Origin of the sequence: Streptomyces sp. NPDC058145 (assembly GCF_042884245.1) — a bacterium.
In the GTDB taxonomy this organism is placed as follows: Bacteria; Actinomycetota; Actinomycetes; order Streptomycetales; family Streptomycetaceae; genus Streptomyces.
In genome coordinates this window covers 112,564-168,667 of sequence record NZ_JBHVUH010000007.1, presented here as the reverse complement: position 1 = coordinate 168,667, position 56,104 = coordinate 112,564, and the positions used below count along the sequence as shown (strand labels likewise).

Annotated in this window: 53 protein-coding genes, 4 pseudogenes and 1 riboswitch (2 of these 58 running past the window's edge); of the genes and pseudogenes, 48 read left to right on the top strand and 9 right to left on the bottom strand. The window is 69.7% G+C overall.

Translation table 11 applies throughout. The features are described 5' to 3' along the window. Nucleotides 1–350 carry the 5' end (the start) of an NAD-dependent succinate-semialdehyde dehydrogenase gene (locus ACFVVO_RS17635; RefSeq protein ID WP_390055840.1) on the bottom strand. It extends 1,075 nt beyond the left edge of the window, so 350 of the gene's 1,425 nt are visible here — the first part of the coding sequence; the start codon lies at nt 348–350; its stop codon lies beyond the left edge, outside the window. A gap of 363 nt (nt 351–713) precedes the next feature. Here ACFVVO_RS17635 and ACFVVO_RS17630 point away from each other — a divergent pair, with 363 nt between their 5' ends. Together ACFVVO_RS17630 and ACFVVO_RS17625 are read left to right on the top strand one after the other, a co-directional pair. Beyond that, nucleotides 714–1,094 (top strand): DUF2267 domain-containing protein, encoded by a 381-nt coding sequence (locus ACFVVO_RS17630; RefSeq protein WP_390055839.1) that lies wholly within the window; start codon nt 714–716, stop codon nt 1,092–1,094. A gap of 142 nt (nt 1,095–1,236) precedes the next feature. After that, nucleotides 1,237–2,355 (top strand): hypothetical protein, encoded by a 1,119-nt coding sequence (locus ACFVVO_RS17625; RefSeq protein WP_390055837.1) that lies wholly within the window; start codon nt 1,237–1,239, stop codon nt 2,353–2,355. Between the two features lie 22 nt (nt 2,356–2,377). Here the strand turns inward: ACFVVO_RS17625 and ACFVVO_RS17620 are convergent, their stop codons facing one another. Then, nucleotides 2,378–3,268: a LysR family transcriptional regulator gene (locus ACFVVO_RS17620; RefSeq protein ID WP_390055836.1), complete on the bottom strand. Its 891-nt coding sequence runs from the start codon at nt 3,266–3,268 to the stop codon at nt 2,378–2,380. A 266-nt stretch (nt 3,269–3,534) separates the two neighbouring features. Between ACFVVO_RS17620 and ACFVVO_RS17615 the strand changes: the two genes are divergently transcribed. The 3 genes from ACFVVO_RS17615 (at nt 3,535) to ACFVVO_RS17605 (ending at nt 6,291) form a co-directional block, all read left to right on the top strand. Beyond that, nucleotides 3,535–4,722 carry an MFS transporter gene (locus ACFVVO_RS17615; protein ID WP_390055834.1) on the top strand — a complete coding sequence of 396 codons (1,188 nt, stop codon included), beginning with the start codon at nt 3,535–3,537 and terminating at the stop codon, nt 4,720–4,722. A 102-nt stretch (nt 4,723–4,824) separates the two neighbouring features. Then, on the top strand, nt 4,825–5,670 hold the full coding sequence (locus tag ACFVVO_RS17610; RefSeq protein ID WP_390055832.1) for an aldo/keto reductase: 846 nt from the start codon (nt 4,825–4,827) through the stop codon (nt 5,668–5,670). Between the two features lie 12 nt (nt 5,671–5,682). Then, nucleotides 5,683–6,291 (top strand): NADPH-dependent FMN reductase, encoded by a 609-nt coding sequence (locus ACFVVO_RS17605; protein WP_390055830.1) that lies wholly within the window; start codon nt 5,683–5,685, stop codon nt 6,289–6,291. A gap of 41 nt (nt 6,292–6,332) precedes the next feature. On the opposite strand, the gene ACFVVO_RS17600 is transcribed toward ACFVVO_RS17605, so the two are convergent. Continuing rightward, a complete protein-coding gene (locus ACFVVO_RS17600; protein WP_390055828.1) occupies nt 6,333–7,388 on the bottom strand; it encodes an LLM class oxidoreductase in 1,056 nt (351 codons plus the stop codon). Between the two features lie 405 nt (nt 7,389–7,793). Beyond that, complete coding sequence (locus tag ACFVVO_RS17595; protein WP_359557260.1) at nt 7,794–8,171, bottom strand: DUF2267 domain-containing protein; 378 nt, start codon at nt 8,169–8,171, stop codon at nt 7,794–7,796. 670 nt (nt 8,172–8,841) lie between these two features. Here ACFVVO_RS17595 and ACFVVO_RS17590 point away from each other — a divergent pair. The 14 genes and pseudogenes from ACFVVO_RS17590 (at nt 8,842) to ACFVVO_RS17525 (ending at nt 24,886) form a co-directional block, all read left to right on the top strand. After that, nucleotides 8,842–9,291 carry a DUF1931 family protein gene (locus ACFVVO_RS17590; protein ID WP_263276742.1) on the top strand — a complete coding sequence of 150 codons (450 nt, stop codon included), beginning with the start codon at nt 8,842–8,844 and terminating at the stop codon, nt 9,289–9,291. Nucleotides 9,292–9,655: 364 nt separating this feature from the next. Further along, nucleotides 9,656–9,793: pseudogene (locus ACFVVO_RS17585) on the top strand (aldehyde dehydrogenase); the annotation flags it as partial. Between the two features lie 137 nt (nt 9,794–9,930). Further along, entirely contained in the window at nt 9,931–10,497 is a 567-nt protein-coding gene (locus ACFVVO_RS17580; RefSeq protein WP_390055826.1) for a type 1 glutamine amidotransferase domain-containing protein, read from the top strand. A 730-nt stretch (nt 10,498–11,227) separates the two neighbouring features. Further along, nucleotides 11,228–11,755, top strand: coding sequence for a general stress protein (locus ACFVVO_RS17575; RefSeq protein ID WP_390055824.1), 528 nt, complete (start codon nt 11,228–11,230; stop codon nt 11,753–11,755). Between the two features lie 81 nt (nt 11,756–11,836). Further along, nucleotides 11,837–13,741, top strand: coding sequence for a molecular chaperone DnaK (gene dnaK, locus ACFVVO_RS17570; protein ID WP_390055822.1), 1,905 nt, complete (start codon nt 11,837–11,839; stop codon nt 13,739–13,741). Between the two features lie 10 nt (nt 13,742–13,751). After that, nucleotides 13,752–14,336: a nucleotide exchange factor GrpE gene (locus tag ACFVVO_RS17565; RefSeq protein WP_390055820.1), complete on the top strand. Its 585-nt coding sequence runs from the start codon at nt 13,752–13,754 to the stop codon at nt 14,334–14,336. 6 nt (nt 14,337–14,342) lie between these two features. Next, a complete protein-coding gene (locus tag ACFVVO_RS17560) occupies nt 14,343–15,281 on the top strand; it encodes a DnaJ C-terminal domain-containing protein (RefSeq protein ID WP_390055819.1) in 939 nt (312 codons plus the stop codon). After that, entirely contained in the window at nt 15,278–15,652 is a 375-nt protein-coding gene (locus ACFVVO_RS17555; RefSeq protein WP_390055817.1) for a chaperone modulator CbpM, read from the top strand. The genes ACFVVO_RS17560 and ACFVVO_RS17555 overlap by 4 nt, the downstream gene beginning before the upstream one ends. Next, complete coding sequence (gene clpB, locus ACFVVO_RS17550) at nt 15,643–18,282, top strand: ATP-dependent chaperone ClpB (protein WP_390055815.1); 2,640 nt, start codon at nt 15,643–15,645, stop codon at nt 18,280–18,282. Before ACFVVO_RS17555 ends, clpB begins: the two co-directional genes overlap by 10 nt. Continuing rightward, on the top strand, nt 18,279–18,725 hold the full coding sequence (gene trxA / locus ACFVVO_RS17545) for a thioredoxin (protein WP_390055814.1): 447 nt from the start codon (nt 18,279–18,281) through the stop codon (nt 18,723–18,725). The genes clpB and trxA overlap by 4 nt, the downstream gene beginning before the upstream one ends. Nucleotides 18,726–18,730: 5 nt before the next feature. Continuing rightward, nucleotides 18,731–18,994, top strand: coding sequence for a UBP-type zinc finger domain-containing protein (locus tag ACFVVO_RS17540; RefSeq protein WP_132852361.1), 264 nt, complete (start codon nt 18,731–18,733; stop codon nt 18,992–18,994). Next, nucleotides 18,994–20,808, top strand: a complete 1,815-nt coding sequence (locus ACFVVO_RS17535; RefSeq protein ID WP_390055812.1) for an FAD-dependent oxidoreductase — start codon at nt 18,994–18,996, stop codon at nt 20,806–20,808. Before ACFVVO_RS17540 ends, ACFVVO_RS17535 begins: the two co-directional genes overlap by 1 nt. A gap of 670 nt (nt 20,809–21,478) precedes the next feature. Then, nucleotides 21,479–22,279, top strand: a complete 801-nt coding sequence (locus ACFVVO_RS17530) for an intradiol ring-cleavage dioxygenase (RefSeq protein WP_390055810.1) — start codon at nt 21,479–21,481, stop codon at nt 22,277–22,279. A 159-nt stretch (nt 22,280–22,438) separates the two neighbouring features. Further along, a complete protein-coding gene (locus ACFVVO_RS17525) occupies nt 22,439–24,886 on the top strand; it encodes an ATP-binding protein (protein WP_390055809.1) in 2,448 nt (815 codons plus the stop codon). 131 nt (nt 24,887–25,017) lie between these two features. Here ACFVVO_RS17525 and ACFVVO_RS17520 read toward each other — a convergent pair. Continuing rightward, nucleotides 25,018–25,446 (bottom strand): annotated as a pseudogene (locus ACFVVO_RS17520) (alkene reductase); the annotation flags it as partial. A 104-nt stretch (nt 25,447–25,550) separates the two neighbouring features. On the opposite strand from ACFVVO_RS17520, the gene ACFVVO_RS17515 reads away from it, so the two are divergent. From ACFVVO_RS17515 to ACFVVO_RS17430, 18 genes and pseudogenes are all read left to right on the top strand, one after another. Then, entirely contained in the window at nt 25,551–26,321 is a 771-nt protein-coding gene (locus ACFVVO_RS17515) for an SDR family oxidoreductase (RefSeq protein WP_390055807.1), read from the top strand. A gap of 54 nt (nt 26,322–26,375) precedes the next feature. Next, the gene (locus ACFVVO_RS17510; protein ID WP_390055805.1) at nt 26,376–28,172 is read left to right on the top strand and encodes an acyl-CoA dehydrogenase; all 1,797 of its coding nucleotides are present in this window, start codon (nt 26,376–26,378) and stop codon (nt 28,170–28,172) included. 1,145 nt (nt 28,173–29,317) lie between these two features. Next, complete coding sequence (locus tag ACFVVO_RS17505; protein WP_390055803.1) at nt 29,318–29,521, top strand: hypothetical protein; 204 nt, start codon at nt 29,318–29,320, stop codon at nt 29,519–29,521. Nucleotides 29,522–30,621: 1,100 nt separating this feature from the next. Then, nucleotides 30,622–31,518 (top strand): TauD/TfdA dioxygenase family protein, encoded by an 897-nt coding sequence (locus ACFVVO_RS17500; protein ID WP_390055801.1) that lies wholly within the window; start codon nt 30,622–30,624, stop codon nt 31,516–31,518. Further along, the gene (locus tag ACFVVO_RS17495) at nt 31,515–32,408 is read left to right on the top strand and encodes an ABC transporter permease (protein WP_390055799.1); all 894 of its coding nucleotides are present in this window, start codon (nt 31,515–31,517) and stop codon (nt 32,406–32,408) included. Before ACFVVO_RS17500 ends, ACFVVO_RS17495 begins: the two co-directional genes overlap by 4 nt. Next, complete coding sequence (locus ACFVVO_RS17490; protein WP_390055797.1) at nt 32,405–33,136, top strand: ABC transporter ATP-binding protein; 732 nt, start codon at nt 32,405–32,407, stop codon at nt 33,134–33,136. The genes ACFVVO_RS17495 and ACFVVO_RS17490 overlap by 4 nt, the downstream gene beginning before the upstream one ends. A gap of 46 nt (nt 33,137–33,182) precedes the next feature. Further along, complete coding sequence (locus tag ACFVVO_RS17485; RefSeq protein WP_390055795.1) at nt 33,183–34,241, top strand: aliphatic sulfonate ABC transporter substrate-binding protein; 1,059 nt, start codon at nt 33,183–33,185, stop codon at nt 34,239–34,241. Then, entirely contained in the window at nt 34,238–35,563 is a 1,326-nt protein-coding gene (locus ACFVVO_RS17480) for an LLM class flavin-dependent oxidoreductase (protein WP_390055793.1), read from the top strand. Before ACFVVO_RS17485 ends, ACFVVO_RS17480 begins: the two co-directional genes overlap by 4 nt. A 481-nt stretch (nt 35,564–36,044) precedes the next feature. Continuing rightward, a riboswitch (SAM riboswitch) is annotated at nt 36,045–36,153 on the top strand. Nucleotides 36,154–36,184: 31 nt separating this feature from the next. Then, a complete protein-coding gene (locus tag ACFVVO_RS17475; protein WP_390055791.1) occupies nt 36,185–36,334 on the top strand; it encodes a hypothetical protein in 150 nt (49 codons plus the stop codon). Between the two features lie 145 nt (nt 36,335–36,479). Further along, complete coding sequence (locus tag ACFVVO_RS17470) at nt 36,480–37,460, top strand: amino acid ABC transporter permease (RefSeq protein WP_390055789.1); 981 nt, start codon at nt 36,480–36,482, stop codon at nt 37,458–37,460. Then, nucleotides 37,457–38,254 (top strand): amino acid ABC transporter ATP-binding protein, encoded by a 798-nt coding sequence (locus ACFVVO_RS17465; RefSeq protein ID WP_390055788.1) that lies wholly within the window; start codon nt 37,457–37,459, stop codon nt 38,252–38,254. The genes ACFVVO_RS17470 and ACFVVO_RS17465 overlap by 4 nt, the downstream gene beginning before the upstream one ends. Before the next feature lie 60 nt (nt 38,255–38,314). Next, a complete protein-coding gene (locus ACFVVO_RS17460; RefSeq protein WP_390055786.1) occupies nt 38,315–39,340 on the top strand; it encodes a transporter substrate-binding domain-containing protein in 1,026 nt (341 codons plus the stop codon). A 90-nt stretch (nt 39,341–39,430) separates the two neighbouring features. Next, nucleotides 39,431–40,156, top strand: a complete 726-nt coding sequence (locus ACFVVO_RS17455) for a GNAT family N-acetyltransferase (protein WP_390055784.1) — start codon at nt 39,431–39,433, stop codon at nt 40,154–40,156. Between the two features lie 37 nt (nt 40,157–40,193). After that, nucleotides 40,194–40,289 (top strand): putative leader peptide, encoded by a 96-nt coding sequence (locus ACFVVO_RS17450; RefSeq protein ID WP_390056255.1) that lies wholly within the window; start codon nt 40,194–40,196, stop codon nt 40,287–40,289. 111 nt (nt 40,290–40,400) lie between these two features. Further along, nucleotides 40,401–41,612, top strand: a complete 1,212-nt coding sequence (locus ACFVVO_RS17445) for an LLM class flavin-dependent oxidoreductase (RefSeq protein ID WP_390055782.1) — start codon at nt 40,401–40,403, stop codon at nt 41,610–41,612. A 21-nt stretch (nt 41,613–41,633) separates the two neighbouring features. Beyond that, a complete protein-coding gene (locus tag ACFVVO_RS17440; protein ID WP_390055780.1) occupies nt 41,634–43,004 on the top strand; it encodes an NtaA/DmoA family FMN-dependent monooxygenase in 1,371 nt (456 codons plus the stop codon). 5 nt (nt 43,005–43,009) lie between these two features. Continuing rightward, a pseudogene (locus ACFVVO_RS17435) lies at nt 43,010–43,228 on the top strand (LLM class flavin-dependent oxidoreductase); the annotation flags it as partial. After that, a complete protein-coding gene (locus tag ACFVVO_RS17430; RefSeq protein WP_390055778.1) occupies nt 43,221–44,369 on the top strand; it encodes an LLM class flavin-dependent oxidoreductase in 1,149 nt (382 codons plus the stop codon). The pseudogene ACFVVO_RS17435 and the gene ACFVVO_RS17430, both read left to right, overlap by 8 nt. Before the next feature lie 256 nt (nt 44,370–44,625). On the opposite strand, the gene ACFVVO_RS17425 is transcribed toward ACFVVO_RS17430, so the two are convergent. Both ACFVVO_RS17425 and ACFVVO_RS17420 read right to left on the bottom strand, forming a co-directional pair. After that, nucleotides 44,626–45,129, bottom strand: a complete 504-nt coding sequence (locus ACFVVO_RS17425; protein WP_390055776.1) for an AAA family ATPase — start codon at nt 45,127–45,129, stop codon at nt 44,626–44,628. 11 nt (nt 45,130–45,140) lie between these two features. Then, nucleotides 45,141–46,061 carry a LysR family transcriptional regulator gene (locus ACFVVO_RS17420; protein ID WP_390055774.1) on the bottom strand — a complete coding sequence of 307 codons (921 nt, stop codon included), beginning with the start codon at nt 46,059–46,061 and terminating at the stop codon, nt 45,141–45,143. Between the two features lie 138 nt (nt 46,062–46,199). Here ACFVVO_RS17420 and ACFVVO_RS17415 point away from each other — a divergent pair, with 138 nt between their 5' ends. The 7 genes from ACFVVO_RS17415 (at nt 46,200) to ACFVVO_RS17385 (ending at nt 52,788) form a co-directional block, all read left to right on the top strand. Beyond that, nucleotides 46,200–46,280 carry a putative leader peptide gene (locus tag ACFVVO_RS17415; RefSeq protein WP_351225063.1) on the top strand — a complete coding sequence of 27 codons (81 nt, stop codon included), beginning with the start codon at nt 46,200–46,202 and terminating at the stop codon, nt 46,278–46,280. 176 nt (nt 46,281–46,456) lie between these two features. After that, nucleotides 46,457–47,593: a dimethylsulfone monooxygenase SfnG gene (gene sfnG / locus ACFVVO_RS17410; protein ID WP_390055773.1), complete on the top strand. Its 1,137-nt coding sequence runs from the start codon at nt 46,457–46,459 to the stop codon at nt 47,591–47,593. A gap of 41 nt (nt 47,594–47,634) precedes the next feature. After that, a complete protein-coding gene (gene ssuE / locus ACFVVO_RS17405; RefSeq protein WP_390055771.1) occupies nt 47,635–48,192 on the top strand; it encodes an NADPH-dependent FMN reductase in 558 nt (185 codons plus the stop codon). Beyond that, entirely contained in the window at nt 48,189–49,385 is a 1,197-nt protein-coding gene (locus tag ACFVVO_RS17400; protein WP_390055769.1) for an SfnB family sulfur acquisition oxidoreductase, read from the top strand. The genes ssuE and ACFVVO_RS17400 overlap by 4 nt, the downstream gene beginning before the upstream one ends. A gap of 33 nt (nt 49,386–49,418) precedes the next feature. Then, complete coding sequence (locus tag ACFVVO_RS17395; RefSeq protein ID WP_390055767.1) at nt 49,419–50,579, top strand: LLM class flavin-dependent oxidoreductase; 1,161 nt, start codon at nt 49,419–49,421, stop codon at nt 50,577–50,579. A 473-nt stretch (nt 50,580–51,052) separates the two neighbouring features. Further along, a complete protein-coding gene (locus tag ACFVVO_RS17390; RefSeq protein WP_390055766.1) occupies nt 51,053–52,276 on the top strand; it encodes an acyl-CoA dehydrogenase family protein in 1,224 nt (407 codons plus the stop codon). Nucleotides 52,277–52,329: 53 nt separating this feature from the next. Further along, entirely contained in the window at nt 52,330–52,788 is a 459-nt protein-coding gene (locus ACFVVO_RS17385; protein ID WP_390055764.1) for an RrF2 family transcriptional regulator, read from the top strand. 390 nt (nt 52,789–53,178) lie between these two features. Here the strand turns inward: ACFVVO_RS17385 and ACFVVO_RS17380 are convergent. Both ACFVVO_RS17380 and ACFVVO_RS17375 read right to left on the bottom strand, forming a co-directional pair. Beyond that, nucleotides 53,179–53,406: pseudogene (locus ACFVVO_RS17380) on the bottom strand (ABC transporter permease); the annotation flags it as partial. A gap of 2 nt (nt 53,407–53,408) precedes the next feature. After that, nucleotides 53,409–53,750 (bottom strand): hypothetical protein, encoded by a 342-nt coding sequence (locus tag ACFVVO_RS17375; RefSeq protein ID WP_390055762.1) that lies wholly within the window; start codon nt 53,748–53,750, stop codon nt 53,409–53,411. Between the two features lie 199 nt (nt 53,751–53,949). Here ACFVVO_RS17375 and ACFVVO_RS17370 point away from each other — a divergent pair, with 199 nt between their 5' ends. The 4 genes from ACFVVO_RS17370 to ACFVVO_RS17355 all read left to right on the top strand — a co-directional run. After that, nucleotides 53,950–54,105: a hypothetical protein gene (locus ACFVVO_RS17370; protein WP_390055761.1), complete on the top strand. Its 156-nt coding sequence runs from the start codon at nt 53,950–53,952 to the stop codon at nt 54,103–54,105. Nucleotides 54,106–54,195: 90 nt separating this feature from the next. Then, nucleotides 54,196–55,071, top strand: coding sequence for a glutathione S-transferase C-terminal domain-containing protein (locus ACFVVO_RS17365; RefSeq protein WP_390055759.1), 876 nt, complete (start codon nt 54,196–54,198; stop codon nt 55,069–55,071). A 508-nt stretch (nt 55,072–55,579) separates the two neighbouring features. Beyond that, entirely contained in the window at nt 55,580–55,999 is a 420-nt protein-coding gene (gene panD, locus ACFVVO_RS17360) for an aspartate 1-decarboxylase (RefSeq protein WP_390055757.1), read from the top strand. Nucleotides 56,000–56,030: 31 nt separating this feature from the next. Next, nucleotides 56,031–56,104: the beginning of a GNAT family N-acetyltransferase gene (locus tag ACFVVO_RS17355; RefSeq protein ID WP_390055756.1), read on the top strand. The gene runs 271 nt beyond the window's last position; 74 of the gene's 345 nt are visible here — the first part of the coding sequence; its start codon is at nt 56,031–56,033; its stop codon lies off the right edge, out of view.

Here is a 56,104-nt window from a genome sequence, read left to right as displayed (position 1 = left end):
GGCAGGGGTCGTTCTTCCAGCAGCTCGGGGCCGTGCTCGCCGTAGTAGGTGAGGATGTCGGACGCGAGGTCGACCTCTGCACGGCTCGAGTTGATCAGCTTGCCGACCTCAAGGGTCAGGAGGTGCGCCAGTTCCTCCTTGCGCTCCCTCATGAGCCGGCCGGCGCGTTGCACGAGGGCCCCCCGGTCGGCCGTCGACCGGGCACGCCAGTTTGGAAAGCTACAGTGCGCCGCGTCGATCGCGCGCCGTACGTCCTCCGCGCTCAGCGCCGGGAACTCACGAACCCTTTCACCGGTGTACGGGTTGACCGTGGCGATGGGGCTTCCCTGGGCAGTGACATGGGCGTCCATGACGCCTCCCTGGAGTCGGGGCACCTCGGGTTTCCACGCCCGGACCCGCTCACACGTGCTGATTCGTCCCATGCCACGGCAAGCTGTGGCACCCGGGTCCTCTGTGGTTCACGTCGAATGCGCAGACTCGCCGCCCGAGTTCGGCTACGTCGGCGCTCTCATGGTGCGGCTCTTCGCCTGTGTGCAATACGACGAGCTCAACCTGGCCGGCGAGGCCCTGCACACCACGGTGCACGGAGGCGTCAAGCTGTGGGTAGTCGTGGTCACCGCCGTCCGTGGGCGGGCGCGGGCCGGGTCGGCGTGGCAGGCTTGCAGGGGGATCCGCGCCGTTCGTCGCAACACAGCAGCGAAGGAGGACGACGCATGGATGAGCAGGAATTCGTCCGTACCGTCGCCGAGCGCACCGGACTGAGCCGGCAGGAGGCGGCGGACCTGACCTGGGCCACGCTCGAGACGCTGGCCCACAGACTGAGCCCGGGGGAGGCCAGGGACCTGATCACCGAGCTCCCCGAGGGCCTCGTGGAGGCGGTGCGCCGGGGAACCACGGACCGCATCGAGCGCTTCGGCCACTACGACAGCGTGCGGCGCGTGGCCGAACGCACCATGCTCAAGGAGGAGGAAGCCGACCGGGGTGTGCGGACCGTACTGGCCGTGCTCCGCGAGGCGATCAGCGAGAAGGAGTTCAACGACCTGATGTCGCAGCTCGGAACGGACTTCTCCCAGGCCCTCGAATCCGCCGGGTGACCCCGGGGCCTTCGGCACGGCGTCCGTGTCACCGCGCCAGCGGCCCGGACGCTGCGTGTGCGCCGGGGCACGGTGGGTGACACCCGCGGATCGCCGGTCCCTCGCGGCCGCCATGGCGCGAGGCGCACACGAAGGTGTGGTCATGACGGCTGACGTGCCCGAGACCTCCTCCGGCAGATCCGTGCGTGTCGTGCTGTTGGCCGACCCCGGTCTGCCGTCGGAGATCGTCCGGGCTCTCGCCCCCCGGTTGCCCGACCATCTCCGCCGGGCAGTCCGTGCTCGGGTCGGATGGCAGGTCGACACGATGACCGCCCCGCTCAGCGTGAGCGAGCAGGCCGACGTCTCCGACATCGCCGAGGCCGTCAGAAACCACCTGGACGGTGCCGAATGGGACGTGGCGATCTTTCTCACCGACCTTCCGCGGCGGGCCCGGCTCTACCCGATCAGCGTCGAGGTCGACACCGCGCTCCGTGCCGCGCTCATCTCCCTTCCCGCCCTTGGAGTCCGCCGCCTTCGGCGCCGGGTGCGGCAGGCCGTCGCGGATGTCGTCCGAGAGCTGGTCGCGCACGAGGAGACGCCCAGGCACCCAGAGGTGATCGGCCGCCCGCCGCGCGAACCGGTACCGGACACCCGTCCCGGCCCCGAGCAGCCCCGGCGCTACGTCGTGCCCGGCCTGCGCGGCCACGCCCGACTCGTCGCCGGCATGGTGTACGCCAACCGCCCCTGGCGGCTGTTCGGCTCCCTCTCCCGGGCCTTGGCGGGCGTGTTCGCCACGGCTACGGTCCTGTTCATCAACAGCGCCACCTGGAACCTCGCCACCGCACTCGGCGCCGTGCAGCATGCCGTCATCACCGCTGTGTCCGCCGTCGCTCTCACCCTGTGGATCATCGTCGACCACCAGCTCTGGGAACGCGGCACCCACCTCCCTGCACAGCACCACCCCCTGTACCCCTACAACCTGGTCACCCTGGTCACCATCGCGCTCGCGGTGGTGGTGCTGGCCACGGCCCTGTTCGCGACTCTGGTCGCCCTCTCCTTCCTGCTGCTGGACGCGTCCGTCCTGCGCAAATTCATCGGACGGCAGGTCGGCGTCGGCGACTACCTCTTCCTGGCCTGGTTCATCACCACCATCGCGATGATCGGCGGGGCCTTCGGCACCAGCCTCGAAGGGGACGAGAAGGTGTCCGACGCCGCCTATGGACGACGGCAGCGTGAGCGTCAGCGGATGCTGCGGCAGATGTCGCGGCTGGAGCGAGGGTGACGTCCGGGCCGCGGCCCGGGCGTCACAGGGCGATCACGTGGAGGTCGACCAGGTCGAGCAGCGCCCGCAGAGCCGAGCTGGGCCGCCGGTTCGACGACGTGCCGAGATGCATGCTCCAGCGGAGCAAGGTGCCGTGGACGTCCAGGACGTGCAGGCCGGGGGTGCGGGCAACGGCGAACGCGGGCAGGAAGGCGATGCCCAGACCGTGCCGGACCAGTGCCGCCCCCATGTCGATGTCGGGCACCTCCAGTGCCACCCGGCGTACGACGCCCGCCGCCGCGAACGCCCGGTCGACCACCTCGCGGTTGCCGTAGCCCGGCGGGAAGTCCACGAAGGGCTCCCCCGCGAGGTCCGCAAGTGCCACCTCCCCCCGCTGCGCGAGGGGATGGGCGGCGCTCACCACCAGGACGAGCGGCACGGTGGCCAGCTCCCGGGCGTCGATCCCGGCGGGCTTGTGCTCGGGCAGCGACAGGAACGCCACATCCAGGTCCCCGCTGAGCAGTGCGTGCGCCAGTCCCGCCGAGCCGGTCGTCGCCAGCCGCAGCCGGACGTCGATCGCCGGATGCCGCGCGTGCAGCTGCCCGAGGAGCGCAGGCAGGTCCACCACCTCCACCGAGGCCATGGCGCCCACGTTCACCGTGCCGCGCAGCGTGTCCTGTGCGGCGCGCACGGCGTCCTGGGCCGCCTGGGCGGCGTGCAGGGTGGCCCGAGCCTCCGGCAGCAGTGCCGCGCCCGCCCCGGTGAGCCGGACCTGCTGCGACGTGCGCTCGAACAGCGCGCAGCCGAGCTCGCGCTCCAGGGAACGGATCGCGGCGGACACCCCGGACTGCACCACGTGCAGCCGACGGGCGGCCCGCGTGAAACTCAGCTCCTCGGCGACCGCGAGGAAGTGCTCCAGCTGACGTAGCTCCACACGAGCAGTATCACTCGCATTGCTTGAGACCAGCAAAAACATTCGTTGGCACTGATCCTGGCTGGTGAGGAGAATGGAAAGCGCCATTCACTTCCGCCCGAGGAGGGGTACCCCTGCCTGCCGTAACGACGCCGCTGAGCCGTCCCACAGCCGACGCTCCCGGCGACCCGACCCACCGGATCCCAGCACCCGCTCCCGTCGACCTGCCGCCCCGCGGCCCCGCCCGGCGCCGTGCCTCGCACGCGACCGGCTTCTGGTTCGTGGCGGTGGCCTTCACCGTGCTGATGGCCTTCGGCACCGCGCCGACCCCGCTGTGGCCGCTGTACGAGGCCCGGGACCACTTCGGCGCGACCACGGTCACGGTGGCGTACGCCTCGATGGTCGTGGGCGCAGCGGCCGCCTTCCTCGGACTGGGACACCTGTCGGACCGGCTCGGCCGGCGGCGCATCATCGTCCCGGCGCTGCTGGTCGGCATCGTCGCGTCGGTCGTGCTGATCGTGTGGCGGGACCTGCCGGGGCTGATCGCGGGCAGGATCCTGAACGGTGTCGGACTGGGGCTGATGGCCTCGACCGCGACGACGTACCTGCACGACCTCCACCACGAGGCCCGTCCGGAACGGACGGGTTCGGTGCTGCCCGGCATCGTGGCCACCGCCGCCAACCTCGGCGGCCTGGCCTCAGGGCCCCTGGTCGCCGGAGCCGCCGCCGAGTGGCTTCCCACGCCCCTGATCACCACCCAGGCGATCTTCACGCTCGCCATGGCAGTGTGCCTGGCGCTGGTGCTGTGCACCCCGGAGACCGTGGATCTGGAGCTGCCCGCGGCCCAATCGCCCAGCAGGTTCGTCCTGCGCCCCGGCGGCCGGCGGGCGTTCGGCGCGGCCGGCGCGCTGGGCGCCTTCGCCTTCGCGATCCTCGGCCTGATCTCCTCCCTCGGGGCGAGCGTGCTCCACGGCACCCTGCACACCGACTCGCACCTCGTGGTCGGCCTGGCGGCCTTCCTCATGTTCGGTTCCGCGGCGGCCGCCCAGCTGGTGCTGGGACGCCTCCCACTGCCCCGGGTCCTGACCGTGGGGGCGGTGGTCTTCCCGGTCGGCCTGGTCCTGTGCGCCGTCGCCCTCTACCACCCGGCGCTCTGGCTCTACCTGGTCGCCGTGTCCCTGTCGGGAGCGGGCTCAGGGCTGCTGTTCAAGGGAGGCGTCGAACGTGCCGTTTCAGTGGCCGAGCCCGCCTCACGCGCGGGGGTCCTCGCCGTGTTCTTCGTCGTCGCGTACCTGGGAATGGGCCTGCCATCCGTCCTGTTCAGCATCGCCCTGCGGCACTTCACCGTGCAGACCGCGATGATCGGCTTCGCGGCCGTCCTCTCCTGCGGCGCCGTGGTGTCGGTCGCCCTCGCGTTGCGCGACCGCGCACCCGGTCCCGGCGCGCTCTCGGCGCAGTCCGCTCGCCCCTCCTGACCTCCCTGCGGCGCATGCGACACCGGTTGTCTGGGAGGCGCGGACCTGGGCACTCGGTGCGGGTGCGCGTGACTCGGATCCGCGGTGGACGGGAGGTCCGAGATGTCTGCGGAATCGGCCAGAACGATCGCGCTCCCCTCCGGTGAGGAGATCGCGGCGCTCGGGCAGGGCACCTGGTACCTGGGCGAGGATCCGGCCCGGCGTGAACAGGAGATCGCCGCGCTACGGCTGGGCGTGGACCTGGGCATGACCGTCATCGACACGGCGGAGATGTACGGCGACGGCGCAGCCGAGGAGCTCGTCGGGGAGGCCCTCCGGGGACGCCGGGAGGAGGTCTTCCTCGTCAGCAAGGTGCTGCCCGGCCACGCCGACCGGAAGGGCACCGTCGCCGCCTGCGAGGGCAGCCTGCGGCGGCTCCGTGCGGAACGGCTGGACCTCTACCTGCTGCACTGGCGGGGACGGTGGCCACTCGAGGAGACCCTTGCGGGATTCACCGACCTGATGGAGGCGGAGAAGATCCGTTACTGGGGCGTGAGCAATCTGGACGTCGCCGACATGGTCGCGCTGACCACCCTCCCCGGTGGCGACGCCGTGGCGGTCGACCAGGTGCTGTACAACCTCTCCCGGCGCGGCATCGAGTGGGATCTTCTCCCCTGGTGCCGCGAGGCCGGGGTAACGGCCATGGCCTACTCCCCGATCGAGCAGGGGCGGCTCCTGAAGGTCGAGGCACTGGGTGCCGTGGCCGGGGCCCTCGGAGCAACGCCGGCCCAGGTGGCACTCGCCTGGGTGCTGGAACAGGGGGTGGCCGGGATCCCGCGTTCCGGATCACCCGACCACGTTCGGGAAAATCGCGGCGCGGTGGACCTCCACCTTCCCACCGAGGCGCTCGACGCCCTCGACGAGGCGTTCCCGCCACCCAGCGGGCCCACGCCCCTGGAGATGCTCTAAGGAGTTGACAGGATGGCGCGCCCGCTCGTCGTCGGAATGGGAGGTTCGCTGCGCACCCCGTCGACCAGCCTCACCGCACTGTGTGTGGCGGTCGAGGGGGCGGCCGATGCGGGCGCCGGCACCCTGGTGATCGACCTCAAGCGGCTGGCTCTTCCGTTCTACACGTCCGAGCACGGGATCCCTGCGTCCGCGCGCCGCCTTGCGGACACCGTTCAGGCCGCCGACGCCCTGCTGTGGAGCAGCCCGACATACCACGGGTCGGTCAGCGGCGCGTTCAAGAACGCGGTGGACTGGCTCGCCCTCCTGGCGGACCACGACCCGCCCTACCTCAGCAACAAGCCCGTGGGGATGCTGACGACCGCCGGTGGAGTGCAGGGCCTGCAGGCGATCAACGCGATGGAGTTCATCGTGCGGTCGTTGCGCGGCTGGGCCGTGCCGCTGGTGTTCGCGGTCCCGCGGTCCTCCCGGGTCTTCGACCGCGACGGACGCCTCACCGACCAGGCGGTCGCGGACCAACTGCGCGGCCTCGGCGCGGAGGTGACCAGGGCGGCCCTGCAGTTCCGGGCGGAGGGCACGTGCGACTACGCGCAGGAGCGGCCGTCCGGGGCCGTCCGGGACTGAGCCCGGCCCTCTCACGCAGGGGGCGCCGGGGTCGTGCTTCCTCAGGGCCCGGTCCGCTCCACGGGCCGCCGGTGCTCGCCGCGCGCCCCAAAGCGCCCGGGTGGGAAGTGCGGCAGCACGTGTTCGGCCAGTTCGTCAATCACTTCGGCGACCGGACGGCGGCTGTGCTTGAAGTTGATCATCAGCTGGTCGATGCCGATGTCCTGCCAGGCCCGCATCATCGCCAGGAACGACACCCGGCCCACCGAGAAGCCCTGGTGGATGCGCCGGGGCAGCGCCAGCGGGTCCTCGGTCAGATCCAGATAGGTGGCCTGCGCGTACGGCTTGAACCCACCGCCATCGCCCCGGGTCAGCTCCCGCCACCGCTCGATGTTCTCGGCCTGCTGCTGGAGCGGCGGGGTGTAGTACAGCCAGCCGTCCGTGTTGTCGGCGATCCACCGGACGTCCTGCCTGCCGCGTCCCGTCATCAGTACGGGGATCCGCCGGTACACCGGCTTGGGCAGCAGATCGGTGCCGCGCATCCGGCCGAGCGGCGATTCCACGTCAGGGAAACGGTGCTCGAGGACGACACGGAAGTACTCCAGCGACTGCCGGAACCTCTCGGCCCGGCCGCCCAGGTCCTGACCGAAGGCCGGGAACTCCACGGGCCGGTCACCGGTGGCCACCCCGAGCAGGAGGCGTCCGCCTGACAGCTGGTCCACCGAGGCGGCCGCCTTGGCGGTGTGCACTGGATGCCGCAGCGGCATGACGATGCTGGCGGTCCCCAGTGTGATCGAGGTGGTGCGGGCACTGAGCTGCCCCAGGTAGACCCACGGGTCGAAGACCTGCCCGGCGTCCCCGAAGCTCGGGTCCAGCAGCGGCACGTCACGGACCCATACCGAGGCGAAGCCGGCCCGCTCGGCCTGCTGGATCCGCTCGATGTGCCCGGACAGGGACGGCACGGGCCCTTCGAAGCCCTCCAGGGGCGTGATGGCGCCAACGGTCATCCTGCCGCCGGGATACGCCCTGGCCATGGCCGCGTGCTCGGAGAACGGCCGCTGCGCCCCGCCTTCGACCTCCACGGGTGCGCCGGCTGAAGGAACTGTCGATTGTGTCATGCGATCCTCCGGCGATTTCTTGCCGAGTCCGGGCGCATCAGACGCGTGCTGAGGTTGCGCACCGAAGGTCCTCGCGCGTCCCCTCGCCGACGTAGCGCCGACGTTCCAACAGGAGTTCGCTCTGCGCGCCGTGTGTCGGGACGAGGGAGACGACGTGGTGCTGTAGGCGTCCTGGGAAAGCACGGTGAGGTGGTGCGGCCGGTGGCCGTCCACCCGGATCTGTCAGTCGGAGATGACCCCCACGTCGCGGAAGAACAGCCCCTGCGGCACCTCGGGCCTCCATGTCGCCCGAGGTGCCCGAGACGCAGAACGTCCGCCCCTCGACCAGTGTGACGGTGGCCGCCGTGAGTACGGCCGGTTCCGTCTCCTCGATGATGGCGCCGACCTCGTCGGTCATGCCTCCTTCTAGCCCGGGGCGCCGACGAGAGCCTCGAAGTCCCGGGGCAGCTGGGATATTACGTGGCGGAACTCGCCATCACTGACCGCGTCCCTCAGGGTGCTCAGCTCCGCCCGTACGCCCTCGCGGGCCTCGTCCGGGCTCACCCCTGCTCGCCTGCTCACCCGATTGATGAACTCGTCGAGTCCGAAGGGCTCGGCCTCCGGAGTGGGAGAGACCAGCGGCTCCTTCAGCGGCTTGGGCAGTTCGGACGCGAGGTCCTCCGCCTCACCCCTGGTGAGCCGCTCGGCCAGGGTTTCCAGGGTGGCACGGGTGAGGGGCTCCGCCTTCTCCGGGGGGACAGGGGCGCGCCGGGTGATGGTGTCGAGGAAGGTGTTGTAGTCCATGAGCCGTCCTTTTTCTGAAGCTTTGCAACTGCCTGGCTTGGGACCTGAGACAGCCACCGAAGGGTGCGTCGTGCGTGTGGGGGTGGGGGTGGCGGGCCGGGCGTCATGGTGCATGCGCCTCAGCAGAGACCCTTTCCATGCTCCGGATGTGGGCCGCACCCTGCCTGCTCCCGGCGGGCGGAAAAGCGGCGGGCTCCATGGACCTCCGAGCACAAGTGCAGGCGGCCTCCGCCACGGCAAAGGGGACACCGGCGCCGGTCTGCCGGATGTGCGTCAGGGCGCCGTGCCTGGGGGCTCGGTCGGCTGTCCCGCCGTCGCGTCTCCGGCCGGCCCAAATGGTCGGGACGGTTGGCTGATCTGGTGTGTTGCTGGCTTGTTGAGGGGCGGGGTGATGCGCTCGTCGGGGCGCCCTGACACAGTCCCGCTTCCCCGAGTTGGTCATGTCGTCCGGTCAGCGGCTCTCGTTCGAGGAGGGACGGCCGCACGGCTGGCCGGGGGGTGCCTGCGCATTTCATGCTGCTCTGCCAGGGTAGGAGAGGGTGTTCTTTTTCGGCCTGGGGTGCGGAGGCGCTCAGCAGGCGGGCTCTGCGAATCTCGACCGGTAACAGCCGATGGCGGCGCTGGCGGGGGCGAACGACGCCGTCCGGTTCCCGGTGAGGAGGCGAGAGGCATGACCGTGATGGGTGTGTCGAAGTTCGAGAGGTTCTTCCGCGCCGCCGCAGGCCTCGACGTGGACAAGAACGACCTGAAGCGGTACGGCGACTTCGTCGACGCCAAGCTCTACGACCTCCTGGTCGTCGGCCAGGCGTCGGCCAAGGCCAACGGGCGGGATACCGTCGAACCGTGGGACCTACCGATCACCAAGGGCCTCCAGGAGAGCATCCACCGGTTCCGGCGGCTCGACGAGGAGGTCGAGCTGAAGCCGATCCTGGAACAGCTCGCCGCGCACCCTCCCCTCGACAGGACACCCACCCAGGAGACCGAAGAGCGCTACCCCGAGATCATCGGCGGTCTCAGTGTCGCCCTCTCCGAGACGTTCAAAATCATGTATCCGGATGTCAAGAACCCGCAGACCAGCCACTGGGACGGCGTGACCGCGGTGTTCGACCGGCTGCTGTAGCGGTCGCGCCCCGGTGCATGTCACCGATCTGAGCTGACATGCCGGGCGGGGGCCGGAAGGTGGAGACGGGAGCCTTCACCGAGGCCCGGGTCGCGCCGCAGATGCTCGAGGATTCGCGATTGCCCTCTCAGCGCGGCTGGTCTCCTGGGCCAGGAAAATCACTCCCGATTTCCTCCCACGCAACAGCCTGTGACTCGGAATGCCGTTTCGGGGAGGCAGAGGAGGGATTGCGCGCCGAGAGGGTGAAGGAAGTCCTCGATGCGCGTGTCGAAAGGCACACGGATGTCCTTTCGCCACAACGAACATCTGTCGGCTCAGATGCGCACATGTATGAAGGCCGTCCCGACTTCGCAGCGGGGCGGGTGTTCGGGCCGGGAAGGCCAAGCTGTCCTGGTTCCACGAACTCCTATTGAACAAGGCAGCAGACGGATACCAGCACTTCGACGCCCGCGACGACGGCTGGACGAAGGTGGTCCTCCACCCGGACGGCAGCTCCGGCTGATCGCGCGCACATACACGCTCGGGGCACCCTCGGCCGCGCCTTGCAGTCCCCGGTCCGGAAAAGGGATCCGGACGGGCCTGCCGGGTGTCCCTGCCGCTCGCGTCGTACAACCAGCGACTCGTGAAGGGAGCCATACCATGACACAGGCACTGCGGGGGATGCGGGTGGGGATTCTGGCCACCGACGGCGTCGAGCGCGTGGAACTCGACCAACCGCGCGGTGCGCTGCAGGGCGCAGGGGCGAAGACCGAGATCGTCTCGCTCCATCCCGGCGAGATCCAGGCCCGCCAGTTCGACCTCAACGCGGCAGGAACCTTCCCCGTGGACCGCCTGGTCGCCGACGCCTCCGTCGACGACTACCACGCCCTGCTCCTGCCCGGCGGCACCATGAACCCCGACCAACTGCGCATGGACCGCGACGCGGTGCAGTTCGTCAGGGACTTCATGGCCAGCGGGAAGCCGGTCGCATCGATCTGCCACGGCCCGTGGACCCTGGCGGAAGCCGACGCCGTGCGCGGTCGCCGCCTGACGTCCTGGCCCAGCATCCGCACCGATCTACGCAACGCCGGCGCGGAGGTCGTCGCCGACCAGGAGGTGGTCGTCGACGAGCAGCTGGTCACCAGCCGCGGCCCGGCCGACCTGCCTGCCTTCTGCGCCGCCGTCGTGGAACAGTTCGCCCGGGCGCACCACCCCATGCCCGGCTGACCCGGCGGCCTGGTCGCAGGCGGTGGGAGCAGGCGGTGCACGGTGGAGGTGGGCCCGCTGGGCCCGCTCTCGACCCCACGGGCCGGTCAGCCGTGGCGGTCGCCTCCGTACGGCCGCCGGTCCGTAGCGTCGCGCTGCCGCGTCGAATGTCGCCACGCCCAGGGACAGGATCGCCGCGGTGCGCCGTACCAGCCTGGAGAGGAGGAGGGGGTCCTGCGTCCCGAGTGGAAACCAGGACGACACCGCCAGGCGCAGATGGCCCCGGGAGAATATCCGGCACGGTACGGCCCGAGGGCTGCGACCTGCACAGGGCAAGACCGAGGATCTCTCGCTCGTCCGCGCCGTCGAAGGTGTGGGGCACAGCGCCATCAGCCCGTGAGGTGCGCCCCGAGCGGGGCGCACGTTCGGGTGGGGCCGTGCCGCTGCTCGTCCGCGGGCACGGTGGTGTCCCGGGTGCCGCCCGCCTCTTGAGCGTCGAAGCGGGGAGAAAGCCCCTTGCGTCGGACATCCGTGAGCCCCGCTACCTCATGCCGGGCCGAACCCTGAGGTACCCCGCCGCGAGCCGCGAGCCGCGAGCCGCGAACCCGAATCGTCGTCCCGCCTCCTGTCCTCGCAGACCGACCGCTGGTGCCACTTTTCGACCCGCTGGGCGCAGGCGGGGTGACCGGGCGAACAGCCACCCTGGGGCCTGTCGGGACCGCACGGCGGTCCGTCGGCGGAAGGAGTGGCCATGACCGAGCAGGCCCGCAGGGCCGTTGCCTCGTACTCGACGTACCAGGAAGCCGAACGTGCCGTCGATCACCTCGCCGACCAGGGCTTTCCCGTTCAGAAGGTTGCGATCATCGGTCGGGACATGCGCCTTGTCGAACAGGTGATCGGTCGAATGGGGTACGGCGGGGCCGCCCTCCACGGCGCAGCCAGCGGAGCACTGCCCGGCGTACTCGTCGGCTGGATCTTCGGGCTGCTGAACTGGCTGAATCCGGTCGTCTCCGGTCTGCTCCTCGCCCTGTACGGGCTGATCTTCGGAGCGGTCGTCGGTGCGCTGCTCGGCGTGCTGCTGCACGCGGCCCAGGGCGGCCGGCGGAACTTCGCCTCGGTCCGCTCGATGGAGCCCAGCCGGTACGACGTCGTGGTGGACGAGGACGTCGCCGATGAGGCCGTGCGGCTGGTCGCCGGGCTGGGCAGCGGGGCCGGCGCGAACACGGACAGCGCCTCCTCCAGGGGCCGGCGCCCGCGCGGCGATCCCACCCCCAGCTGAACGAGTTTCGAAGCCGGGCGGACAGGGCCCGGAGGATGAACGGTCGCCGACGGACGTCGACCGCCGCGGAAGGAGTTCCTCATGGCCAAGGCAGTGGGCATCGACCTGGGCACCACCAACTCGGTGATCGCCGTGTGGGAGGGCGGCGAGCCGTCCGTCGTGCCCAACAGCGAGGGCAACCGCACGACACCGTCCGTGGTGGCCTTCACCGACACCGGGGAACGCCTGGTGGGCCAACTGGCCCGGCGCCAGGCGATCCTCAACCCCAAGGGCACCATCTACTCGGCCAAGCGGTTCATCGGCCGGCACTTCGACGAGATCCCCGACGAGGCCAAGGCCGTCGCCTACGACGTCGTCCCGGGAGACAACGGCGAGGCCCGCTTCAAGGTGCGTGACAAGCTGTACGCGCCTGAGGAGATCAGCGCACAGGTGCTGCGCAAACTCGCCGACGACGCCTCCAAGCAGCTGGGGGAACGGGTCACGGAGGCGGTCATCACGGTGCCCGCCTACTTCAACGACGCCCAGCGCACCGCGACCCGTGATGCCGGACGGATCGCGGGACTGGAAGTGCTGCGGATCATCAACGAGCCGACGGCGGCCGCCCTCGCGTACGGCATGGACAAGAAGCAGCACGAGACCGTCCTCGTCTTCGACCTGGGCGGCGGCACCTTCGACGTGAGCATCCTCGATGTCGGCGACGGCGTGGTGGAGGTGCGTTCCACGGCGGGTGACAGCCATCTGGGCGGCGACGACTTCGACCGGCGTCTGGTCGACTACCTCGCGGACGACTTCCAGAAGGAGAACGGCATCGACCTGCGCAAGGACCCGCAGGCGCTGCAACGCCTGTTCGAGGCGGCGGAGAAGGCCAAGACCGAGCTCAGCTCCGTCACCCAGACCCAGGTCAGCCTGCCGTTCATCACCGCCGACGCCTCCGGGCCCAAGCATCTCACCGACTCGATCATGCGGTCCACGTTCGAGCAGATCACCGGCGACCTGGTGGAGCGCTGCCTCGGTCCGGTCCAGCAGGCCATGGCCGACGCCAAGGTCGGCGAGAGCGACATCGACGAGGTCATCCTCGTCGGCGGTTCCACCCGCATCCCCGCCGTCCAGGCACTGGTGCGCCGGCTAACCGGCGGCAAGGACCCCAACATGAGCGTGAACCCCGATGAGGTCGTGGCCCTGGGCGCCGCGATCCAGGCCGGGGTGCTCAAGGGCGAGGTCAAGGACGTCCTGCTGCTCGACGTCACCCCCCTGTCGCTGGGCGTGGAGACGCGCGGCGGAGTGATGACGAAGATCATCGAGCGGAACACCACCATCCCGGTGCGCCGCAGCGAGACCTTCTCCACCGCCGAGGACAACCAGCCGGCCGTCGACATCGTCGTCCTCCAGGGCGAGCGCGAGCGGGCCGCCGACAACCGGGTCCTCGGCCGGTTCCAGCTCACCGACATCCGGCCGGCGCCGCGGGGCGAACCGCAGATCGAGGTCACCTTCGACATCGACGCCAACGGCATCCTCAACGTCAGCGCGCGCGACAAGGACACCGGCAAGGAACAGGGCATCACCATCAGCGAGAGCTCCAACCTGGACCGGAGCGAGGTCGAACGCATGGTCCAGGAGGCCGAAAGCAACCGGGGCCAGGACCAGGCACTCCGCGAGGCCGTCGACGCCCGCAACGAACTCGACGCGATCGCCTACCAGGTCGAAAAGCGTCTGAACGAACTGGCCGACGCCGCGCCCGCGCACGAAAAGGCGCGAGCCGAGATGCTGGTGGCAGAGGCCCGCGACGCGGTCAAGAACGAGGCCGGAGTGGACAAGGTCAGGCCGCTGATCTCCGAACTCCAGCAGGTCTACGCCGGGCTCGCCGCCCACCAGGCCGAAGCCGCGGCGGCGAGTGGTCCGTCGGACACCACCGGGCCGGACGCCTCCGGGCAGGGCGGTGCCGGCGCCGACGAAGACGTGATCGACGCCGAGTTCGACAAGGGCTGAGGTACCCGCCATGCCGAGCCCTCCCCAGGACCGATCGTCCGACCTACCGCCCGAAGGCGCCGCACAACCGCCGCAGGGCCACCTGCCCGAGCCCGCGCCGCCGACCACGCAGGCCGAACCGGGGCCCGACGCGGCCACCGGTCCGGCCGGCGTCGAGGACGAGTACGCGGCCGCGCTGAAGGAGGTCGAGGACCGCTGGCGGCGTGCTCTCGCCGATCTGGACAACCTGCGCAAGCGACACGCCAGGGAACTGGACCGGGAGCGCGCGGTCGAACGCGCCCGCACGGCGGCGGCCTTCCTTCCCGTCATCGACAACCTCGAACTGGCCCTGAACCACGCGGGCTCCGACCCCGGGGCGATCGTCGAGGGGGTTCGCGCCGTGCGCGACCAGGCCGTGTCCATCCTTGAACGCCTTGGTTACGAGCGTCACGCCGAGACCGGCGTCCCGTTCGACCCCTCCCGGCACGAGGTCGTCGGTGTGGTCCAGGACCCCGACGCCGAACCGAACACCGTGGCGCAGGTGCTGCGCCCCGGCTACGGCGAGGCCGAGCGGCAGCTGAGGCCGGCCGCCGTGACCGTCGCCAAGCGGGAGTGAGCGGCCATGGCACGCGACTTCTACGAGGTTCTCGGGGTCCCGCGAGACGCCGACAAGGACGAGCTCCAGCGGGCGTATCGCAAGCTGGCCCGCAGGTACCACCCAGACGTCAACAAGGACCCCGCGGCGGAGGAGCGGTTCAAGGAGATCAATGAGGCCTTCAGTGTCCTGTCCGACCCCGACCAGCGGGCCCGTTACGACCGCTTCGGCGAGGACTTCCGGAAGGTTCCCGAGGACTGGGAGGAGCGGGTCGGTGCCGGCGCGGGACCCGGCGGCGGCTTCCGCTGGTCCACCGGGGGCGGCCCCCGGGTCCGGTATGCCACCAGCGGCTTCGGCGCGGAGGGCGTCGACGTCGACGACCTGTTCGGCTCGTTCTTCGGGGGCGCCGGACGGGTGCGTGTCCCCGGAGCCGACCAGGAGGCCGAACTGCCGCTCACCGTCGAGGAGGCCTATCGGGGAGGCCGTCGCACCGTCACGCTCGCCGATCACACAGGGCAGCCACGGCGGTACGAGGTCGACGTGCCACCGGGTGTCACCGACGGGCAGCGTATCCGGCTGGCGGGCGAGGGCGGCCGGGGCAACGGTGACGCCCCCGCGGGGGACCTGTACCTGCGGGTGCGGATCCAGTCGCACCCCCAGTTCCGCCTCGACGGCCGGGACGTGTATGTGCAGCTTCCGGTCACACCATGGGAGGCCGCGCTGGGTGCGACGGTTCCGGTGCCCACGCCGAGCGGGGCGCCGGCGAAGGTGAGCGTGCCCGCGGGCTCGTCCAGCGGCCGGCGGCTGCGGCTGCGCGGTGAGGGCATGCCGAACCCGCGCGGCACGAGCGGCAACCTCTACGCCGAGCTCCGGATCATGGTGCCGTCCAGGCTCAGCGACCGGGAGCGCGCACTTTTCGAGGAGCTCGCCGCCGTCTCCTCGTTCGACCCCAGGAGGACAGGATGAGTGACCCACGCGTCGGGGCGCGCCAGGCGTCTCGGCTGACAGCTTCCGCGCCGGCACGCGTTCGGTACGCGATCGTGCCGGTGCCCAGGCTCTCTCTGCAGACCGTGGCCCGCCGCTCCGGGGTCCATCCCGACCTCATACGCCGGTTCGTCGCTCTGGGCCTGGTCGAGGCCGAGCGCGACGCCTCCGGAGGGCTGGTGTTCGAACCGACGGCACCGGCCGCCCTCGCCCGCGTCCAGCGGCTGCGCACCGGGCTGTGCCTCAACTACGCATCCATCGGCCTGGTGCTCGACCTGCTCGACCGCATCAGCATGCTCGAAGCCGCCCTGCGCCGCGCCGGTACGAGGAGTGAAACACCCCCATGGACATGAACCGTCTCACCCAGAAGTCCCAGGAAGCCCTCCAGGAGGCCCAGACCGCGGCCGTCGGCATGGGGCACACCGAGGTCGACGGGGAACACCTGCTGCTCGCACTTCTCGATCAGGAGGACGGTCTGATCCCACGGTTGCTGCAGCAGGCCGGCACCGAGCCTAAGGAGCTGCGCGCGGCCGTACGCGAGGAACTCTCCCGCCGCCCGAAGGTCACCGGTCCCGGCGCGGCACCCGGCCAGGTCTTCGTCACTCAGCGCCTGTCCCGCCTGCTCGATGCCGCCGAGCGGGAGGCCAAACGCCTCAAGGACGAGTACGTGTCCGTGGAGCACCTCCTGCTCGCCCTGGCCGAGGAGGGCTCGGCGACCGCCGCCGGACGCCTGCTCAAGGAGCATGGCGTGACCCGGGATTCGTTCCTGAGCGCGCTCACCCGGGTCCGCGGCAACCAGCGCGTCACCTCCGCCAACCCCGAAGTGGCCTACGAGGCTCTGGAGAAGTACGGCCGCGACCTGGTCCTCGAGGCTCGGTCCGGGCGGTTGGACCCGGTCATCGGCCGTGATGCGGAGATCCGCCGCGTCACCCAGATCCTCAGCCGCAAGACCAAGAACAACCCCGTCCTCATCGGCGATCCCGGCGTCGGCAAGACCGCCATCGTCGAGGGCCTGGCCCAGCGCATCGTTCGCGGCGACGTCCCCGAGGGCCTGCGCGACAAGACGGTGTTCGCTCTCGACATGGGCTCCCTGGTCGCCGGCGCCAAGTACCGCGGCGAGTTCGAGGAACGCCTCAAGGCCGTGCTGTCCGAGGTGAAGGCCGCCCAGGGGCGCATCCTGCTCTTCGTCGACGAACTCCACACCGTCGTAGGTGCGGGCGCCGCCGAAGGGGCCATGGACGCGGGCAACATGCTCAAGCCGATGCTCGCCCGCGGCGAACTCCACATGATCGGGGCCACCACCCTCGACGAGTACCGCAAGCACATCGAGAAGGACGCCGCCCTTGAACGCCGCTTCCAGCAGGTGCTGGTCGACGAGCCGAGCGTGGAGGACACCATCTCCATCCTGCGCGGACTGCGCGAACGCCTCGAGGTCTTCCACGGCGTGAAGATCCAGGACACCGCGCTGGTCTCCGCGGCCACCCTCAGCCACCGTTACATCACCGATCGGTTCCTGCCCGACAAGGCCATCGACCTCGTCGACGAGGCGTGCGCCCGGCTGCGTACCGAGATCGACTCGATGCCCGCCGAACTCGACGAGATCACCCGCCGCGTCACCCGCCTGGAGATCGAGGAGGCGGCCCTGTCCAAGGAGACCGACGCCGCCAGCAAAACTCGCCTGGAGGAACTGCGCAAGGAACTGGCCGACCTGCGCGGCGAGGCCGACGCCAAACACGCCCAGTGGGAGGCCGAACGGCAGGCCATCCGCCGCGTGCAGGAACTGCGCCAGGAACTGGAGCAGGTCCGTCACGAGGCGGAGGAGGCCGAACGCGCCTACGACCTCAACCGCGCCGCCGAACTCCGCTACGGCCGCCTCCAGGACCTGGAGCGCCGACTCGCCGCAGAGGAGGAGCAACTGGCCGCCAAACAAGGGCAGAACCGGCTGCTGCGCGAGGTCGTCACCGAGGAGGAGATCGCCGAGATCGTCGCCGCCTGGACCGGCGTCCCCGTCGCCCGTCTCCAGGAGGGCGAACGCGAGAAGCTGCTGCGACTCGACGAGATCCTGCGCGAGCGCGTCATCGGCCAGGACGAGGCCGTCAAACTCGTCGCCGACGCCATCATCCGCGCCCGCTCCGGCATCCGCGACCCGCGCCGCCCCATCGGCTCGTTCATCTTCCTCGGCCCCACCGGCGTCGGGAAGACCGAGCTGGCCAAGACCCTCGCGGCGGCCCTGTTCGACTCCGAGGAGAACATGGTCCGCCTCGACATGAGTGAGTACCAGGAGCGGCACACCGTCAGCCGGCTCATGGGCGCACCACCCGGATACGTCGGCTATGAGGAAGGCGGCCAGCTCACCGAGGCCGTACGCCGCAAGCCGTACTCGGTCGTGCTGTTCGACGAGATCGAGAAGGCGCACACCGATGTCTTCAACACCCTGCTGCAGGTCCTCGACGACGGCCGCATCACCGACTCCCAGGGCCGCACCGTCGACTTCCGCAACACCGTGATCATCATGACGTCCAACATCGGCTCCGAGCACCTCCTCGACGGCGCCACCGCCGAGGGCGAGATCAAGCCGGACGCCCGCGCCCTGGTGATGGGCGAGCTGCGCGGGCACTTCCGCCCGGAGTTCCTCAACCGCGTCGACGACATCGTGCTGTTCAAGCCGCTCGGTGAGCGGCAGATCGAGCGGATCGTGGAGCTGCAGTTCGACGAGCTGCGCCGCCGGCTCGCCGAACGTCGCATCGCCGTCGAACTCACCGATGCTGCACGTGAGTTGATCGCCCACCAAGGTTACGACCCGGTGTACGGGGCCCGGCCGCTGCGGCGTTACATCTCCCATGAGGTCGAGACGATGGTCGGGCGCGCCCTTCTGCGCGGCGACGTCCAGGACGGCGCGACGGTCCGCGTCGACGCCGAACACGGAGAGCTGGTGGTCACGTACGACCGGCCCGAGGACGTGAAGGGAGCGCGGGCGGCATGAGCACGATGCAGGCGACGACCGTCAGTTGTCCCAACTGCGGGCGCACCAACCGTGTGCCCGTGGCCGCGGAGGGCCGCCCCAAGTGCGGCCACTGCAAGCAGCCCCTACCGTGGATGGTGGACGCGGGCGACGACGACTTCACCGAGGTCGCCGAGCGGGCCGACGTCCCCGTCGTGGTCGACCTGTGGGCCACCTGGTGCGGCCCCTGCCGCATGGTCAGCCCCGCGCTGGAGAAGGTCGCCACCGATCTCGCCGGCCGAATCAAACTCGTCAAGGTCGACGTCGACAAGAACCCGCGACTGTCGCAGCGTTTCGAGGTCCAGGCCGTACCGACACTGCTGATCCTCGACCAGGGTGCGACGGTCGCCCGGCAGGCGGGGGCGGCGCCCGCCCCCGCTCTGCGCCGGTGGGTGGAACAGTCGATCACGGCCCGGGAAGGGTGATCCAAATGACCCTCCACGCAGACCCCCACCTCGCGCTTGTCCGACCGGTCCAGCCGCTGACCCCAGAAGGGTGTCAGGAGTGTCTGATGCTCGGCTCCCCGTGGGTCCACCTGAGGCTCTGCCTGACCTGCGGGCACGTCGGCTGCTGTGACTCCTCGCCGAACAAGCACGCGCGCAGGCACGCAGCTGCCGTCGCTCATCCGATCGTGCAGTCGTTCCAGCCCGGCGAGGAATGGCGCTGGTGCTACGTTCACGAGGCGTTCGTCTGATGTCCGGCGACCAGTCGCTGCCGGGCGAAGAACCGGTGCCGGAGGAAGCGGACGAGGCCGTCTTCTGGGAGACCCCGGACATCTACGGCGCGTATCCGCGCCTTACGGAGGACCAGACAGCACGTCTGGCGGAGCACGGGCAACGCCGGAGCATGGCTCCGAACGACGTGCTGATCCAGGAGGGGGAGCGCTGCGAGACGTTCTTCGTCGTCCTCAGCGGTACCGTCGCCGTCATCGAGGACTACGGGACTCCCGAGGAGCACGTGCTGCGCGTGCACGGCCCCGGTCGCTTCATCGGCGAACTCGGGCTGCTGCACGGACAGGTGGCCTTCTACACCGCTGTCGCCAGGGAGCCGGGCGAGGTCCTCGTCGTCTCCTTGGACCAGTTGCGCCACCTGGTGTCCCAGGACTCCGCCATCGGGGACATCGTGCTGCGCGCCTGTCTGGGCCGTCGCGCGCTGCTCGTCGGACAGGGCGCCGGCTTCCGCATCATCGGCTCGCGCTACTCGCCCGACACCAGGCGGCTGCGCGAGTTCGCCATCCGCAACCGGCTGCCGCACCGCTGGATCGACCTGGAGACCGACGAGGAGGCCGAGGACCTGCTGCGCCGCTTCGGCGTCGGCCCGGAGGAGACACCGCTCGTCATCTGGCGGGACACCACCCTGTTGCGCAACCCCAGCAACGCGGAACTGGCCCGGCTCATCGGGCTGCCGTCACTGCCCGCCGGAAACCGTCACGGCGACGTCCTGATCGTCGGCTCCGGACCCGCCGGCCTCGCTGCCGCGGTGTACGCCGCCTCCGAGGGCCTGAGCACCACCGTGGTGGAGGCGATGGCCACCGGCGGCCAGGCCGGCACGTCGTCCCGCATCGAGAATCTGCTCGGCTTCCCCGCCGGCATCTCCGGCGCCGAACTCACCGAACGCGCCGTGCTCCAGGCCGACAAGTTCGGCGCCAGGATCAGCATTCCGGTGGAGGCGACCGGTCTCCATCCCAAGGACGAGGACCACTACGTGGTGGCGTTCGCCGACGGCAGCGAGATCGCCGCCCGCGCCGTCGTCCTGGCCACGGGTGCCCGCTACCGCCGGCTCCAGGTGCCCGGCATCGAACGCCTGGAGGGAACGAGCGTCCACTACTCGGCGACCGTCTACGAGGCCCAGCAGTGCCGCACCGACCCGGTGGCCGTCGTCGGCGGAGGCAACTCGGCGGGCCAGGCGGTGCTGTTCCTCGCCGGGTACGCGCCGAAGGTGCACCTGCTGGTCCGAGGAGCCAGCCTTGAGGCCAACATGTCCCGCTACCTGGTCGACCAGGTCGAGCGCCATCCGCGGGTGGAGGTCATGCTGCACACCGAGGTCACCGAGGTCATCGGCCAGGAGGTGCTGGAGGAGCTCGACGTGGTCGACAACCGCACGGGCGGGCACCGCCGACTCGCGGTACGGGGCCTGTTCGTCTTCACCGGCGCCGACCCCCACACCGAGTGGCTCGCCGGCATCATCGCCCTCGACTCCCGCGGCTTCGTCCTCACCGGCCCGGAGGCCCAGGAAGCCTGCGCCTACCCCGAGGTGTGGCACGGCCGCGGGCGCTCGTGCATGACCCTGGAGGCCAGCCTGCCCGGCGTCTTCGCGGTAGGGGACGTCCGTAGCGGCTCGGTGAAGCGGGTGGCCTCGGCGGCCGGTGAGGGCGCGATGGCCATCCACTTCGTGCACCGGCACCTGGGGCACTCGGCCGCACCCGGCACCACGGGCACGTCCGTTGCCGCGGGCGGCTCGGACGTCTCCCCACGCGTACGTCACAAGGAGTCCGCATGGCTCGCATGACGAATGGCGGGCGATGAGATCACGAGAAGGAAGAAGGAGGCGATGGCGATGGCCATGCCCGTCCGGCGCCACCGCGGTGGCGGTCTGCAGGAAAGGCCCGTCTGAGCACCCACCCCTCTCAATAATCCCCCGGTCGAGTTCGACGAACTGCTCAACCAGATAAGCGGCCTGCTGGAGTCGGCGGTGGGCGCGACACCCGCGGGCGCGTGGACGCCGCCTGCACGGTGCGGTTGGTCGGCATGGTCTCGACGCACACGTCAGAGCCCGGGCTACCGACCGATCATGGCCCGACCGCCCACCCATCCGCCCCCGGCCGATGCGAAACGATGTAGTTTTCGAAGACCGCCCTTGACCTGCAATAGCAGGCAGGGAGCAGACGAATCGGGAGTTTCTTCATGTTTCGCACAGTATTCGAGTCCAAGATCTAGCATCGAGAGATTCGCGCAGGTCAGAGCCCTGTCGGCTCACCCCCGATCAGCAAAAGGTCAGCATGCGTCGCAGCAGTGTCTCCGCTGGTTGACCTGGCGCTGGCTGCGCGGACGCGGCGGATCGTCATGGACGCGACGACCGTGTACGGCGCCCTCGGCACCGGTGGTGGGTTTCGTAACGCAGTGGCCTCGTGGGTCGTCCGTGCGATCCCGTGGGTCGTCACCGGCGCCATGCTCACACCATGACTGACATCCCCCACCACAACACCGCGGAACCGCAGCGCGACCTCGAGCCGTCGGACGTTCCCGCAGGTGCCACCCGCAGGTCCGTCATAGCCGCCCTGGGCGGCGCCACCCTCGGCGTGGCCACGGGTCTCGCCGCCACGCAGGCGACCGCCGCAACCGAGCACCAGGCCGCGGCCCGGCCGGCTGCCGCCTGTGTCCTGACGCCCGAGCAGACCGAGGGGCCGTATTACCTGGACCTGGAGACGGTCCGCAAGGACATCACAGAAGGGAAGGCGGGCGTTCCGCTGGCCCTCCGCGTGACGGTGGTCGACGCAGCGACCTGCGCCCCGCTGCCCCAGACGGCGGTCGACATCTGGCACTGCGACGCCCTCGGGGTCTACTCGGGTTATGCCGCCGGAGGTTCCACCCCGGACACCACCTTCCTGCGCGGTGTGCTGCTGACCGACTCCGCCGGTGTCGCGGAGTTCACCACCGTCTACCCCGGCTGGTACGTCGGTCGGGCCCTCCACATCCACGTCAAGACGCATGCGGGAGGCGCCGTGTCCAACGGGACCTACCACGGCGGCCACGTGTCCCATACGGGCCAGCTCTACTTCCCCGAGGCGTACAACACCAGGATCGCCGCCCTGTCCCCGTACCGGAACAACACGGCCACCCGCACACTCAACGCGCGGGACGGCATCTACCGCAACGGCGGGTCCTCGACCCTGCTGACCCTCACCCAGGCAGGCAGCGGCCTCGACAAGGGAGTGACCGGAACCGTCGTACTCGGCATCGACCCCGCCGCCACACCCTGACGCGCCTGGTTGCCTGTAGTGGCCGCACCTGCCACGGTGCGGCCATCGCACGCGCGACCGCGGCCGCTCTGCTCGTGCCGAAGCCGGCCGGGGCGTTCGTGGAGGGACATGGCTCAAGGCGATGGTTTCGTTCCGGGGCGGTGCGGCCAGGAATCGGGGATGAGCGGGAGTCGAACATGTGATGTGTGCGGTGAGGCGCTGATCGTGAAGCCGCACGGGGGGCGGCCGGCTCGATACTGCTCCAGCGCCTGCCGGCAGCGGGCGCTGCGGCGACGGGCGGCTTCGAACGTCACGGCTGCGGTCGCCACAGCCGGTGGCAGTGTCCTGCCGCCGGGGCTCGACTCCTTCGTGGGCCGGCAGCACGAGCTCTCGTGCCTGCGCGCGCTCCTGAGGACTTCGCGCCTCCTCACGTTGACCGGTGCGGGCGGGGTGGGCAAGACCCGGCTGGCGCTGGAGTTCGCCAGGGGATTACCGAAGCGCTTCGCACGAGTCGACCTCGTGGAACTCGCCTCCCTCCAGGACAGCGCGCTGCTGACGCAGACCCTGGCCGCCGCGCTGGGGGTGGGCGAAGGAGCGTGCCGGACCGGCGTCGACGTTCTGGTCCGGGCGATCGGCGGCGCCTCCCGGGTGCTGATTCTGGACAACTGCGAGCATCTGGCCGAGCCGTGCGCCCGGCTGGCGGCAATCCTGCTGGGCCGCTGCCCCCGTCTGCGGATCCTGGCCACCAGCCGGGAGGCCCTGCGGGTGCCCGGAGAGAGCGTGTTCCGGGTCGGCGAGCTGTCCCTGCCGCCGGCCGACGCCGGAGACGATGTGACGGCCCTCATGCAGTCCGATGCCGTACGGCTCTTCGTCGACCGCGCCGCGAGCAACTCCCCCGGGTTCACGCTCGATCGCGGCAACGGCCACCTGGTGGACCAGATCTGCCGGCGCCTGGACGGCCTGACGCTCGCCGTCGAACTCGCGGCCCGCCACGTCGGTGCGCTCGCGCTGAGCGACATCCTGGCAGGGCTGGACGACCAGTTCTCCCAGCTGGACGTTCTGACCGGGGGAAGCCGAACCGGACCCCCACGCCACAGTGGGCTCGCCGCAGCGGTCGACTGGAGCCATCGACTGCTGGATCCGGCCGAGCAGGCGGTCTTCCGGCGTCTTTCGGTCCTCGTCGGCGGCTTTGACGTGGCTGCTGCGCAAACGGTCTGCGCCGGTGACGGCATAGGTCGGCGGCAGGTCTTCCGCATCCTGTGCGACCTGGAAGCGAAGTCGCTCGTCGTACGTCTGCCGGGAGAGACGGCACCCACACGTTTCAGGCAGTTGAGTGCCATCCGCGTCTGCGCCCTGGACCGTCTGCGCGCATCCGGCGAGCTGCACGCCACCCTGCGCCGGGCGCTCGCGTGGCTGACCGAGCTGGCCGAGCGGGGCCGCGGGGACGTGTTCGCCGACCAGGCCGGCAACCCGCTGGCGACGGAACGGGACAATCTCGCCTCGGTATTGGCCTGCAGCGCCGGCCACGGCGATGCCGTGCGGGTACGGCTGACACTGGAGCTGGCGCGTGTGCACTACCAGCAGGAACAGCCGTCGTCCGCCCGTGCGCTGCTCACTGGACTACTGCGGGGAGCCGGGGGCCGGGCACTGGGTGGGCAGGTGCCGGCGCTCGCCGCACGCGTGGCCTGCCAGCAGGCTGATCTGGACGAGGCACTGCGCCTCGGCGAGCAGGCGGTGCGGAGCGAGCGGATGCGCCGTGACGCCGCCGGACTGGCCAACGCCCTGGACGCCCGGGCGGCGGCGCGGCTGTGCCGTGGCGAGTTCACCGAGGCCGTCGCGGATCTACGGGAGTGCCTTGAGGCCGTCGCTTCCCTTGGCAGGCCGCAGGACGCCGCCTGGTGCACACATCACCTGGCCTGGGCGTTGCTCCAGGCCGGCGGGAAGCTGGAGGCCGACGAGCTGATGTCACGGTGCCTGCCCGTTCTGAGGGAGCAAGCGCCGTGGCCTCGGACCGCGGCCGCGCTGCACACTGCGGGGGCCGTACGGCTGGCCCTGGGACAACTGCGCAGTGCGGAGACCTTGTTCGCCGAGGTGCTGCGGATCGTTCCGGGGGCCAGTTTCCACGCTCTGTACCCCGTGGAGGGCCTGGCCCTCGTGGCCGCGGAGAACGGCGACATGCAGCGTGCGCTGCGGCTGTACGAGGCGAGCGTGCGGGCGCGGCGCCGCTTGGACACCGAGCCCGAGGCTCCCTGGCGGCACAGGATGGAACAAGCAGCGGCGCGTGCCCGGACACGGCTGTCGGCAGCGGCGCGGGAGACTGCTGTCGCCGGTGCCCGTGGGCTGCGTGGGGAGCGGCTGGTCGCGTACGCGCTCGGGGCAGGGAGCGGTGACCACCGAACGCGGCGTGATGTCCGGGCCGCAGACGATCGGTTCCGGCTCACCGCAAGGGAGTCCACGGTGGCTGAACTCGTCGCCGAAGGGCTGACCAACCGGCAGATCGCGGACCGGCTCGGCCTTTCGGTCCATACGGTCGCCACGCACCTTGACAAGATCCGCGACAAGCTGGGCCTGCGCTCCCGCACGCAGATCGCACTGTGGGCAGCCGCACGGACCGAGGCGGGACGGTAACGGGGCGGGCCGACCCGGCTGCAAGCCACCAGGCTCGGTGCCCCCGCCCCCGGCGAGACCACCGAGTACTGGCGGCAACTGGCCGAGATCCGCATTCAGCGACCGGTCGGACGCGCCCTCACCGAGTTGTGATAGCCGTTGGCGCCGTGCAGCTCGACGCCGTCGAAGCCGGCTTCGACGGCGCGGCGGGCGGCCTGGGCGTACGACTCGGCGTGCTCGGACACCTCGGCGGCATCCAGAGCGCGCGGGACCGGCGCCGGCTGGAGCCCGGTCGGGGTGAACACCTTCCACCCTTCGGCTGCGACTGCCGAGGGACCGACCGGCTGCATACCGGTGGTGTCGGGGTGTGAAACCCGTCCGCCGTGCATGATCTGGGCCAAGATCCGTCCGCCGTCGGCGTGCACCGCATCAGTCACCGGGCGCCACGCGGAGACCTGCTCGTCGGTGTGCAGTCCCGGCGTGCCGGGGTTGGACAGCCCGACCACGCTCGGCTGCACCCCTTCGCTCACGATCAGTCCGGCCGTGGCCCGCTGGGCGTAGTAGGTCGCGGAGGCGCGGATGGGGTTCGTGGGCGCAGGGCTTGGCCAGCGGCTAAGCGACTGCTTAGTATCTGCCCTGGCGGGAACAGCCTGCCCGTGCCGCCCCTCACCCTCAGGAGTCCACCGTGATCCCACTGTTCTCCCTCTCCGGCAAAACCGCCCTCGTGACCGGGGGTTCCCGCGGCATCGGCCTGATGATCGCCCAGGGCCTGGTCGAAGCGGGAGCCAAGGTCTACATCAGCTCCCGCAAGGCGGAAGCCTGCGAGGAGGCCGTGCTCGGTCTTTCCGGTCCCGGCCAGGCGGTCGCGCTGCCCGCCGACCTGTCGCGCGAGGAGGAGTGCCACCGACTCGCCGCAGACATCGGCGAGCGGGAGGAGCGGCTGCACATCCTGGTGAACAACGCCGGCGCCACCTGGGGCGCGCCCCTGGACGAGTTCCCGGTCGCCGGCTGGGACAAGGTGATGGACCTCAACCTGCGCAGCCCCTTCCTGCTCACCCAGGCCCTCCTGCCGAAGCTGCGCGCCGGCGGGTCGACGCAGGACCCTGCGCGGATCATCAACGTCGGATCCATCGACGGCCTGCACGTCAGCCCGGTCTCGGCCTACTCCTACGCGGCCAGCAAGGCGGGCCTGCACCACCTGACCCGCGTGCTGGCCAAGGAGCTCGGACCGCAGGGCATCACGGTGAACGCCATCGCGCCCGGCCCTTTCGAGTCGAAGATGATGGCCGCGACCCTGGACACCATGGGCGAGGCGATCGCGCAGGCGGCTCCGCTGCGCCGGATCGGGCGGCCGGACGACATGGCGGGCGTCGCCGTCTATCTGGCCAGCCGTGCGGGCGCCTACGTCACCGGCGCCGTCATCCCCGTCGACGGCGGCCTCGGCACCACGGTCTGACCGGCCGGCGACAGCCCCCCTCGCAAGGAACCCGAACCCGAGAAGAAGAGCACCATGGCCTCCCTCCTGCTTTCCCGCCGAGACCTCGACTTCCTGCTGCACGAGTGGCTCGACGTTGAATCCCTGACCGCGCGCCCCCGCTTCGCCGACCACTCGCGCGAAACGTTCGACGCGGTACTGGACCTCAGTGAGACGATCGCCGCCCGGCACTTCGCGCCGCACAACAAGAAGAACGACACCCAGGAGCCGCGCTTCGACGGCGAGCGGGTGCACATCATCCCCGAAGTCGAAGAGGCCCTGAAGGTCTTCGCCGGTGCCGGGCTGATCGGCGGAGGCATGGACCACGAGGTGGGCGGCATGCAGTTGCCCAGCGTGGTGGCCAACGCCTGCTTCGCCTGGTTCCAGGGAGCCAACGTGGGAACGGCCGCCTACCCCTTCCTCACCATCGGCAACGCAAACCTGCTGCTGGCCCACGGCACCCCCGCGCAGATCGACACCTACGTCCGACCGATGGTCGAGGGCCGCTTCTCCGGAACCATGTGCCTGTCGGAACCACAGGCGGGATCCTCGCTGGCTGATGTGCGCACCCGCGCGGAACAGGCCGACGACGGCACCTACCGCCTGTTCGGCAACAAGATGTGGATCTCGGGTGGCGACCACGAACTGACGGAGAACATCGTCCACCTGGTCCTGGCCAGGATCCCCGGCGGCCCGCCCGGGGTGAAGGGACTCTCGCTCTTCATCGTCCCCAAGACACTGGTGGGGGCCGACGGGACGCTCGGTGAGCGCAACGACGTCGCCCTGGCCGGCCTCAATCACAAGATGGGGTATCGAGGGACGACCAACACGCTGCTGAACTTCGGTGAGGGCGCCTTCCGGCCCGGCGGGGCCCCCGGCGCCGTCGGCTTCCTGGTCGGGGAGCCCCACCACGGACTCTCCTACATGTTCCACATGATGAACGAGGCCCGCATCGGGGTCGGACTCGGTGCCACCGCGCTCGGTTACACCGGCTACCTGCACGCCCTGGACTACGCACGCACCCGGCCCCAGGGACGCCCGCTCGAGGCCAGGGACGCCACCACCCCCCAGATCCCGATCGTCGGGCATCCCGATGTCCGGCGCATGCTCCTCGCCCAGAAGTCGTACGTCGAAGGCGCGCTGGCTCTCATCCTGTACTGCGGGCGGCTGCTGGACGACGAGCGCACCGCCCCGACGGCCGACGAGCAGGCCAGAGCCGGACTTCTGCTGGACATGCTCACCCCGATCGCCAAGAGCTGGCCCTCCCAGTGGTGCCTGGAGGCCAACAACCTTGCCATCCAGGTCCACGGCGGCTACGGCTACACCCGCGAGTACAACGTCGAGCAGTTCTACCGGGACAACCGCCTCAACCCCATCCACGAGGGAACGCACGGCGTCCACGGCCTCGACCTCCTGGGCCGAAAGGTCGTCATGGACGGCGGCGCGGGTCTCCGCCTGCTCATCGAGACCATCTCGACGACGACCGCCCGCGCGGCGGCCGCGGACGACCAGGTCGCCCGCTTCGGACGACAGCTGGACGCCTCCCTCGCCCGCGTCGCCGCCGTGACACAGCGCCTGTGGGAGGCCGGGGACGCCGAGACCACCCTCGCCAACGCCTCGGTCTATCTGGAAGCCGTGGGACACGTCGTGGTTGCCTGGATGTGGCTGGAGCAGATACTGGCCGCCGCCGGACACAGCGGCGCCTTCTACGAGGGCAAGCGCCGGGCGGGTCAGTACTTCTTCCGGTACGAACTGCCCAGAACGGAGGCGCAGTTCGCGCTGCTGGAAAGCCTCGACCGCACCGCCCTCGACATGCCCGCGGACTGCTTCTGAGCTGGTCCCACCTGCCAAGCGTGGGTCTGAGCCGGTCATTCGTAAGATCGGCGGGACCCATGGGTTCTGGGTATGGCTGTGAGCTTGTCGCCGTTGGACGGTTCTGTGCGGGCTGGTGGCGGCGTGGGGTGCGTCAGGGTGCAGGTTGGTGGCCAGGTACCAGGTGGTCTTCTCCGGCAGCCTGGCTGGGTCGGTGGTGGCTGTGATCAGCCGACAGGGTGAGTCAGGGCCGTAGCCGCCCAGGCGGGCATCAGCGGCCGAGACCAGGTCTCGGTGTGCCGTTGGAACTCGTCGTGGACGGCTTCAAGTTCCATGAGCATCGTAGCTTCGATGCCATCGTGGCCGAGATCGGTGGCGATCCGGTTCAGGAGCTCTCCGCGTGGCCCTGGCCCCGGTCGTCATTGCGACGCCGACGTCGACGCAGACATACGCCGCGCCAGGCACTCGACATCGACTCGAATGGAAAGCCCGCCGAGATCGCGTGCCGCGCGTTCGCAGATGACTGGCGCGGCGTCATACAAGTCAGCAACGGTCAGTGTGAGCCCTCGAACACCCGGCGACAGCTGACCACACATGCGAAACGTTGTAGCCTCCGAACATCGCCCTTGACCTGCAAAAAGCAGGCAGGGAGCAGACGAATCGGGAGTTTCTTCGTGCTTCGTACCATGTTCAAGTCCAAGATCTAGCGTTTGGGTGTTTCTGCAGGTCAGAGCTTTGATTGCCGCCTCCGGGTCAGCAAAAGGTCAGCATCAGGCCGGACGGTGTCCGGCTTGCTGACCTGCACCTGTGGCAGGGGCCTGCTGTGCCGCCCGGCGCCCTGCTCGGAAGGCTTGATGCGTGGCTCGACAGCTCGCTCGTGGGATGGGGTCGTTCTTCAAGGAGTGCGGTTATTCCAGGCCGACCCGTTGTTCGCACCCGTACACAATTCGGTTCAGGGACGCTCTCGGCAAGCAGCGTGAAGAGGCGGTTTCGGCACGCAGGACGACGCGATCGAGCGCCTTACGCAGATCTATGCGGAGAAAAAGAAGACGGCGCCGTCCGTTGCCGAGGCCCGCCGGGAACTCGGTCAGCAGACGGTCGCGGAATACGCGAAGCAGTGGCGACCGCGGCAGCGGAGGATGACGGAGTACTCCACGGGCTGACATGTGGACAGTTCCATCAACGTGCACATCGTCCCGCGTCTCGGATCGCGAAAGCTGAACTCCGTCACCCCGATCGTGGTCGAGCGCTTCCTGGACGAGCTGGAGACGGACGGGGTCGGGCGCGGAAACCAGGTGAACATATTCCGTGTCCTCAAGGCCATCGTGCGGGATGCCTATGACAAGGCAGCATGGCGGATGACCCTGTGAAGGGAGTCCAGGAACCGGAGTACATTCGGGGGAAGATGGTCATCCCGTCCCTCGACTATGTGAAGAGGACGCTGACTGTCGCGGATCACATCCTCGCGCCTGAGATCGTCATGATGGTGGGCTGCGGCCTGCGAAACGGGGAAGCCCGCGCGGTGAACGTCGACAATGTCGTGGCGGACGACGTCTACCGGGTGCACGAGCAGATCCACTCCAACACGCACGAGCCGGCGAAGCTGAAGCACCGCAAGGCGGGGGAGTTCCGAGAGGTTCCCCTGCCGCGGTCGGTGCGGGAGGCGATGGAGCGCTACGAGGAGAAGCACGGCACCACGAAGGACGGCTACCTCTTGCGTGGTCCGAGCGGCATGGGCGATCAGTCGGCTCGCAGCCGCGCGGGCCACCCGGAGCGTGCCCGCTGGTGTCGACCGCGGTGCATATCAGGGGCCGGCGCTCGCCGAGGCCGTACACCGCGCGCTGGTGTCGTTGGCCCTGAGCCGGACGGAGCAGCTCCTCCGGTAGCGCGGACGGCCATTGCCCGGGGCCGATCAGACGCAGGCAGGCGGCGTCCTCTGGGGCGGTCCCGAGCGCCGTCCGCCGTTCTCCCTGTCCGCAATGCAAGACCTGTCCGGGAAGTTCTTGACCAACCTGGTGACATCTGCTGAACTCCCGAACCATGAACCCGCGCGTGGACCTGACTCGGCGGCGCCACATCGATCTGGCGCACGTCTCCAGCGCGTTTTGTTGTCGCTGACCCGGGAAGTGCTCCCCGGCGGCGGCCGGTGTGCGCCCATGGCGTGTGCCTGGCAGCGGCGGTGTAAAGCCGCCGACGCTGCGATGTCTCCCCGCGGGATCGTCGTCTCCACCTCCTGAGAGCTCCCCCTCTCCCCTCCTTCTCGTGTGAGCCGGGAGCCTGTTCGCGCACGCCGACGCGATCCCTGAGAGCGCGGCTGTAGCGGTCCTGCGGCCACATGTTCTTCTCTTCGGCCCGCCCAGCCCAGCGCTCCTCCTGTGGTCGATCATTCCTGCGCAGTACCAGCCCATTTAGCCAACGCCCTCTTTTCCAGCACCCCTTGGCGTGCCCGTCTGCCCGGGAGGGACCCCTCATGCCTACGTCCATCCGCAAACTCACTGGCCGCATCGGCGCGCTCGTCGAGGGCGTCGACCTCACCGCGCCGCCCGACCCCTTGACGGTCACGGCGCTCCGTGACGCCCTCAACGAGCACAAGGCGATCGTGTTCGACGACGTGAACCTCGACAACGTCGGTCAGGAGCGTGTGGCCGGCTGGTTCGGCGAACTCACCACCGCCCACCCGAACGTGCCGGCCACCGACGGTACGACGAACGTGCTCGCCGTCGACAGCGAGACGTCCAAGGCCAACGAGTGGCACACGGACGTCTCCTTCGTGGTCAACCCGCCGCAGGCCACCACGCTGCGGTCGGTCGTGACCACGCCGTACGGCGGCGAGACGCTCATCGCGAACGCCGCCGCGGCCTACCGCGACCTGCCCGAACCACTGCGCGCACTCGCGGACTCGCTGCGCGTCGTACACACCAACCAGTACGATTACGTCCGGCCCTCGGCCGCGACGGCGCAGCGGCAGGAGTACGACCGCGTCTTCGTCTCGACGCCCTACGAGGCCGAGCACCCAGTTGTGCGGCTGCATCCGCTGACGGGTGAACGCGGGCTGTTCATCGGCGGGTTCGCCAAGCGCATCGTCGGCCTGTCGAGCAGCGACTCGGCGGATCTGCTGCGCATCCTCCAGTCGTACGTGACACGTCCGGAGAACATCCTGCGCTGGACCTGGGCGCCCAACCAACTGCTGATCTTCGACAACCGGATCACCCAGCACTACGGGGTGGACAACTACGACGACCACCCCCGCCGACTCAACCGGGTGACGATCGCCGGGGACGTCCCGGTCGGCGTCGACGGACGCCACAGCGAGCAACTCGTGGGCGACGCCACGCACTACAGCAGCGTGCTGGAGGTGGCGGCATGACCGAGCTCAGCCTCAGGGCGCCCGCCGTCACCGGGAGCCCGGACACCGAGACGACGAGCGCGCGCGAACGCGAGGTGTTCCTGCCGCGCGACGCCCGCCGCCGGACACCCCTCAGCACACTCCGCGAACGCCTGCGCTGGCCGCTGGGCATCTACACGACTCCCGTCGTGATCCTCGTCGCCTGGGAGGTCCTCGCCCGGGCCGGAGTGCTGGCGAAGACCTACGCTCCGGCACCGACCTCCATCGTAAAGTCCGCCGCCGATCTGTGGCAGCAGGGCGTCCTCGGGCCCGACCTGGCCATCTCGCTGCAGCGGGCCGGCATCGGTCTCGCGATCGGTCTGACGGTGGGCATCGTCACCGGAGTGCTCGGCGGGATGCTGCGCAGTGGTGAGTACCTGTTCAACGGCCTGGTGCAGGTGCTCAACACGATCCCGCTCCTCGCGGTGCTGCCCTTGATGATCGTGTGGTTCGGCATCGACGAACTCACGAAGGTGCTGCTGATCTCCTTCGGAGCCGGCGTCCCGATGTATCTCAATCTGTTCGCCGCCATCCGGGGCGTCGACCAGCGGCTGATCGAGATGGCGCGCACGACGGGCGCGGGCACCTGGCGTCTGATGACGCGCGTGCTGGTGCCCGGAGCCCTGCCGGGGTTCCTCGTCGGGCTCCGGTTCTCCCTCTCGTACAGCGTCCTGGGACTCGTCGCCGCCGAAACGGTCAACGCCGACAAGGGACTCGGCTTCCTCATCACTCAGGGGCAGACCTATCTGCAGACCAACCAGGTCTTCGTGGGCCTGGTGATCTACTCGCTCCTCGGTCTGCTCGCCGACCAGTTCGTCCGGGCTCTCGAGCGGGTGCTGCTGCGGTGGCGACCCAGTTATGAGGCGTCATGAGCAGCGCAGTCGCGACCGAGCCCCGCCGGCAGACCGGGGTCGCCGTCGAGCAGGTGGTCCGTCAGTTCGGTGACCGGGTGGTGCTCGACCAGCTCGACCTCACCATCGACGGCGAGGAGTTGGTGATCCTGCTCGGCCCCTCGGGCTGCGGGAAGAGCACCCTGCTGCGGCTGCTCGCCGGACTGGACCGGCCCGACGGCGGGCGCGTGGAGGTCCCGGCGAAGCGTGCGATCGTCTTCCAGGCCGACCGGCTGCTGCCGTGGCAGCGGATCCTGCGCAACGTCACGCTCGGCCTGCACGGGCCCGACGCGGAACAGCGGGCCCGCGATGTGCTGGCCGAGGTCGGCCTCTCGGGCCGTGAGAAGGCATGGCCCAAGGAGCTCTCCGGCGGCGAGGCCCAGCGGGTGTCGCTCGCGCGGGCACTGGTATCGGAGCCCGAACTCGTTTTGCTCGACGAGCCGTTCGCAGCCCTCGACGCCATCACCCGGCTGCGCATGCACGACCTCGTACGCGCCCTGCGGACCAAGCACCACGCCGCCATGCTGCTTGTCACCCACGACGTCGACGAGGCGATCGCCCTGGCTGACCGCATCGTCGTCATGAACAACGGCCGCATCGGCACCTCGCACGAGGTGCACCTCTCCGCCGCGGACCGCGAAGCGAGCGTCGCACGCGAGGAACTCCGCGCCCGGCTGCTGGAAGACCTCGGCCTCGCCGGCCAGCACTGACTCCCCCCGAAACACCCTCACCCAGCACAGGAAGCACACCCCAATTATGCGTAAGAGAACCAGCAGACTCATCGGTACAGTCGGTTCCCTCGCCCTGGCGAGCACCCTCGTCGCCTGCGGATCGTCGTCCTCGGACACCGCCGCGCCGCTGAGCAACGCCGCCGACGCGAGCGACGCCAAGCACCCCGAGTGGAGCAAGTACACCTTCACCATCGGCGACAACGGCGGTGACGGCAGCCAGGAGCTGGCGAAGATCACCGGCGTGTTCGACAACGCGTCCTACAAGGTGAAGTTCGCCCGCTTCACCTACGGCCCGCCGCTCGTGCAGGCCGCCGCCTCGGGCGACATCGACCTCGGCAGCGTCGGCGACGTACCACCGATCACCGGTGCCGCGAAGGAGTACGGCTTCAAGATCGTGGCCGTCAACCGATCGCTCACGCCCGACCAGGCGGTAGAGAACATCATCGTGCCGAAGGGCTCGAAGCTGAAGACCGCTGCCGACCTCAAGGGCAAGAAGATCGCTGTTCCGCAGGGCAGTTCTGCCCACGGACTGGCCCTGAACGCGCTGAAGAGCGTCGGACTCACCCCCAAGGACGCCAAGCTGGTCTTTCTCGACCCGGCGGCCGGTGCGACGGCGTTCAACACCGGCAAGGTGGACGCCTGGTCGATCTGGAACCCGCAGTCGGCGATCGCGGTCAAGAACGGTGCGCGGATTCTGGTGAAGGGTCTGCCGCCGATCGACCAGACGAGCAGCTACTACGTCGCAAGCGACACGTCGCTGAAGGACAAGACCAAGCGCGCGGCTCTCACGGACGTCCTGAAGAGGCTGTCGCGCGAGTTCGCCTGGGCGGTCAAGAACCCTGACAAGTACGCGCAGGCGCTCTCGAAGGAGCAGGGCATCCCGTTGGACGACGCCAAGGCGTCCCTGGCCGCCTACTCGAACCGGGTGACCCCGGTGGAGCAGTCGGACATCGAGCTGGAGCAGAAGCTCGCCGACGCCTTCCTGGAGGCGGGTCAGATCACCAAGAAGGTCGACGCCAAGTCGATCACCGACAACCTTCTCCCGGCCGGCTACGACAGCTCCAAGCTGAAGGTCACCTCATGAGTGAGAGACGGCAACTCCACCTCAACGCCTTCCTCATGGAAGCGGGCCACCACGAGGCGGCGTGGCGGCTCCCGCACAGCAATCCCCGGGCCGACTTCGACCTGCGGCACTGGATCGAACTGGCGCAGCTGGCCGAGAGCGCCAAGTTCGACTCGCTGTTCCTCGCGGACGGCCCGGCCCTGATTGGCACCGGCGAGTTCCGGCCGCCGGGCCAGCTCGAGCCGCTGACCCTGCTGACCGCGCTGTCCCAGGCGACCAGCAGGATCGGCCTCATCGCGACCGTGTCCTCGACGTACAACGAGCCGTACAACCTCGCCCGTCGGCTCGCGTCCGTCGACCATGTCAGCGGCGGCCGCGCAGGCTGGAACATCGTCACCTCGGCAGGCGCCGACGAGGCGGCCAACTTCGGCCTCGACGACCGCCCCGGCCACGCTGAGCGCTACGCCCGTGCCGACGAGTTCCTGAAGGTCGCCAAGGCACTGTGGGACAGCTGGGAGTCCGAGGCCGTCCTCGCGGACAGGGCCACGGGACGCTACGCCGACCCCGAGCGGCTGCACCGGCTCGGCCACCAGGGCAGGTACTTCAAGGTGGCCGGCCCGCTCAATGTCGAGCGTCCACCGCAGGGTCACCCGCTGCTCGTCCAGGCCGGCTCCTCCGAGGACGGCAAGGACTTCGCGGCCCGCCACGCCGAGGCGATCTTCACCGCGCACACGACGTACGAGCGCGCGGCCGCCTTCTACGCCGACATCAAGGCCCGCACCCGGGCCGCGGGGCGTGACCCGGACGGCGTCATCGTCCTGCCGGGCATCGTCCCGTACATCGGCTCGACCGAGGCAGAAGCCCAGGCGCTCGCACGACAGTTCGACGAGCTGCGCATTCCGGAATACGGGCTGCGCCAGCTGGCCGCCGTGTTCGAGACGGAACCGTCCGTCTTCCGACTCGACGCGCCCCTGCCGGACTTCATTCTCGCCAGGCCGAAGCTGGAGGGCTCCCAGAGCCGTTCCGACCTGATCATCGACCTCGCCGTGCGCGAGCAGCTGACGGTTCGCCAGATCATCTCGCGGCTCGGCGGCGGGCGCGGGCACTTCGAGTTCGTCGGCACGCCCGAGCAGATCGCGGACACCATCATCGCCTGGTTCGAGGGCGGTGCCGCGGACGGGTTCAACATCATGGCGCCCGCCCTGCCGTCTGGCCTCGCAGCCTTCGCCGAACACGTTCTGCCGATCCTGCGCGCCAAGGGCGTGTTCCGCGAGGAGTACGAGGGCGCAACCCTGCGGGAGCACTACGGACTGCCGGTACCGGCGAACCAGTTCCATGACTGAACCGCTTCCCGTGGGCGTTCCGCTCGCGACTCCTGCCGATTCCCCTTCCCGGAGCGGCGGGAGTCCGCCCGCGCAGGGTGCCCGACGCGTGTCTTCGACCGCGGCGCCGACGGCGTTCCGGTGATCGCGCGACAGGACAACTGCCAGACCTGCTTCCAGTGTCAGGCGTACTGCCCGACCGACGCGCTGTTCGTCGCCCCGCTGGTGACCGCGGCCCCTCCGGGCTGGTGCTTCCGTAATGTGACACAGCTCGAGGAATCAGGTACTGCGCGCCGCCGCCCGGCCGCCCACCCCGCCTTCGGCGGTCATCTCGGCCTCGACCGCATCCAACGCCGCAACAGCCCCCCGCTGCCAGGGCTGGGGACCACCGGAGCGGCCCTCCGCATCTGGACTGGACGGCCCACGCCGTCTGCCGGCCGTTCCACCTGCTGGACCGGCGTTGACACACGTTCGGTAAGTTGTCTTAACTACCGCGCAGAAAGGTCATGAGCGTCAGCGACAAGCCCTGGCTTGCTGACCGGCAACCCTCGCACCGCGGTGGGGTGCCCCAGGTGACGACCCGACCGACGAAGTCTCGGTAAGCGCGAGGGCCCCAAGGGCCGGAACAGTGACGGTGACCCCATGTACGCAGCTCCCAGGACGGCCGCACGCCGCTCCCGGGGCCGCGTACCGTCGTACGCGAACCTGCTCGTCGCCGACCGTGCCGTCGATCTGCTCCGCGTGAGCAGCGCACTGTGTACCGCACCGGGCCGCGCCCGCTGCCGGGGCTGACACTTCCCCGCAGCCCCCCGCACCTCCTGACGAACACCGCGCCCGCGGTGCACCGTTGCCCTCCCCGCCCCCGGTACCTCGCCGTCGTGCGCGCCGCCGCATGCCGCCGTGCCTCCGGGGTGTTCCCATCCAGCCGGAGCCCACCATGAGTGAACCCCCTGGTGCCACCGCCACCCTCGCCGAGGTGCCGACCACCGACGATCCGTCAAAGCCCCTCACAGCTCAGCGGGTTCTTCCGCTGCGGCGGCCGGGCCGCTGGATCGTCACCGCGGTCGTGCTGGTCCTCGTCGCCCAGTTCGTGCACGGACTGGTCACCAACCCCTTCTACCAGTGGGACCGCTGGAGCTACTGGTTCCTGCGCCCCACCATCCTCGACGGCCTGCTGATCACCCTCCAAGTCACCGCCTACAGCGCGGTGCTGGGCCTTGTCGGCGGCATCGTGCTTGCACTGGGCCGGCTCTCGAAGAGCCCGGTGCTGCGCGCGGTCAGCTGGACCTACGTCTGGGCGCTGCGCTCCATCCCGCTCATCGTGGTGCTGATCTTCCTGTACAACTTCAGCGCCCTGTACAAGACGTTGAGCGTCGGCATCCCCTTCGGCCCGGCCTTCTTCTCCTTCGACGAGTCGAGACTCGCCACCGACATGGTCGTCGCGGTCGTCGGCCTCAGCCTCAACGAGGCGGCCTACGCGGCCGAGGTAGTCCGCGGCGGCATCCTCTCCGTCGACCAGGGACAGTACGAGGCGGCCGCGGCGCTCGGCCTGCCGAAGGGCTACCAGTTCCGGAAGATCGTGTTTCCCCAGGCGCTCCGCTCGATCATCCCGAACTACGTCAACCAGCTCATCGGCCTGATCAAGGGGACCTCGCTGGTCTTCTACGTCTCCCTGCTCGACCTGTTCGGCTCCGCGCAGACAATGGGCTCCACTTACCCCGGCGACATCGTGCCGCTGCTGCTGGTCGTCACCGTCTGGTACCTGATCCTGACCAGCGTCGTGTCCGTCATCCAGTTCTACGTCGAGCGGCACTACGCCCGCGGTGCCACCCGCAGCCTGCCGTCGACACCGTTGCAGAAGCTCCGCACCGGACTTTCCGACCTGAGGGCCCGTATCCGCCGGGAGGCCGCCGTATGACCGCGGAGACGCTCGAAGCACTGGCGGACGTCGAGGCCGCCACCGTCGAGTTCCACGACGTGCACAAGTGGTACGGCACCCACCGGGTGCTGGAAGGCGTCGACCTGACCGTCCGCCCCGGCGAGGTCACCGTCATCCTCGGCCCCTCCGGCTCCGGCAAGTCGACCCTGCTGCGGATCATCAACCACCTGGAGAAGCCGGAGATCGGTTACGTCAGCATCAACGGCGAACTGATCGGCGTGAAGCGGCAGGGCGACCGGCTGAAGGAGCTGAGCGAGCGGGCCATCCTGGCCCAGCGCGGCCGGATCGGGTTCGTCTTCCAGAACTTCAACCTCTTCCCGCACCTGACCGTGCTGGACAACGTGTCCGCGGCTCCCGTCGCCGCCGGCAGACTCGGCAAGCCCGAGGCACAGGAACTCGCCCGCGAACTCCTCGCACGGGTCGGACTCGCCGACAAGACCGACGCCTACCCCCGCCAGCTCTCCGGCGGCCAGCAGCAGCGGGTCGCCATCGCCCGAGCTCTGGCCCTGCGTCCCGGCGTCGTCCTCTTCGACGAGCCCACCTCCGCCCTCGACCCCGAACTGGTCGGTGAAGTCCTCGCCGTAATCCGGGACTTGGCGACCAGCGGCACCACCCTCGTCATCGTCACCCACGAGATCGGCTTCGCCCGCGAGATCGCCGACCGGGTCGTCTTCATCGACAGCGGCAAGATCGTCGAGCAGGGACCGCCCTCCGAGATTCTCGACAACCCCCGGCACGAGCGGACCAGGGACTTCCTCAGCAAGGTTCTCTGACCACCGGCATACCAGACGCCCCCACACCACCCTCATCGACTTCAGCGACAAGGAACGGCCATGTCTGCCCACCTCACTCGACGCAGCCTGATACGCGGCATCACCGCGGCGACCGTCGTCGCCTCACTGGCCACCGGGCTCGCCGCCTGCGGTGGCGACAGCGACGCGGCCACCTCCACCGACGCCGCCAAGGCCGGTGAGGTCGTCATCGGCCGGGTCGCCAACGGCGCCGCCCAGCAGACCACGATCAAGGTCTCCGAGGTCAAGGCGATCAGCGCCGAACTGCCCGCCACCATCAGGAAGAGCGGCAATCTGGAAATCGGCATCGGTGCCCTGCCCGCCGGGTTCCCGCCGCTGGCGTACGTCGGCAACGACCAGAAGACCCTCACCGGCTCAGAGCCCGACCTCGGCCGCCTGGTCGCCGCGGTGTTCGGGCTGAAGGCGGAAGTCAAGAACTCCACCTGGGAGAACCTCTTCGTCGGCATCGACAGCGGCAAGGTCGACGTGGCCATCTCCAACGTCACCGACACCGAGGAGCGCAAGAAGAAGTACGAGTTCGCCTCCTACCGGCAGGACAACCTCGCCTTCATCGTGCCCAAGAAGAGCACCTGGAACTTCGACGGCAACTACGAGAACCTCGCCGGCAAGACGATCGCCGTCGGCTCCGGCACCAACCAGGAGAGAATTCTCCTGGAGTGGAAGGACAAGTTGGCCAAGGAGGGCAAGAAGCTCACCGTCAAGTACTTCCAGGACAGCACCAGCACCTACCTGGCCCTGAACAGCGGCAAGGTCGACGCCTCCTTCGGCCCCAACCCCGGTTTCGCCTACCACAACCGCCAGGTGGCCAACACGCCCAACGCCACGCGTACGGCGGGTACCTACTCCGGTGCCGGTGCGAGTCTGCAGGGCCTGATCGCGGCCACCGCGAAGAAGGACAGCGGCCTGGCCAAGCCGCTCGCCGACGCCGTCAACTACCTGATCAAGCACGGTCAGTACGCCGAGTGGCTCAAGGCGTACAACCTCTCCAACGAGGCCGTCGCCAAATCCCAGGTCAACCCGCCGGGCCTGCCGCTCGACAACTCCTGACCACCACGCGCCAGGGACTCCTCCGCCGCGCCGCGGTGGAGTCCCCGGCACGCCGGACGCCCCGAGCCGCACCCCGGAGACCGCCACACCATGTCCGTCACCACCATCGACGCAAGCTCCTCGCACATCCTGGACAACCCCGCCTGGGCAGCGCTCACCGGCCCCCACGCCCACTTCGCCGAACGGATCGGCCACGCCGCCCGCTATCACCAGGACGTGGCCCCCTTCTACGCCGTCTCCGACGAGGACGACCCGCGCGCCTGGGTGGACCTCGCCGCGCTCGTCGGCCCCGGCGGGACCGCGTCGGTGCGGGGCGTCACCGAGGCACCGGAAGGCTGGGAAGTCGTCGGCACGGGACTCGGCGTCCAGCTCGTGGACACCGGCCTGCGCGCGGAGCCCGACCCCGAGGCCGTAAGGCTCGGCCCCGACGACGTGCCCGAGATCCTCGACCTGGTCGCCCGCACCGAACCCGGCCCCTATCTGCCCCGCACCGTCGAGATGGGCACCTACCTGGGTATCCGCCACCGGGGCCGCCTGATCGCCTTGGCCGGCGAACGCCTCCACCCACCCGGCTGGACCGAGATCAGCGCCGTGTGCACCGACCCGGCGTATCACGGCCGGGGTTTGGCCACCCGCCTGGTCCGCGCCGTCGCGGCCGGCATCAAGGAGCGCGGCGAGCGGCCCTTCCTGCACGCCAGGGCCGACAACGCGAACGCAATCCGGCTGTACGAGTCGATCGGCTTCACCCTACGCAGTCGTACGGTCTTCTCACTCGTACGGCAGACCGGGGCCGCCGTCCTGGAAGAAACGGCATAGCCGTGCCGTTGTCCTTGTCGAAGGCGATGACTTGGAGGTGGGCCGGGTGTCACGTGTACTGCGTGCCGTGCGCCTCCACAGCCGGCCCCACATCGACCTCCAGCGCGTGGTCGGCGCCCTCTGTTGTTCCTGACCCTCCCCCAGCCTTCGGCCGGGGGGACCCCCATCTCCCTGCGGTCGCCACCGCCGTGCGCCCCACTCCGCGGGCCGGCGCTCTAGTACGGACCTCCAGGAAGGCGCCCTCGTGTCCTCAACTCCGATACCCCACTTGCACCTTGCCGTAGCCCTTGAGGGCACCGGCTGGCACCCCGCCTCCTGGCGCGAGCCGGTCGCCCGCCCCCGGGACCTGTTCACCGCCGGTTACTGGGCCGATCTGGTCGCCGAGGCCGAGCGCGGCCTGCTCGACTTCGTCACCTTTGAGGACGGGCTCGGCCTGCAGTCCTCGCACTACGGCGTCCTGGACGGCCGCACCGACCAGGTCCGCGGTCGCCTCGACGCCGTACTGATCGCGTCCCGCATCGCGCCGCTCACCCGGCACATCGGCCTGGTGCCGACGGTCATCGCCACTCACACGGAGCCCTTCCACATCTCCAAGGCCATCGCCACCCTCGACTACGTCAGCACCGGCCGGGCCGGCCTGCGCGTGCAAATCACAGCCCGCCCGCACGAGGCCGACCACTTCGGCCGCCGTACCTTCCCGCCGATCAGCCTGGAGGAGTTGCGGACGCCGGCCGGACAGGAGCGCCTCACCGATCTGTTCGACGAGGCCTCCGACTACCTCGAGGTCGTGCGGCGGCTGTGGGACAGCTGGGAGGACGACGCAGAGATACGGGACGTGGTCACCGGCCGCTTCATCGACCGGGACAAGCTGCACTACATCGACTTCGAAGGGCGGTTCTTCAGCGTCAAGGGTCCGTCCATCACCCCGCGCCCGCCGCAGGGCCAGCCGCTGGTCACCGCCCTCGCCCACCAGACCGTTCCGTACCGGCTCGTGGCCCGCCAGGCCGATGTCGGCTACGTCACCCCGCACGACGCCGAGCAGGCCCGCGCGATCGTCGCCGAGATCCGCGCAGAGCAGGAGACGGCCGGTCGAGCAGGCGAACTCCTGCATGTCTTCGGTGACTTGGTGGTCTTCCTGGACGATGACCGGGCCGCTGCGGAGGACCGGCGCGCGCGCCTCGACGCCCTTGCGGGGGAGCCGTACACCAGCGACGCCCGGATCTTCGCCGGTACGCCCAGCCAACTGGCTGATCTGCTGCAGGATTTGGCAGCGGAGGGTTTGAGCGGCTTCCGGCTGCGGCCCGCCGTCGCCAGCCACGACCTGCCGGCCATCACCCGTGGTCTGGTCCCCGAACTCCAGCGCCGGGGCGTCTTCCGCACCGCCTACGAGGCCGACACCCTGCTCGGCCTGCTCGGCCTGACCCGCCCCGCCAACCGCTACGCCGCGACCGCCTGAGCCGGAAGGACCGCACCCATCATGAGCAAGCCGCTGAAGCAGATCCATCTGGCCGCGCACTTCCCCGGCGTCAACAACACCACCGTGTGGAGCGATCCGCAGGCCGGCAGCCACATCGAATTCAGCTCCTTCGTCCACTTCGCGCAGACTGCCGAACGTGCCAAGTTTGACTTCCTGTTCCTCGCCGAGGGCCTGCGGCTGCGCGAACAGGGCGGCAAAATCTACGACCTGGACGTCGTCGGCCGCCCCGACACCTTCGCCGTCCTCGCCGCACTCGCCGCCGTCACCGAGCACCTCGGCTTGACCGGCACCATCAACTCAACCTTCAACGAGCCCTATGAAGTGGCCCGCCAGTTCGCCAGCCTCGACCATCTCTCCGGCGGTCGCTCCGCCTGGAACGTCGTCACCTCCTGGGACGCCTTCACCGGTGAGAACTTCCGTCGCGGCGGCTTCCTGCCGCAGGAGGAGCGCTACTCCCGCGCCAAGGAGTTCCTCGCCACGGCGAACGAGCTCTTCGACTCCTGGCACGGCGACGAGATCCTCGCCGACCGGGCCACCGGCGTCTTCCTGCGGGACGCGAAGGCCGGCGCCTTCGTCCACAGCGGGCAGCACTTCGACATCCATGGCCAGTTCAACGTCCCCCGCTCCCCGCAGGGCCGTCCCGTCATCTTCCAGGCCGGTGACTCCGAGGAGGGCCGCGAGTTCGCCGCCTCGTCCGCCGACGCCATCTTCAGCCGGCACGCCACCATGGAGGGCGGCCAGGCGTTCTACACGGATGTCAAGAAGCGTCTCGCCAAGTACGGCCGCCGCCACGACCAGCTGCTGATCCTGCCCGCCGCCACCTTCGTCCTCGCCGACACGGACACCGAGGCCGAGGAACTGGCCCGTGAGGTGCGCCGCCAGCAGGTCAGCGGGGCCACCGCCATCAAGCACCTGGAGTTCGTCTGGAACCGGGACCTGTCCGCCTACGACCCGGAAGGGCCGCTGCCCGACATCGACCCGGACGTCAGTGACAACCACATCTCCAAAGGTCGCGCCCAGGTACGGATGTACCGCGACCCGCTGGCCACCGCCCGCGAGTGGCGCCAACTCGCCGCCGCGAACAACTGGTCCATCCGCGACCTGGTCATCAACACCGGCAACCGCCAGACCTTCGTCGGCTCCCCGCAGACCATCGCCAAGACCCTCGACGACTACGTCCAGGCCGACGCCAGCGACGGCTTCATCCTCGTCCCACACACCACCCCCACCGGTCTCGACGACTTCGCCGACAAGGTCGTCCCGCTCCTGCAGGAGCAGGGCGTCTTCCGCACCCAGTACGAGGGGACGACCCTCCGTGACCACCTGGGCCTCGCGCACCCCGACGCCGCCGACGACCGGGTGGCGTCGTGAAGTTCCTCGACAAGGTGCACCGCTACCACGAACCGTTCGGGCACACCGTGCTCCACCTGCACGCCGACGCGAGCGGGCTGTCGGAGGCCCAGCACCGTGCCTCCCTCCAGCTGTTCCAATCCAAGATCGCCCCCGTGCTGCGCCGCGAAATCCCGGACCCGCCGTTCGTATGGGGACCCGTGCTTCCGGCACCACCGCTCACCCAGGAGTCCGTCCATGTCTGACATTGCCCTCGGCGTCCTCGACCTGGTCCCGATCCCCTCCGGCTCGACGGCAGCCGATGCCCTGCGCAACTCCATCGACCTCGCACAGCAGGCCGAGCGCTTCGGATATGCCCGCCACTGGTTCGCCGAGCACCACCTCAATCCGGGCGTGGCCGGCACGTCACCCGCGGTCGTCCTGGCGCTGACCGCATCCGCCACCTCCACCATCCGGCTCGGTTCCGGGGCCGTGCAGCTCGGGCACCGCACCGCGCTGTCCACCGTGGAGGAGTTCGGCCTGCTCGACGCGCTGCACCCGGGCCGCTTCGATCTGGGCTTGGGCCGCTCGGGCGGCCGCCCACCAGGACAGCCGACCACACCGTTGCCGACGGCGACCCCCGTCGTCGACGGCCGGACCCCGAACGGCCTGTTGATCCCGCCCCGCTTCTCCTTCGAGCATCTGCTCGGGTCACCCCGCATCGCGCTGCAGCGCAGGCTGCTTCTGCTGCCGGGCGCCGAGTCACAGGACTACGCCGAGCAGATCGACGACATCCTCGCCCTGCTGGCCGGCACCTACCGCTCCCCGGAGGGCGTCGAGGCGCACGTCGTGCCGGGGGAGGGTGCCGACGTGGAGCTGTGGATCCTGGGCAGCAGCGGTGGTCAGAGCGCCGCTGTCGCGGGCCGCAACGGTCTGCGGTTCGCGGCGAACTACCACGTCAGCCCGGCCACGGTCCTGGAGGCGGTGGAGGGTTACCGGTCCTTCTTCCAGCCTTCCGAGTTCCTCGACAAGCCGTACGTCAGCGTCTCGGCGGATGTCGTCGTCGCCGAGAACGACGCCACCGCCCGCGCACTCGCCACCGGCTACGGCCCGTGGGTCCGCAGCATCCGCACCGCCGAGGGCGCCATCGAGTACCCGACCGCTCAGGAAGCGCGTGCCCACACCTGGACCGACGAGGACCAGGCCCTCGTCCAGGACCGCCTCGACACCCAGTTCGTCGGCTCACCTGGCCGGGTGGCCGACCATCTGGAACAACTCCAGGAGGCCACGGGCGCGGACGAGTTGCTCATCACGACGATCACCCACGACCACACGGACCGTGTCCGTTCGTACGAACTGCTCGCGGAGGAATGGCGGCGACGGGGTCACTCCTTCCAGCCGAGCTGATGCTTGGGAGTACCCCACCGAGCGGCTGCACGCGACGCGTCGGTGCGGCCCGCCTCGTCACTGCGCCGAATCAGCGGAAGAACTTTTTACGGGAAGACGACCATGCTGAGACGACCCCGTGTTCGTCCTTCGCCGCGGCTCTGCGTTCGTGGCCCGACGCCGCCTCCTCGACTTCGGTCCCGGCATGGAGGGGCTTGAACCGCCGACGTTCGCGACGTGGCCCGAGCCGGGCGCTTGCGCAGTCGCCCGGTACGGGTCAGTCCGATGCCAGGCCGCGGAGGAGCAGAGCCAGTGACTGGTGCGGGCTCTGTCCCGCGGTGTCGACGACGACGCGCTCGCGGTCCCACGGTTCGTACTCCCGGTCGACGACCTGCTGCCAGTCCGGCAGTGGCAGCCCTGGAATGTCGGCCGACCGCGAGGTCACGCGGCGCCGGTGCTCCGCCGGATCCGAGCAGGCCACCTCCACCTCGACGACACGCACGCCCTTCCCGACGGCCGTGTGCCGCCAGGCGTCACGCGTCCCAATCAGTGGATTGACGGATTCCGCGATCACGGTCAGCCCTTGCCGCAGATGTTCCTCGGCCAGGGCATATCCGACGGCGTGGCCCAAGGGACCAACCGGGTGCCGGGCCACGCCGGAACGGACGATCGCCTGCTCGATGGTGTCGACCCGAAGATGGACCGCACCGATCCGGGCCACCAGGAGACGGGCGAGCGTGGTCTTGCCGGTGCCGGGCAGGCCGCACATGACGATGAGCACAGGATCACCCCTCATGTCAGCCGTCGCGCAGAAGCGTCGTACGCCTGGGCGTTGCGCACGAAAAGCTCGTGCAGGTCGCGGACCGCCCGCGGAACGGAGCCGGAATGGCGGCGCTGTAGTACCAGCAGTACATCGGTGGCATCCCCCGCGAGCGGCCGCACAGTGATTGCGCCCTGTCGTTCGAGAGGGTCGCCGACGACGCTGAAGTCCGGCAGGACCGTGGCCCCCAGCCCCTCGGCCACCATCAGCTTGCCCATCTCCGCGCCGTCGGTTGAGTACGAGAACGACGGAGCCCGGCCGCGGAGCAGCCGGTGCACGAAACGGTGCATCACATAGCCGGACCGCATCACGACCAGCGGCTCGGCCAGAAGACTGTCCAGGTCCACCGCATCCAGGGCCGCCAGCGGGCTGTCCGGACGCACGCACACCACCGGCCGGCCGCAGAGCAGGTCCGTCGTCTCGAAGCCGGGCGGCATGTCGTCGCCCCGGAGGTAGTTCACCAGTCCCAGGTCGAAGGCGCCCTCCAACAGCCCGCGGTGGATGTCGGCCTGCTGCGCGCCGACCAACTCCACCTGGGTGACCGGGTGCGAGGCCCGGAACTCGCGCACGGTCGGGATGACCAGCGGCACGGTAGCCGCGTTCACCGTACCGAGGCGGACCATTCGGCTGACGCGGTGCTGGTCGCCGGCCGCGCCGCGCAGCCGGTCGACCGAGTCCAGCACGCTCATGATGTGCGGCAGCAGTTCGCGTCCCTCGTCACTGATCTTCGCTCCGGACCGCTTGCGCTCCAGCAGGTCCACGCCGAGCTCGCGCTCCAGGTTGCGTACGGTCTCGCTGAGCGCCGGCTGGGACAGGTGCAGCTCCTCGGCGGCCCGCCGCAGCGAACCGAGCCGTGTGACGGCAGCGATGTATTCGAGCTGTTCGATACGCACGAACAGGAGACTGCGCCCTCCTGAGGACCGGGTTCAAGGGAATCCCTGTCACAACCTCGTGAATACCGACTCTCAGCATGTGGAATCACATCCGGGCATTCTTGACCGGCCGGACTTCCTCCTGGTTCGATCGACGACATGAAGCGACAGGACCTCACGCGGCGACGCCACGTCGACCTTGCGCGTGTTTCCAGTGCCTTCTGTCGCTGTCGGGTCTGAGCGCACCCGAGGGTAACCCTTCCACTCGCTCCCTCCGCGACTTCCTTCCGTGAATTCCGATCCCGGCTTCTTTCCGTCATGTCGCCGGCTTTCCCGGGAAACGCCGCTCCAGCGTGTCTGGTTTCCGCGGAGCTCATTCGTTCTGCCAGCGCAGCATTCCCCCGCGAGGAGTTCCCATGCCCGCGTCCTCCGCATACCCCGGATCCGATCCCGTCCGCTTCGCCTACTGGGTGCCGAACGTCAGCGGTGGTCTCGTCACCAGCAAAATTGAGCAGTGCACCGACTGGGGCTACGACTACAACCGCGAACTCGCCGTTCTCGCCGAGAACAACGGCTTCGACTACGCGCTCAGCCAGGTCCGCTACATGGCCAGCTACGGCGCCGAGTACCAGCACGAGTCGACCAGTTTCAGCCTGGCCCTGCTGCTCGCCACGCAGCGGCTGAAGGTCATCGCCGCCGTGCATCCCGGCCTGTGGCACCCGGGTGTGCTCGCCAAGCTCGGAGCCACCGCCGACCACCTGTCGAACGGCCGCTTCGCCGTCAACGTCGTTTCAGGCTGGTTCAAGGGCGAGTTCACCGCGCTGGGCGAGCCCTGGCTGGAGCACGACGAGCGCTACCGGCGCTCGGAGGAGTTCATCCGCGCCCTGCGGCAGATCTGGACCGAGGACCATGCCGAACTCGCGGGTGACTTCTACCGGTTGCGCGGCTTCTCCCTCAAGCCCAAGCCACTCATCACCCCCGAGCGCCCGCACCCGGAGATCTTCCAGGGCGGCAACTCGACCGCCGCCCGTGCCATGGCCGGCCGAGTCTCCGACTGGTACTTCTCCAACGGCAAGGACTTCGACGGCGTCACCGAGCAGATCGATGACGTCCGTGCCTCCGCCGCCCAAGCGGGTCGTACCGCACCGAAGTTCGGGCTCAACGGCTTCCTCATCGCCCGCGACACCGAGGCCGAGGCACGTGAGACGCTCCGCGAGATCGTCGCCAAGGCCGACACCCAGGCCGTGCACGGCTTCCGCGACGCCGTCCAGCAGGCCGGTCCGTCCACCGCCGACGGCAAGGGCATGTGGCGGGACTCGAGCTTCGAGGACCTCGTCCAGTACAACGACGGCTTCCGAACGGGTCTGATCGGCACCCCTGAGCAGATCGCCGAGCGGATTGTCGCCTACAAGCGGCTAGGCGTCGACCTATTCCTCCTGGGCTTCCTGCACTACCTGGAGGAGGTCGAGTACTTCGGCAAGCGGGTGCTGCCCCTCGTGCGCGAACTGGAGGCCCAGGAAGCCGCGTCCGAGCCCGCCGTCGCCCACGCCTGACCGTGGCCCGCACACGAAACGACGAACCGAAAGGTCCTCCCATGGCCACTGTCCTGTCCGTCTCCGGAAGCCCCTCCGCCACCTCCCGCACCGCTCGGCTGCTGCGCCACCTGGACGATCGGCTCATCGCGCAGGGGCACGAGGTGATCGCGCTGGATGTTCGTACCCTGCCGGCCGAGGCGCTGCTCGGGGCCGACTTCGGTCACCCGGCGATCGTCCGGGCCACCGCCCTGTTCGAGCAGGCGGATGGGGTGGTGATCGGTACCCCCGTCTACAAGGCCGCCTACACCGGACTCCTGAAGTCCCTGCTGGACCTGCTCCCTCAGTACGCGCTGGCGGGCAAGACGGTCCTCCCGCTGGCCACCGGCGGCACCACCGCCCACGTCCTGGCCATCGACTACGCACTGCGCCCGGTGCTGGCTTCCATGGGTCCTGCGCACATCACGCCGGGCTGGTTCACGCTCGACAAGGACATCACGGTGGGCGAGGACGGCACACTCATCGTCGCGCCGGGATCGGCCGAGGCCCTGGCGCAGGTCACGGACCAGTTCTCGGCCGCGCTGGGCGGCCGTACGACACTGCTGGCGGCCGCCGGATGAGCGTCGCGCACGTCATCTCCGATGACGCCGAGGCCCTTGCCGTCGCCGCTGAACTGGCCGCAGACTTCCGCAAGGGCGCCGCCGAGCGGGACGCGCGGCGCAGGCTCCCGCACACGGAGCTGGAGCGGCTGTCCGCCTCCGGGCTGCTCGCCGTGACGGTGCCCGCCCGGTTCGGCGGCGCGGACGTCCGTGCGGACACGCTCGCCGAGATCTTCCGACTGCTGGCCGCCGCCGACGCCAGCCTGGCCCAGATCCCGCAGAGCCACTTCGTGTACGTCAACGTGCTGCGCCGGCAGGGGACCCAGGAGCAGCAGGAGTTCTTCTTCGGCGAGGTACTGGCCGGCAAGCGGTTCGGCAACGCCCAGTCCGAGGCGGGCACCCAGCACGTCCAGGACATCCGCACCCGCCTCGCCCGGCGGCCGGACGGGTCGTACGTGATCGACGGCGTCAAGCACTACTCCACCGGCGCGCTGTTCGCCCACTGGATCCCCGTCCTCGCCCGTGCCGAGGACGACACCCTGCAGGTGGCGTACGTCCCGAGCGACGCGCCCGGCCTCACGGTCGTGGACGACTGGGACGGCATGGGACAGCGCACCACCGCCAGCGGAACCGTCCGCCTGGAGTCGGTGCCGGTGCCCGCCGACCGCGTCGTGCCGCACCACCTCACCTTCCAAGGGCCCCAACTCCAGGGCGCGGTGGCTCAGCTGCTGCACGCGGCCATCGATGCCGGGATCGGCTCCGGGGCGCTGGCCGAGGCGGTGGAGTTCGTCCGTACGAAGAGCCGCCCCTGGTTCGAGAGCGCCGCCGAAGGGCACACGACCGCCGCGGAGGATCCGTTGCTGATCCAGCGGTTCGGCCAACTGGCGATCAGAGAACGGGCTGCCGAAGCGTTGCTTCGCGAGGCCGCCCGCGCGATCGACGACGCCCGCGCCGACCTGACCGACGACGCGGCCGCCGAGGCCTCGATCGCGGTGGCCACCGCGAAAGTGACGGCGGCCGAGGCCGCCGTGGAGGTCGCCAGCGCCCTTTTCGAGGTCTCCGGTACCCGCTCGGCGCTCGACTCCCTCGGCCTGCACCGCCATTGGCGCGACGCGCGCACTCACACCCTGCACGACCCGGCCCGCTGGAAGGTCCAGCACATCGGCCGTTACGTGCTCAATGGCACCAAGCCGCCCCGCCACGGCCTCCTCTGACGAACGCTGACGAACACCGATCGGAGCCCCCACGTGTCCCTCACCTTCCACTGGTTCCTGCCCACCAACGGCGACAGCCGCCACGTCGTCGGTGGCGGCCACGGCACCCCTGCCACGGAGTCCGGGCGCGACCGGCCGCCGACGGTCGCCTACCTGAGCCAGATCGCCCGCGCCGCCGAGGACCTCGGCTTCGTCGGCGCGCTCACGCCCACCGGCGCGTGGTGCGAGGACGCGTGGCTGACCACTGCCATGGTCAGTCAGAACAGCGAGCGGCTGAAGTTCCTCGTCGCCTTCCGCCCCGGCTTCGTCTCACCGACGCTCGCGGCGCAGATGGCCTCCACCTTCCAGCGGCAGACCGGCGGACGTCTCCTGCTCAACGTCGTCACCGGCGGCGAGAGCCACGAGCAGCGGGCCTACGGCGACTTCCTGGACAAGGACGCGCGGTATCGCCGTACCGGCGAATTCCTGCAAATCGTCCGGGGGTTGTGGGAGGGCAAGACCGTCGACCTGTCCGGCGAGCACCTCCAGGTCGAGGACGCGAAGCTCGCCCGGGTGCCCGACCCGGTGCCCGAGGTGTACTTCGGTGGTTCCTCGGCGATCGCCGTTGAGGTCGCCGCGCGGCATGCCGACGTCTACCTCACGTGGGGGGAGCCGCCGGCGCAGGTCGCCGAGAAGATCGCCTGGACCAGGAAGCTGGCCGCGCAGGAGGGTCGCAGCGTCCGCTTCGGAATCCGGTTGCACGTCATCACCCGCGACACCTCCGAGCAGGCCTGGGCCGAGGCGGAGCGGCTGCTGGCGGGCTTCGATGCGGAGACCGTGCGGCAGGTTCAGGCCGGGCTTGCCCGCAGTGAGTCGGAGGGCCAGCAGCGGATGCTGGCCTTGCACGGGAGCGGGATCCGGGACGGGCTGGAGATCCATCCCAATCTGTGGGCGGGCATCGGGTTGGTGCGAGGTGGGGCGGGGACCGCCCTCGTCGGCAGTCACACCGAGGTTGCCGAGCGGATCAAGGAGTACGCCGCGTTGGGGATCGAGGAGTTCATCTTCTCCGGGTATCCGCATCTGGAGGAGGCGTACTGGTTCGGCGAGGGCGTGCTGCCGAAGCTTCAGGCGCAGGGTCTGTGGCGACATCCGTACGGGCAGCAGGCAGCCCCCGCCGCCCAGGTCCCCTTCGCCGGTGCCGGGAGCGCGCGATGACCCAGGTGATCGCCGACGACGCCGAGGTTCGACGACTTCCATTCGCTTACGCCTCCACCCTGGCACCTTTGCCGACTTCATTCGACCTCGTCGTCCCGGAACTGCGCAGCCGCGGCCGGATCCCGGCCCCGTCCGGAGGTGCCACGCTCCGCGAACGCCTCCACGGCGCGGCCGGCAGCCCGCGGGTCAGGGATGACCACCCGGACACGCGCCATCGCGAACTGGCCATTGGGGAGGGTGAATCAGTCGGAGCACCCCAGCTTCCCTAGTATTCCTATCGAATTACTAGGAAAGTGTTGACGGTGGTCGAAGGGGAGAGTGAGGATGATGAAGCCGACGCGTCACTGCGCACCGCTGCACTCCCACGCCGCCTCGCCGGACGCCGCGTCGTCCTCGGTTCCATGAAGGAAGACGCCATGACCACAGCACTGAGCTGTAGCGACAGTCGCAGTCGCACGAAGCGGGGTGAGGATATGACGGTGACGGCGGGCGAGGTGACCGACGCGGGCTCCGGGCAGGTCGACTGGTTGCACATAGCCCGTGAGATGGCGGACGACCTGGCTACGGACGCGGTCGAGCGCGAACAGGCCGGCAAGACACCGCTCGACGAGGTGGCGCGGTTGCGCGAGTCGGGACTGCTGACACTGCCGGCGCCGGCCGAACTCGGGGGAGGCGGTGGGGACTGGCGCACGGCCTACGCGGTCATCCGGACCGTCGCCGCGGCCGACGGTGCCATTGGTCACCTGCTGGGCAACCACTACTTCCTGTCCTGCAGCGCCCGGTTCTTCGCCGACCGCACCCGTGCCGCCCGCATCGAGCGGGAGTCGACGGCGGGGCAGTGGTGCTGGGGAGGCGGTGTCGCCTCGCATGAGCCACCACTCATCCTGACCCCGACGTCGGGTGGCTATCTGCTCAACGGCTACCAGAGGTATGCCACCGGAGTCGGGATCGCCGACCGGCTGGTGGTTCGGGCCGCCAAGTACGGCACCGGTGAGCCGTTGGCCGTCCTGGTCGACCCCGCCCGCTCGGGCGTCGTGAGCGGCAGCGGCGGGGACGACTTCGGTCAGCGGCTGGCGGCCGGTGGTGGCGTGGAGTTCGATTCCGTGCCGGTCGCGGCCGACGATGTGCTCGGCTCCCTCTCGCCCGACGAGGGCGTCCTGTCACCCTTCGTCTCTCTGGCCGCGCCGACCGCCCGTCTGGTCTCCGTCCAGTTCTGTCTTGGTGTGGCAGAGGGCCTGCTGGACGAGGTGCGCGAGTGCGGAAGGGGCATGCGGTCCCACTGGCAGCCCTTCTCGCCTCAGCCCTGGCCGGACAGCCCCCCGCAGGATCCGTACGCGCTGACGGTGTACGGCGAGCTCACCGTCGTCACGCGTGCCGCGTCCGCCCTCGCCGAGCAGGCTGTGGATGCCCTGGTGCGCGGCCTCGTACAGGGCGAGGAACTCGACGACGAGGAGTGCGCGGAGATCGCCGTCCTCGCGAGCGTGGCCGAGTCTGCCGCCTTCCGGGCCGCGCAGGAGATCACCACCCGTGCCCTGGACGTCATGGGTGTCGACGCCGCCTCCGCGCGGCACGGCTTCGACCGCTTCTGGCGCAACGCCCGGACACACACCTTGCGCGAGCCGGTCGCCCACAGGCTGCGCGAGGTGGGTGACTACTTCCTCAACGGCGCGCATCCACCCTTCTCCCTGCCGGCCTGACCGGGAGGGTGATCGGTGCGGGGGCGGACACGACAGTGATGGATAATCGCGGCATGCGGATTTCGGCGCGGGCGGACTATGCGGTGCGGGCGGCACTGGAGCTGGCCGCGGCAGGGGGCGAGGCCTCGCTCAAGGCCGAGGCGATCGCTGCGGCGCAGGGCATCCCGCACAAATTCCTGGAGGGCATCCTCGGCGACCTGCGCCGGGGCGGTCTTGTGGTCAGCCAGCGGGGCGGCAAGGGCGGCTATCGGCTCGCCCGCCCGGCGGAGTCGATCGCCATCGCCGACGTCATCCGTGTGGCGGACGGCCCCCTGGTCTCGGTGCGGGGAGTACGCCCGCCCGAGCTCTCCTACTGCGGTCCTGCGGAGTCGCTGCTGCCGCTGTGGATCGCTGTACGCGCCAACGTCCGCAAGATCCTCGGCGAGGTCACCCTGGCCCACGTGGCCGCGGCCAAGCTGCCCGGCGAGGTCGTGAGCCTCGCGGAGGACCCCGAGGCCTGGACGAATCCCTGACCGACGTCCGGTGAACGACACGAGCAGATCTCCGACATGGACAAGCTCATCGCGGACCGGAGTAGCCACCACCGGAGACTCCAGCGCATCGTCCCATCCGCGTTACGTCACGTGATACATGGTCACATGCCCCCTCAACCGGGTTTCGTGGGACAGGCGGGGAGATCTGCCAGCGCCGCGGGTCCACGGTCCACCAGGATCGACGAGCCGCTCATCCTGAGATTCCGCAAAGCTGGTTCTCCCTGCGCGCCCCAACGAGGGCAGGACCCGCCTCCTCCGCACACCACAGCACCGGCTCGCTTGCGGCGATGATGCTTATGCGGGCCGGTGCCGTGTGCGCGTGGCTGACGGGGGAGGGCGCGCACTCCGTGTCGATCGGGAGCCGTGCGCTCAGCGGGTGACCAGCAGGCCACGGCTGCGCAGCACCCACCGTTCCAGTGGGCTGAAGATCAGCAGGTCGATGGCGATGCCGACGAGCAGGATCAGGAGGATGGCCAGGAACACCTGCGACATGCTGGAGTTGTTGCGCCCGTTCTCCAGCAACTGGCCCAGGCCGACGCCCAGATCGGGCGAGGAAGCGATGATCTCGGCGGCCATCAGAGACCGCCAGGCGAACGCCACTACATCACCGAGGCGACCGCCGCGGCGGTCGCCGCCGTGGGTGATGCTGCGCTGCGCTGATAGGGGGCCCCCGGCTGGAATCCGCCCGCCGCCCCAGCCTCGCTGCCCTTGGTCGCCATCAATGACCCCTGCGTCATCGCCGCCGTGCGCTTGCCGCCGACCACACCCCGGCCACCGTCGTCGAGGCCGACTATCCCGCGGTTGTCCTCGACGCAGCCCGCCGGATCGGGCGTCGCGCCGCTCAGGCCAACACCCCGAAGGCTGACCCTGGTCGGCGGCCGGTCCGCGGTCGCTCCGGTACAGCTCAGCGCGAGCGCCCGGCGCGGGCGCCGACCCCTCACTTGCCGGCGCCGCCGTCGAGGCGGTCCGGCGCTGTTCGCCGCCTGCGAGACCGACCGCTTTGCCTGGCCGCACGGGTGGTCCCGGCTGGCCTTCTCGCGTGGTGAGACGTTCTGGTGCGGGTGCAACGCGCCCTCTTGACGGGACTCGGCCCCGCCCTGACACTCCAATACGGGAACCATAGTGGATCGGTAGGGAAAGATGGACTGTCCTGTGCTGGACCTCGGCCGTCGAGCCGTCCGCATCGCCGTCCGCCCACTGCTGCTGCTGACGTCCCGCCGCCACATCGACCTTCTGCGCGTCTGCAGTGCGGCGAGTTCCCCGCGCAGTGAAGGCTTCACACCCATCAGCGTCTGATCCCCACGCCAGCACCGCATCCCGGCCGTGCCGAAGCCGCCGCGAGCCGTCACCCCCGTATGCCTGCGACCGAGCACCCCAGGGAGACGCATGTCCGCCACATCCCCGACAGCCGTGCCGTCCTTCCGGAGCAGGATCGGCCATGACGCGCGCAGCGGCTACTACGCGGCGCCGGAGCGGTACCGACTGCACCTCTCGCTGTCCTGTCCGCACTGCCTGCAGATCGCCGTCACGCACAGCCTGCTCGGCCTCGACGACATCCTCCCGGTGACGCTGCTGCCCGCACTGCCCGACACCTCGGACGGCGGACACCTGGCACTGCGCCCGTTGTACGAAGCCAGTTCGCACCAGCACCCTGGACCGGCCGTGGCACCGGTCCTCAGCGACAACTGGACCGGAACGATCGTCAGCACCCACACCCCCGACATCCTGCGGGACCTGGCCCGGCGGTTCGGCGGACATGGTCCCGATCTCCACCCCCGCGATGCCGAGAAGGCCATCGAGACCGTTGGCCGCCTCTGCGAGCAGGGCATCACCTGGGCCGCCCAGCGCGCCGGGCAGTCCGACGGCGACCCGGCGGCACGCGACACCGCACTGGCCACCCTGCTGCGCACGCTGGATGTGCTGGAGTGGAGGCTCACCTCCCAGGAGCACGTGCTGGGCGGCGAACTCACCCTCGGTGACATCCAGTTGTGGGTGACGCTCGTGCAGCTGGACTTGGTGCACCGCCACCACCTGGACGCCGCCGCGGTGCACCGCATCACCGAGCACCCCCACGTGTGGGCGTACGCCCGGCGGCTGGCGGCACACCCCGCCTTCGGCTCCCACCTCGACCTGGACGGCATCGCCCGGCGGCACCACGCCCACTGCCGGGGCATGGAGGCCGCCGGTGCGGCGGTACAGATCGTGGACTGGATGGCGTACGCACCGCGCAAGGAGCCAGAGGGCGTGCGACAGCCCGGCTGACCGGATATGCACAGTGGGAGAGCCCAGGGGGGCCGTAGTCCGATAGCCGAGGCGCTGAACCGGAACCCCTGCAGGACCGGAGAGGCGGGGGTGGTGGACACGCCGTCGGTTGATGAGGTGGCGAGCAGCTGATGCAGGCGCTCGGCTGGGTTGTCCAGTCGAGCGTTTTGCGTCTGTGTCTTGGTTCGGCAGGCCGTCCGGGCTGCGCGCTGATCTTGTGTCTATGGACGGCTGCCCCGCCATGCGCTGTCCGTTGGGGGGGGGAGCGTCGTGTAGGCACCGTTGCTCACGCTGATCCACCGTCCGCGCGGGGCAGCATGGGGAGTGATGCGGCCCCCGAACACCCCTCAGAACCTCTGAGCAAGCGTCAGGAAAGTCAGCAAACGGTCAGCGTGAGTCATCGAACACCCGGCGACAGCTGACCACACATGCGAAACGTTGTAGCCTCCGAACATCGCCCTTGACCTGCGGAAGCAGGCAGGGAGCAGGACGAATCGGGAGTTTCCTCATGTTCCGTACAATGTTCAAGTCCAAGATCCACCGCGCCACCGTCACCCAGGCCGACCTGCACTACGTGGGATCCGTGACCATCGACGCGGACCTGCTGGACGCCGCCGATCTGCTGCCCGGTGAGCTCGTGCACATCGTGGACATCACCAACGGCGCCCGCCTGGAGACGTACGTCATCGAGGGTGAGCGCGGGTCCGGGGTCGTCGGGATCAACGGGGCGGCCGCGCACCTCGTGCATCCCGGGGATCTGGTGATCATCATCAGTTACGCTCAGGTCAGCGACGCCGAGGCGCGGGAACTGAAGCCGCGGGTGGTGCATGTGGACGGCGACAACCGGATCGTCGAACTGGGTGCCGACCCGTCCGCGCCGGTGCCCGGCTCGGACCAGCAGCGCAGCCCGCAGGCCGTTCCGGCCTGAGCCGGGACGACGACCAGGAGCGTGCGTGCCCATGACTGACATCGAGATCCGCGACGACCGGGCGGCGGGCCGGCTGGAGGCCGTCGGCGACGGCGAAGTCGTCGG

What these genes read in the sequence shown, in the direction of transcription:
- ACFVVO_RS17500 (WP_390055801.1), top strand. Translation starts at nt 30,622, where the DNA reads ATGCCTACGTCCATCCGCAAACTCACTGGCCGCATCGGCGCGCTCGTC.
- ACFVVO_RS17525 (WP_390055809.1), top strand. Translation starts at nt 22,439, where the DNA reads ATGAGCGGGAGTCGAACATGTGATGTGTGCGGTGAGGCGCTGATCGTG.
- ACFVVO_RS17630 (WP_390055839.1), top strand. Translation starts at nt 714, where the DNA reads ATGGATGAGCAGGAATTCGTCCGTACCGTCGCCGAGCGCACCGGACTG.
- ACFVVO_RS17415 (WP_351225063.1), top strand. Translation starts at nt 46,200, where the DNA reads ATGAAGCGACAGGACCTCACGCGGCGACGCCACGTCGACCTTGCGCGT.
- ACFVVO_RS17480 (WP_390055793.1), top strand. Translation starts at nt 34,238, where the DNA reads ATGAGTGAGAGACGGCAACTCCACCTCAACGCCTTCCTCATGGAAGCG.
- ACFVVO_RS17595 (WP_359557260.1), bottom strand. Translation starts at nt 8,171, where the DNA reads ATGGACTACAACACCTTCCTCGACACCATCACCCGGCGCGCCCCTGTC.
- ACFVVO_RS17430 (WP_390055778.1), top strand. Translation starts at nt 43,221, where the DNA reads ATGTCTGACATTGCCCTCGGCGTCCTCGACCTGGTCCCGATCCCCTCC.
- ACFVVO_RS17610 (WP_390055832.1), top strand. Translation starts at nt 4,825, where the DNA reads ATGTCTGCGGAATCGGCCAGAACGATCGCGCTCCCCTCCGGTGAGGAG.
- ACFVVO_RS17625 (WP_390055837.1), top strand. Translation starts at nt 1,237, where the DNA reads ATGACGGCTGACGTGCCCGAGACCTCCTCCGGCAGATCCGTGCGTGTC.
- ACFVVO_RS17490 (WP_390055797.1), top strand. Translation starts at nt 32,405, where the DNA reads ATGAGCAGCGCAGTCGCGACCGAGCCCCGCCGGCAGACCGGGGTCGCC.
- ACFVVO_RS17440 (WP_390055780.1), top strand. Translation starts at nt 41,634, where the DNA reads ATGAGCAAGCCGCTGAAGCAGATCCATCTGGCCGCGCACTTCCCCGGC.
- ACFVVO_RS17470 (WP_390055789.1), top strand. Translation starts at nt 36,480, where the DNA reads ATGAGTGAACCCCCTGGTGCCACCGCCACCCTCGCCGAGGTGCCGACC.
- ACFVVO_RS17535 (WP_390055812.1), top strand. Translation starts at nt 18,994, where the DNA reads ATGTCCGGCGACCAGTCGCTGCCGGGCGAAGAACCGGTGCCGGAGGAA.
- ACFVVO_RS17590 (WP_263276742.1), top strand. Translation starts at nt 8,842, where the DNA reads ATGACCGTGATGGGTGTGTCGAAGTTCGAGAGGTTCTTCCGCGCCGCC.
- clpB (WP_390055815.1), top strand. Translation starts at nt 15,643, where the DNA reads ATGGACATGAACCGTCTCACCCAGAAGTCCCAGGAAGCCCTCCAGGAG.
- ACFVVO_RS17385 (WP_390055764.1), top strand. Translation starts at nt 52,330, where the DNA reads ATGCGGATTTCGGCGCGGGCGGACTATGCGGTGCGGGCGGCACTGGAG.
- ACFVVO_RS17530 (WP_390055810.1), top strand. Translation starts at nt 21,479, where the DNA reads ATGACTGACATCCCCCACCACAACACCGCGGAACCGCAGCGCGACCTC.
- ACFVVO_RS17485 (WP_390055795.1), top strand. Translation starts at nt 33,183, where the DNA reads ATGCGTAAGAGAACCAGCAGACTCATCGGTACAGTCGGTTCCCTCGCC.
- ACFVVO_RS17370 (WP_390055761.1), top strand. Translation starts at nt 53,950, where the DNA reads ATGGACTGTCCTGTGCTGGACCTCGGCCGTCGAGCCGTCCGCATCGCC.
- ACFVVO_RS17475 (WP_390055791.1), top strand. Translation starts at nt 36,185, where the DNA reads ATGTACGCAGCTCCCAGGACGGCCGCACGCCGCTCCCGGGGCCGCGTA.
- ACFVVO_RS17565 (WP_390055820.1), top strand. Translation starts at nt 13,752, where the DNA reads ATGCCGAGCCCTCCCCAGGACCGATCGTCCGACCTACCGCCCGAAGGC.
- ACFVVO_RS17600 (WP_390055828.1), bottom strand. Translation starts at nt 7,388, where the DNA reads ATGACACAATCGACAGTTCCTTCAGCCGGCGCACCCGTGGAGGTCGAA.
- ACFVVO_RS17605 (WP_390055830.1), top strand. Translation starts at nt 5,683, where the DNA reads ATGGCGCGCCCGCTCGTCGTCGGAATGGGAGGTTCGCTGCGCACCCCG.
- ACFVVO_RS17495 (WP_390055799.1), top strand. Translation starts at nt 31,515, where the DNA reads ATGACCGAGCTCAGCCTCAGGGCGCCCGCCGTCACCGGGAGCCCGGAC.
- dnaK (WP_390055822.1), top strand. Translation starts at nt 11,837, where the DNA reads ATGGCCAAGGCAGTGGGCATCGACCTGGGCACCACCAACTCGGTGATC.
- ACFVVO_RS17390 (WP_390055766.1), top strand. Translation starts at nt 51,053, where the DNA reads ATGACGGTGACGGCGGGCGAGGTGACCGACGCGGGCTCCGGGCAGGTC.
- ssuE (WP_390055771.1), top strand. Translation starts at nt 47,635, where the DNA reads ATGGCCACTGTCCTGTCCGTCTCCGGAAGCCCCTCCGCCACCTCCCGC.
- ACFVVO_RS17580 (WP_390055826.1), top strand. Translation starts at nt 9,931, where the DNA reads ATGACACAGGCACTGCGGGGGATGCGGGTGGGGATTCTGGCCACCGAC.
- ACFVVO_RS17400 (WP_390055769.1), top strand. Translation starts at nt 48,189, where the DNA reads ATGAGCGTCGCGCACGTCATCTCCGATGACGCCGAGGCCCTTGCCGTC.
- ACFVVO_RS17455 (WP_390055784.1), top strand. Translation starts at nt 39,431, where the DNA reads ATGTCCGTCACCACCATCGACGCAAGCTCCTCGCACATCCTGGACAAC.
- ACFVVO_RS17460 (WP_390055786.1), top strand. Translation starts at nt 38,315, where the DNA reads ATGTCTGCCCACCTCACTCGACGCAGCCTGATACGCGGCATCACCGCG.
- ACFVVO_RS17560 (WP_390055819.1), top strand. Translation starts at nt 14,343, where the DNA reads ATGGCACGCGACTTCTACGAGGTTCTCGGGGTCCCGCGAGACGCCGAC.
- trxA (WP_390055814.1), top strand. Translation starts at nt 18,279, where the DNA reads ATGAGCACGATGCAGGCGACGACCGTCAGTTGTCCCAACTGCGGGCGC.
- sfnG (WP_390055773.1), top strand. Translation starts at nt 46,457, where the DNA reads ATGCCCGCGTCCTCCGCATACCCCGGATCCGATCCCGTCCGCTTCGCC.
- ACFVVO_RS17555 (WP_390055817.1), top strand. Translation starts at nt 15,278, where the DNA reads ATGAGTGACCCACGCGTCGGGGCGCGCCAGGCGTCTCGGCTGACAGCT.
- ACFVVO_RS17465 (WP_390055788.1), top strand. Translation starts at nt 37,457, where the DNA reads ATGACCGCGGAGACGCTCGAAGCACTGGCGGACGTCGAGGCCGCCACC.
- ACFVVO_RS17510 (WP_390055805.1), top strand. Translation starts at nt 26,376, where the DNA reads ATGGCCTCCCTCCTGCTTTCCCGCCGAGACCTCGACTTCCTGCTGCAC.
- ACFVVO_RS17365 (WP_390055759.1), top strand. Translation starts at nt 54,196, where the DNA reads ATGTCCGCCACATCCCCGACAGCCGTGCCGTCCTTCCGGAGCAGGATC.
- panD (WP_390055757.1), top strand. Translation starts at nt 55,580, where the DNA reads ATGTTCCGTACAATGTTCAAGTCCAAGATCCACCGCGCCACCGTCACC.
- ACFVVO_RS17540 (WP_132852361.1), top strand. Translation starts at nt 18,731, where the DNA reads ATGACCCTCCACGCAGACCCCCACCTCGCGCTTGTCCGACCGGTCCAG.
- ACFVVO_RS17575 (WP_390055824.1), top strand. Translation starts at nt 11,228, where the DNA reads ATGACCGAGCAGGCCCGCAGGGCCGTTGCCTCGTACTCGACGTACCAG.